The organism is Streptomyces sp. NPDC059679 (assembly GCF_042734105.1).
GTDB lineage: Bacteria > Actinomycetota > Actinomycetes > Streptomycetales > Streptomycetaceae > Streptomyces.
Window position 1 is genome coordinate 1 of the sequence record NZ_JBHWES010000053.1, and the last position, 56171, is coordinate 56171.

At 72.2% G+C, this 56171-nt stretch carries 52 protein-coding genes, 1 other RNA gene and 1 pseudogene (1 of these 54 running past the window's edge); 35 read left to right on the plus strand and 19 right to left on the minus strand.

Annotation, left to right across the window (positions count from 1 at the left end; translation table 11 throughout):
* Window positions 1-154 precede the first annotated feature (154 nt).
* From ACFV2X_RS39265 to ACFV2X_RS39295, 7 genes are all read left to right on the plus strand, one after another.
* Window positions 155-1420 carry a tyrosine-type recombinase/integrase gene (locus ACFV2X_RS39265; RefSeq protein ID WP_385626058.1) on the plus strand — a complete coding sequence of 422 codons (1266 nt, stop codon included), beginning with the start codon at window positions 155-157 and terminating at the stop codon, window positions 1418-1420.
* 139 nt (window positions 1421-1559) lie between these two features.
* Window positions 1560-3026 carry an aldehyde dehydrogenase gene (locus tag ACFV2X_RS39270; RefSeq protein ID WP_385626060.1) on the plus strand — a complete coding sequence of 489 codons (1467 nt, stop codon included), beginning with the start codon at window positions 1560-1562 and terminating at the stop codon, window positions 3024-3026.
* Window positions 3026-3256, plus strand: coding sequence for a ferredoxin (locus ACFV2X_RS39275; protein WP_014180164.1), 231 nt, complete (start codon window positions 3026-3028; stop codon window positions 3254-3256). The genes ACFV2X_RS39270 and ACFV2X_RS39275 overlap by 1 nt, the downstream gene beginning before the upstream one ends.
* Before the next feature lie 144 nt (window positions 3257-3400).
* A complete protein-coding gene (lanKC, locus tag ACFV2X_RS39280) occupies window positions 3401-6061 on the plus strand; it encodes a class III lanthionine synthetase LanKC (protein ID WP_385626062.1) in 2661 nt (886 codons plus the stop codon).
* A gap of 98 nt (window positions 6062-6159) precedes the next feature.
* A complete protein-coding gene (locus ACFV2X_RS39285; RefSeq protein ID WP_014180165.1) occupies window positions 6160-6294 on the plus strand; it encodes a SapB/AmfS family lanthipeptide in 135 nt (44 codons plus the stop codon).
* Between the two features lie 219 nt (window positions 6295-6513).
* On the plus strand, window positions 6514-8415 hold the full coding sequence (locus tag ACFV2X_RS39290; RefSeq protein ID WP_385626065.1) for an ABC transporter ATP-binding protein: 1902 nt from the start codon (window positions 6514-6516) through the stop codon (window positions 8413-8415).
* The gene (locus tag ACFV2X_RS39295) at window positions 8408-10450 is read left to right on the plus strand and encodes an ATP-binding cassette domain-containing protein (RefSeq protein ID WP_385626067.1); all 2043 of its coding nucleotides are present in this window, start codon (window positions 8408-8410) and stop codon (window positions 10448-10450) included. Before ACFV2X_RS39290 ends, ACFV2X_RS39295 begins: the two co-directional genes overlap by 8 nt.
* Here the strand turns inward: ACFV2X_RS39295 and ACFV2X_RS39300 are convergent.
* Window positions 10376-10999: pseudogene (locus tag ACFV2X_RS39300) on the minus strand (LuxR C-terminal-related transcriptional regulator); the annotation flags it as partial. The gene ACFV2X_RS39295 and the pseudogene ACFV2X_RS39300 sit on opposite strands and share 75 nt — an antisense overlap.
* A gap of 101 nt (window positions 11000-11100) precedes the next feature.
* Complete coding sequence (locus ACFV2X_RS39305) at window positions 11101-11745, minus strand: TetR family transcriptional regulator (protein ID WP_385626069.1); 645 nt, start codon at window positions 11743-11745, stop codon at window positions 11101-11103.
* Between the two features lie 311 nt (window positions 11746-12056).
* Here ACFV2X_RS39305 and ACFV2X_RS39310 point away from each other — a divergent pair, with 311 nt between their 5' ends.
* The 3 genes from ACFV2X_RS39310 to ACFV2X_RS39320 all read left to right on the plus strand — a co-directional run bounded on the left by ACFV2X_RS39310 (window position 12057) and on the right by ACFV2X_RS39320 (window position 15405).
* Window positions 12057-13439, plus strand: coding sequence for a glycosyltransferase family 4 protein (locus ACFV2X_RS39310; protein ID WP_385626071.1), 1383 nt, complete (start codon window positions 12057-12059; stop codon window positions 13437-13439).
* Window positions 13440-13564: 125 nt separating this feature from the next.
* Complete coding sequence (locus ACFV2X_RS39315) at window positions 13565-14308, plus strand: methyltransferase domain-containing protein (protein ID WP_385626073.1); 744 nt, start codon at window positions 13565-13567, stop codon at window positions 14306-14308.
* Complete coding sequence (locus tag ACFV2X_RS39320; RefSeq protein ID WP_385626075.1) at window positions 14305-15405, plus strand: prenyltransferase; 1101 nt, start codon at window positions 14305-14307, stop codon at window positions 15403-15405. Before ACFV2X_RS39315 ends, ACFV2X_RS39320 begins: the two co-directional genes overlap by 4 nt.
* 49 nt (window positions 15406-15454) lie before the next feature.
* Here ACFV2X_RS39320 and ACFV2X_RS39325 read toward each other — a convergent pair whose 3' ends face one another.
* The 4 genes from ACFV2X_RS39325 to ACFV2X_RS39340 all read right to left on the minus strand — a co-directional run bounded on the left by ACFV2X_RS39325 (window position 15455) and on the right by ACFV2X_RS39340 (window position 19359).
* On the minus strand, window positions 15455-16465 hold the full coding sequence (locus tag ACFV2X_RS39325; protein WP_385626076.1) for an LLM class F420-dependent oxidoreductase: 1011 nt from the start codon (window positions 16463-16465) through the stop codon (window positions 15455-15457).
* Window positions 16466-16639: 174 nt separating this feature from the next.
* Window positions 16640-17467 carry a hypothetical protein gene (locus tag ACFV2X_RS39330; protein WP_385626077.1) on the minus strand — a complete coding sequence of 276 codons (828 nt, stop codon included), beginning with the start codon at window positions 17465-17467 and terminating at the stop codon, window positions 16640-16642.
* A gap of 165 nt (window positions 17468-17632) precedes the next feature.
* Complete coding sequence (locus ACFV2X_RS39335) at window positions 17633-18544, minus strand: N-acetylmuramoyl-L-alanine amidase (RefSeq protein ID WP_385626078.1); 912 nt, start codon at window positions 18542-18544, stop codon at window positions 17633-17635.
* A 125-nt stretch (window positions 18545-18669) separates the two neighbouring features.
* Complete coding sequence (locus ACFV2X_RS39340) at window positions 18670-19359, minus strand: class I SAM-dependent methyltransferase (protein ID WP_385626080.1); 690 nt, start codon at window positions 19357-19359, stop codon at window positions 18670-18672.
* Window positions 19360-19485: 126 nt separating this feature from the next.
* On the opposite strand from ACFV2X_RS39340, the gene ACFV2X_RS39345 reads away from it, so the two are divergent.
* The 4 genes from ACFV2X_RS39345 to ACFV2X_RS39360 all read left to right on the plus strand — a co-directional run bounded on the left by ACFV2X_RS39345 (window position 19486) and on the right by ACFV2X_RS39360 (window position 24919).
* Window positions 19486-21804 carry an acyl-CoA dehydrogenase gene (locus ACFV2X_RS39345; protein WP_385626082.1) on the plus strand — a complete coding sequence of 773 codons (2319 nt, stop codon included), beginning with the start codon at window positions 19486-19488 and terminating at the stop codon, window positions 21802-21804.
* 126 nt (window positions 21805-21930) lie between these two features.
* Window positions 21931-23397, plus strand: a complete 1467-nt coding sequence (locus ACFV2X_RS39350) for an MFS transporter (protein WP_385626084.1) — start codon at window positions 21931-21933, stop codon at window positions 23395-23397.
* 65 nt (window positions 23398-23462) lie between these two features.
* The gene (locus ACFV2X_RS39355; RefSeq protein WP_385626085.1) at window positions 23463-24002 is read left to right on the plus strand and encodes a SigE family RNA polymerase sigma factor; all 540 of its coding nucleotides are present in this window, start codon (window positions 23463-23465) and stop codon (window positions 24000-24002) included.
* Window positions 23999-24919 carry a hypothetical protein gene (locus ACFV2X_RS39360; RefSeq protein ID WP_385626086.1) on the plus strand — a complete coding sequence of 307 codons (921 nt, stop codon included), beginning with the start codon at window positions 23999-24001 and terminating at the stop codon, window positions 24917-24919. Before ACFV2X_RS39355 ends, ACFV2X_RS39360 begins: the two co-directional genes overlap by 4 nt.
* Window positions 24920-24995: 76 nt before the next feature.
* Here the strand turns inward: ACFV2X_RS39360 and ACFV2X_RS39365 are convergent, their stop codons facing one another.
* Both ACFV2X_RS39365 and ACFV2X_RS39370 read right to left on the minus strand, forming a co-directional pair.
* The gene (locus tag ACFV2X_RS39365) at window positions 24996-25601 is read right to left on the minus strand and encodes a response regulator (RefSeq protein ID WP_385626087.1); all 606 of its coding nucleotides are present in this window, start codon (window positions 25599-25601) and stop codon (window positions 24996-24998) included.
* Complete coding sequence (locus ACFV2X_RS39370) at window positions 25598-26809, minus strand: sensor histidine kinase (RefSeq protein ID WP_385626088.1); 1212 nt, start codon at window positions 26807-26809, stop codon at window positions 25598-25600. The genes ACFV2X_RS39365 and ACFV2X_RS39370 overlap by 4 nt, the downstream gene beginning before the upstream one ends.
* Window positions 26810-27124: 315 nt before the next feature.
* On the opposite strand from ACFV2X_RS39370, the gene ACFV2X_RS39375 reads away from it, so the two are divergent.
* The 3 genes from ACFV2X_RS39375 (at window position 27125) to ACFV2X_RS39385 (ending at window position 30110) form a co-directional block, all read left to right on the plus strand.
* Window positions 27125-27988: a MaoC/PaaZ C-terminal domain-containing protein gene (locus tag ACFV2X_RS39375; RefSeq protein WP_385626090.1), complete on the plus strand. Its 864-nt coding sequence runs from the start codon at window positions 27125-27127 to the stop codon at window positions 27986-27988.
* Between the two features lie 34 nt (window positions 27989-28022).
* Entirely contained in the window at window positions 28023-29108 is a 1086-nt protein-coding gene (locus ACFV2X_RS39380; RefSeq protein WP_385626092.1) for a Zn-dependent alcohol dehydrogenase, read from the plus strand.
* 63 nt (window positions 29109-29171) lie between these two features.
* Window positions 29172-30110, plus strand: a complete 939-nt coding sequence (locus ACFV2X_RS39385; RefSeq protein WP_385626150.1) for a 3-oxoacyl-ACP reductase — start codon at window positions 29172-29174, stop codon at window positions 30108-30110.
* A gap of 94 nt (window positions 30111-30204) precedes the next feature.
* Here ACFV2X_RS39385 and ACFV2X_RS39390 read toward each other — a convergent pair whose 3' ends face one another.
* Together ACFV2X_RS39390 and ACFV2X_RS39395 are read right to left on the minus strand one after the other, a co-directional pair.
* Complete coding sequence (locus ACFV2X_RS39390) at window positions 30205-30378, minus strand: hypothetical protein (protein ID WP_385626094.1); 174 nt, start codon at window positions 30376-30378, stop codon at window positions 30205-30207.
* Window positions 30379-30538: 160 nt separating this feature from the next.
* Window positions 30539-32347 (minus strand): hypothetical protein, encoded by a 1809-nt coding sequence (locus ACFV2X_RS39395; RefSeq protein WP_385626095.1) that lies wholly within the window; start codon window positions 32345-32347, stop codon window positions 30539-30541.
* Between the two features lie 207 nt (window positions 32348-32554).
* Between ACFV2X_RS39395 and ACFV2X_RS39400 the strand changes: the two genes are divergently transcribed.
* Genes ACFV2X_RS39400 through ACFV2X_RS39410 form a run of 3 tightly spaced genes read left to right on the plus strand, consistent with a single transcriptional unit; the run spans window position 32555 to window position 35422 of the window.
* A complete protein-coding gene (locus ACFV2X_RS39400; RefSeq protein WP_385626097.1) occupies window positions 32555-33457 on the plus strand; it encodes a Nif3-like dinuclear metal center hexameric protein in 903 nt (300 codons plus the stop codon).
* Window positions 33454-34197 carry a zinc ribbon domain-containing protein gene (locus ACFV2X_RS39405; protein WP_385626151.1) on the plus strand — a complete coding sequence of 248 codons (744 nt, stop codon included), beginning with the start codon at window positions 33454-33456 and terminating at the stop codon, window positions 34195-34197. The genes ACFV2X_RS39400 and ACFV2X_RS39405 overlap by 4 nt, the downstream gene beginning before the upstream one ends.
* A gap of 4 nt (window positions 34198-34201) precedes the next feature.
* Entirely contained in the window at window positions 34202-35422 is a 1221-nt protein-coding gene (locus tag ACFV2X_RS39410) for a bifunctional RNase H/acid phosphatase (RefSeq protein WP_385626099.1), read from the plus strand.
* 7 nt (window positions 35423-35429) lie between these two features.
* On the opposite strand, the gene ACFV2X_RS39415 is transcribed toward ACFV2X_RS39410, so the two are convergent.
* Both ACFV2X_RS39415 and yaaA read right to left on the minus strand, forming a co-directional pair.
* A complete protein-coding gene (locus ACFV2X_RS39415; protein ID WP_385626100.1) occupies window positions 35430-36059 on the minus strand; it encodes a bifunctional 4-hydroxy-2-oxoglutarate aldolase/2-dehydro-3-deoxy-phosphogluconate aldolase in 630 nt (209 codons plus the stop codon).
* 118 nt (window positions 36060-36177) lie between these two features.
* A complete protein-coding gene (yaaA, locus tag ACFV2X_RS39420) occupies window positions 36178-36975 on the minus strand; it encodes a peroxide stress protein YaaA (RefSeq protein WP_385626101.1) in 798 nt (265 codons plus the stop codon).
* A gap of 173 nt (window positions 36976-37148) precedes the next feature.
* Here yaaA and ACFV2X_RS39425 point away from each other — a divergent pair, with 173 nt between their 5' ends.
* Together ACFV2X_RS39425 and rnpB are read left to right on the plus strand one after the other, a co-directional pair.
* Window positions 37149-37718 carry a Uma2 family endonuclease gene (locus ACFV2X_RS39425; RefSeq protein WP_385626152.1) on the plus strand — a complete coding sequence of 190 codons (570 nt, stop codon included), beginning with the start codon at window positions 37149-37151 and terminating at the stop codon, window positions 37716-37718.
* 56 nt (window positions 37719-37774) lie between these two features.
* An RNA gene (rnpB, locus tag ACFV2X_RS39430) (RNase P RNA component class A) lies at window positions 37775-38179 on the plus strand.
* 66 nt (window positions 38180-38245) lie between these two features.
* Here the strand turns inward: rnpB and ACFV2X_RS39435 are convergent.
* Window positions 38246-38851, minus strand: coding sequence for a phosphatase PAP2 family protein (locus tag ACFV2X_RS39435; RefSeq protein WP_385626103.1), 606 nt, complete (start codon window positions 38849-38851; stop codon window positions 38246-38248).
* A complete protein-coding gene (locus ACFV2X_RS39440) occupies window positions 38848-39513 on the minus strand; it encodes a DedA family protein (protein WP_385626105.1) in 666 nt (221 codons plus the stop codon). Before ACFV2X_RS39440 ends, ACFV2X_RS39435 begins: the two co-directional genes overlap by 4 nt.
* 152 nt (window positions 39514-39665) lie before the next feature.
* Here ACFV2X_RS39440 and ACFV2X_RS39445 point away from each other — a divergent pair, with 152 nt between their 5' ends.
* The 4 genes from ACFV2X_RS39445 to ACFV2X_RS39460 all read left to right on the plus strand — a co-directional run bounded on the left by ACFV2X_RS39445 (window position 39666) and on the right by ACFV2X_RS39460 (window position 42911).
* Window positions 39666-40037 carry a BlaI/MecI/CopY family transcriptional regulator gene (locus tag ACFV2X_RS39445; protein WP_385626153.1) on the plus strand — a complete coding sequence of 124 codons (372 nt, stop codon included), beginning with the start codon at window positions 39666-39668 and terminating at the stop codon, window positions 40035-40037.
* A complete protein-coding gene (locus tag ACFV2X_RS39450; RefSeq protein WP_385626107.1) occupies window positions 40034-40981 on the plus strand; it encodes a M56 family metallopeptidase in 948 nt (315 codons plus the stop codon). The genes ACFV2X_RS39445 and ACFV2X_RS39450 overlap by 4 nt, the downstream gene beginning before the upstream one ends.
* Window positions 40982-41044: 63 nt before the next feature.
* Window positions 41045-41857 (plus strand): hypothetical protein, encoded by an 813-nt coding sequence (locus ACFV2X_RS39455; RefSeq protein WP_385626108.1) that lies wholly within the window; start codon window positions 41045-41047, stop codon window positions 41855-41857.
* A gap of 151 nt (window positions 41858-42008) precedes the next feature.
* A complete protein-coding gene (locus tag ACFV2X_RS39460) occupies window positions 42009-42911 on the plus strand; it encodes a hypothetical protein (protein WP_385626109.1) in 903 nt (300 codons plus the stop codon).
* On the opposite strand, the gene ACFV2X_RS39465 is transcribed toward ACFV2X_RS39460, so the two are convergent.
* Genes ACFV2X_RS39465 through ACFV2X_RS39475 form a run of 3 tightly spaced genes read right to left on the minus strand, consistent with a single transcriptional unit; the run spans window position 42892 to window position 45801 of the window.
* A complete protein-coding gene (locus ACFV2X_RS39465) occupies window positions 42892-44313 on the minus strand; it encodes a sensor histidine kinase (protein ID WP_385626110.1) in 1422 nt (473 codons plus the stop codon). The two genes, ACFV2X_RS39460 and ACFV2X_RS39465, sit on opposite strands and share 20 nt — an antisense overlap.
* The gene (locus tag ACFV2X_RS39470) at window positions 44310-44972 is read right to left on the minus strand and encodes a response regulator transcription factor (protein ID WP_385626111.1); all 663 of its coding nucleotides are present in this window, start codon (window positions 44970-44972) and stop codon (window positions 44310-44312) included. The genes ACFV2X_RS39465 and ACFV2X_RS39470 overlap by 4 nt, the downstream gene beginning before the upstream one ends.
* Window positions 44947-45801 carry a DUF427 domain-containing protein gene (locus tag ACFV2X_RS39475; protein ID WP_385626113.1) on the minus strand — a complete coding sequence of 285 codons (855 nt, stop codon included), beginning with the start codon at window positions 45799-45801 and terminating at the stop codon, window positions 44947-44949. Before ACFV2X_RS39475 ends, ACFV2X_RS39470 begins: the two co-directional genes overlap by 26 nt.
* Before the next feature lie 213 nt (window positions 45802-46014).
* Here ACFV2X_RS39475 and ACFV2X_RS39480 point away from each other — a divergent pair, with 213 nt between their 5' ends.
* The 3 genes from ACFV2X_RS39480 (at window position 46015) to ACFV2X_RS39490 (ending at window position 48159) form a co-directional block, all read left to right on the plus strand.
* A complete protein-coding gene (locus ACFV2X_RS39480) occupies window positions 46015-46584 on the plus strand; it encodes a hypothetical protein (RefSeq protein ID WP_385626115.1) in 570 nt (189 codons plus the stop codon).
* A 104-nt stretch (window positions 46585-46688) separates the two neighbouring features.
* Window positions 46689-47090, plus strand: a complete 402-nt coding sequence (locus tag ACFV2X_RS39485; RefSeq protein WP_385626117.1) for a nuclear transport factor 2 family protein — start codon at window positions 46689-46691, stop codon at window positions 47088-47090.
* Window positions 47091-47181: 91 nt separating this feature from the next.
* A complete protein-coding gene (locus ACFV2X_RS39490; RefSeq protein WP_385626154.1) occupies window positions 47182-48159 on the plus strand; it encodes a pyridoxal-phosphate dependent enzyme in 978 nt (325 codons plus the stop codon).
* Window positions 48160-48236: 77 nt separating this feature from the next.
* Here ACFV2X_RS39490 and ACFV2X_RS39495 read toward each other — a convergent pair whose 3' ends face one another.
* The gene (locus tag ACFV2X_RS39495) at window positions 48237-48662 is read right to left on the minus strand and encodes an organic hydroperoxide resistance protein (protein WP_385626119.1); all 426 of its coding nucleotides are present in this window, start codon (window positions 48660-48662) and stop codon (window positions 48237-48239) included.
* Between the two features lie 89 nt (window positions 48663-48751).
* Window positions 48752-50398, minus strand: coding sequence for an FAD-binding oxidoreductase (locus tag ACFV2X_RS39500; RefSeq protein WP_385626121.1), 1647 nt, complete (start codon window positions 50396-50398; stop codon window positions 48752-48754).
* 447 nt (window positions 50399-50845) lie between these two features.
* On the opposite strand from ACFV2X_RS39500, the gene ACFV2X_RS39505 reads away from it, so the two are divergent.
* The 6 genes in view from ACFV2X_RS39505 to ACFV2X_RS39530 are tightly spaced (at most 3 nt apart) and all read left to right on the plus strand, a layout consistent with a single transcriptional unit that may run on beyond the window.
* Complete coding sequence (locus tag ACFV2X_RS39505; protein WP_385626122.1) at window positions 50846-52495, plus strand: fatty acyl-AMP ligase; 1650 nt, start codon at window positions 50846-50848, stop codon at window positions 52493-52495.
* Window positions 52492-52764 carry an acyl carrier protein gene (locus ACFV2X_RS39510; RefSeq protein ID WP_358636658.1) on the plus strand — a complete coding sequence of 91 codons (273 nt, stop codon included), beginning with the start codon at window positions 52492-52494 and terminating at the stop codon, window positions 52762-52764. Before ACFV2X_RS39505 ends, ACFV2X_RS39510 begins: the two co-directional genes overlap by 4 nt.
* 3 nt (window positions 52765-52767) lie before the next feature.
* Window positions 52768-53601, plus strand: coding sequence for an acyl-ACP desaturase (locus ACFV2X_RS39515; protein WP_385626123.1), 834 nt, complete (start codon window positions 52768-52770; stop codon window positions 53599-53601).
* Window positions 53601-53900, plus strand: a complete 300-nt coding sequence (locus ACFV2X_RS39520; protein ID WP_385626124.1) for an acyl carrier protein — start codon at window positions 53601-53603, stop codon at window positions 53898-53900. Before ACFV2X_RS39515 ends, ACFV2X_RS39520 begins: the two co-directional genes overlap by 1 nt.
* Entirely contained in the window at window positions 53893-55137 is a 1245-nt protein-coding gene (locus ACFV2X_RS39525; RefSeq protein WP_385626125.1) for an aminotransferase class I/II-fold pyridoxal phosphate-dependent enzyme, read from the plus strand. Before ACFV2X_RS39520 ends, ACFV2X_RS39525 begins: the two co-directional genes overlap by 8 nt.
* Window positions 55134-56171: the 5' portion of an AMP-binding protein gene (locus ACFV2X_RS39530; RefSeq protein WP_385626126.1), read on the plus strand. 687 nt of this gene lie beyond the right edge of the window; 1038 of the gene's 1725 nt are visible here — the first part of the coding sequence; it begins with the start codon at window positions 55134-55136; its stop codon lies off the right edge, out of view. The genes ACFV2X_RS39525 and ACFV2X_RS39530 overlap by 4 nt, the downstream gene beginning before the upstream one ends.

Sequence of the window (56171 nt, forward strand, 5' to 3'; positions counted from 1 at the left end):
GGCCCGAGCCACCCCGTACTCCGTCGCCCTGACTGTCCGTGCGTTTACTGCGAATCTATGTGCGGCCAGCTCACCATCCCACCCCCCCCCCCGGGGGGGGGGGCCACACGGCCCCGCCCCGCTCCGATCTGCCCGAGAAGGGACCACAGCCTCAATGGCAGGCCACGTTCAAGACCGCTGGTACAAGACCGAACCCGGCCTCGACGGCAAGCCCGTCAAGGTCAAGACCGACCGCCACGGTATCGGCATGCGCTACCGGGCCCGGTACATCGGCCCGGACGGCACCGAGAAGTCCAAGTCATTTCGCGACGGACAGAAGCGACTCGCCGAGAAGTGGCTCACGCACATCGAAGCTGACATGTCGCGCGGTCAGTACATCGATCCGAAGGCGGGCCGCACGACCTTCCAGCAGTACGCCGAACGCTGGGTCGCTGTTCAGACCACCGACATTGCCACGCGGACCGGCACGGAGTCCCGGCTGCGGCTGCACGCCTACCCGTACATCGGTTCACGCCCGCTCGAGTCGTTCCAACCCGAGCACATGCGGGAGTGGTCACGCGCGCTGGAAGACGCGGGATTGGCCGCGTCGTATCGCCGGGTCATCTTCGCCAACGTGTCGGCCGTCTTCACGGCCGCCGTCGATGACCAACTCATCTCGAAGAACCCTTGCCGCGCTGCATCGGTCAAGGCGCCGGCCGCGATCCCGAGCCGAGTTCGGCCGTGGACGGCTGAGCGGGTGTTCGCCGTACGGGCCGCGCTCCCCGAGCACTACCGCGCCATGGTCGACGTCGGGGGCGGATGCGGGCTGCGACAGGGAGAGATCTTCGGTCTCCCCGTGGATGAGGTGGGGTTCCTCACGGGCTGGCTGCACGTCGGCTACCAGGTGAAGCTGGTCGGCGGGCATGCCGTCTTCGCGCCCCCGAAGCGGGGCAAGGTGCGAGACGTACCCCTGCCCGAGCAGGTGGGCCACGCGCTCGCAGCGCACATAAAGCGGTTCCCGCCGGAGGAAGTCACCTTGCCGTGGCTCGCCCCGGACGGACCGAAGGTGACAAAGAAGCTGCTGTTCACGACGCGAGAGGGCAAGGCGGTCGGGCGCCACTACTTCAACGTCTCCGCCTGGAAAGCCGCCCTCGTGACCGCCGGAGTGCTCCCCAGGCCCGAACCGGGGCAGCGGGTGCAGGAGTCGCGAGAGGACGGCATGCACGCGCTGAGGCACTTCTATGCTTCGGTGCTGCTGGACGCCGGAGAGAACATCAAGGCGCTCAGCCGCTACCTCGGGCACGCGGACCCGGGCTTCACCCTCCGGGTCTACACGCATCTGATGCTCAGCAGCGAGAGCCGCACCCGGAAGGCGGTCGACGGCATGTACCGGACGGCCGGTGAAGGGCATGACGGCCCAGAGACGGCCCAGGCGGCATAAGCAGGGCCCCCACCAGCGGGAAACCGCTGGTGGGGGCGTACTTGGGCCTAAGGCTGGCTTAGTTTAACTAGAACTGGTATCAGTTCTGATGCAGCGTCAGATCGGCGTCAGATCCAGACGAGCGGCGGGAGGCTCGGCGATGAGCGACCTCATCGAGCACGGACAGCTCTTCATCGGCGGCACGTTGGCCGATCCGGCCGGCACGGATGTGATCGAGGTCGTCTCGCCGCACACCGAGGCGGTCATCGGGCGGGTGCCGCACGCCTCGCGCGAGGACGTGGACCGGGCCGTCGCGGCGGCGCGCACCGCCTTCGAGACGGGGCCCTGGGCCCGGGCGTCGCTGGAGGAGCGGATCGCGGTCGTCACCCGTATCAAGGACGCCGTCGCCGTCCGCCACGAGGAGATCGCCAAGGCCATCAGCGCACAGAACGGCTCTCCGTACTCCTGGAGCGTGCTGGGTCAGGCGCTCGGCGCGCTGATGGTGTGGGACTCCGCGATCACGGTGGCGCGCGGCTTCGTCTTCGAGGAGCGGCGGACCGGGGTCCTGGGGCCGCTGCTGGTGCGGCGCGAGCCGGTCGGGGTGGTCGCGGCGGTGGTGCCGTGGAACGTTCCGCAGTTCACGGCGGCGGCGAAGCTGGCGCCCGCGCTGCTGGCCGGGTGTTCGGTGATCCTCAAACCGTCGCCCGAGACCCCGCTGGACTCCTACATCCTGGCGGAGATCGTCGCCGAGGCCGGGCTGCCGGAGGGGGTGCTGTCGATCCTCCCGGCGGACCGCGAGGTCAGCGAGTACCTGGTCGGGCACCCGGGTGTGGACAAGGTGTCCTTCACCGGCTCGGTCGCGGGCGGCAAGCGGGTCATGGAGGTCGCCTCGCGCAATCTGACCCGGGTGACGCTGGAGCTGGGCGGGAAGTCCGCCGCGGTGATCCTGCCCGACGCCGACCTGGACGCGGCGGTCGCCGGGATCGTGCCCAACGCGTGGATGAACAACGGGCAGGCGTGCGTCGCCCAGACCCGTATCCTCGCCCCGCGCAGCCGCTACGACGAGATCGCCGACCGCTTCGCGGCCGCCGCCTCGGCCCTGGTCGTCGGCGACCCGCTGGACCCGGCGACCCAGGTCGGCCCGCTGGTGGCGCGGCGCCAGCAGCAGCGGTCGCTCGACTACATCGCCACCGGGCAGCGGGAGGGTGCCAAGGTGCTGACGGGCGGTGGGCGCCCGGCGGCCCAGGAGAAGGGCTGGTACGTCGAGCCGACGCTGTTCGGCGACGTCGACAACGGTATGCGCATCGCCCGCGAGGAGATCTTCGGGCCGGTGATCTGCCTGCTGCCGTACGGGGACGAGGATGAGGCGGTGCGCATCGCCGACGACTCCGACTACGGCCTGTCCGGCAGCGTATGGACCGCGGACGTGGCGCGCGGCATCGAGATCGCGCGGCGGATCCGCACCGGTACGTACTCCGTCAACACCTTCAGCCTCGACATGCTCGGGCCGTTCGGCGGCTACAAGAACTCCGGCCTGGGGCGGGAGTTCGGGCCCGAGGGCTTCTCCTCGTTCCTGGAGCACAAGATGATCCATCTGCCCCAGGGCTGGGACGGGGAGCAGGGCTGATGGGCGACCGCTGGCATGTCGAGGTGGACCGCGACGTCTGCATCGGCTCGGGGCTGTGTGTGAGCGCCGCGCCCGGCGGGTTCCGGCTCGACGGGGCTCGGCAGTCGCATCCGGTCGCGGCGGAGACGGACGCGTCGGAGGCGGTGCTGGCGGCGGCCGAGGGATGCCCGGTCGAGGCCATCGCCATCCGGCTCATCGGCGGCGAGCAGGTATTCCCCCCGGACGAGTAGTAATGTCGAACTGTAGTTCATAATTTCGAACTTCAGTTCATCGAACTTACTCATGCGTATTGCACGGTCTCTTCATGACGGATGTGACTGTTCCCCTCGGTGGTGGCGTGGAAATCTCTAGCCCATCACGCCGAGGGGGACGCGATGGACAAGAGGTATGAGGTCTTCTGTCTTGCCGACAGATATTTCTATGAGACCCCGGACCGACTGTCCGCCGATGCCGGGGATTCCGGATCCCGCTACGAGGCCGCCCGGCGCGCCGCCCCCGAGGGGTGGGAGACCTTCGTCTCCGGGGACTGGCTGCACGTCAACCCCGTACTGGAGGATGGGACCCCTCGGCCGGGCCGGCCGAACCAGGGCTGGAAGGTGCATGTCTCGGCCTGTCTCGACAATGCGGAGAAGACCGCTGCCAAGGTCTGGGACTACTGCGTTCCGCGGGAAATACCTTTTAAATTCGTGCCCACCGCGCATGCGCTGCACCTGCGCAATTCCAAATACGCGGGGCGCGGCTCCAGTGGGAAGTTCGCCACCATCTACCCGGCCGACGAGGCGGAGCTCCACACCATTCTCCGTGAATTGGGCGAGCTGCTGGCGGGTGAGCCCGGTCCGTACATTCTGACCGATCTGCGCTGGCAGGAAGGCCCGCTGTATGTGCGATACGGCGGCTTCGCGCAGCGCTTCTGTGTCGACGACGCGGCTGATGCCGATGGCTCCGGCGCCGGCGGCACGCTGGTGCCCGCCATCGAGGACCCGTCCGGCAGACTCGTCCCGGACCGCCGCGACCCCGCCTTCCACGTCCCCGAGTGGGTGACGCTGCCCGACTTCCTCGCGCCGCAGCTGGCCGCCCGTAACGCCACCACGGTGGCCGACCTCCCGTACCGCATCGAAAAGGCCCTGCACTTCTCCAACGGCGGCGGGGTCTATGTGGGGACGGACACCCGCACCGGCGCGAAGGTGGTCCTCAAGGAGGCCCGCCCGTACGCCGGGCTCGCCTCCGACGGGGCGGATGCCGTCACCCGCCTGGAGCGGGAGAAGGCCGCGCTGGAGCGGCTGTCGGGTCTTGGTGTGGCGCCCGAGGTACGCGACTGGTTCACCCTCGGCGACCACCGCTTCCTGGTGATGGACCACATCGCGGGCCGCACCCTCAACTCCTTCTTCGCGCAGCGCCATCCGCTGCTCGCCGCCGAGCCGGATCCGGCCGCGGTCGCCGAGTACACCCGCTGGGCGCTGCGGATCCACAGCGCGGTCGAGGAGGCCGTCGCCGCGGTCCATGGGCGCGGGGTGGTCTTCAACGACCTGCACATGTTCAACATCATGGTCAGCCCCGACGAGTTGTCCGTGATGCTGCTGGACTTCGAGGCGGCCGCTCATATCGGCGAGGGCCGACGGCAGGCCATCGCCCACCCCGGCTTCGTCGCCCCGCTCGACCGCCGCGGCTTCGAGGTGGACCGCTACGCCCTCGCGTGTCTACGGCTCGCCCTCTTCGTACCGATGACCACGCTGCTGGTGGTGGACCGCGGGAAGGCGGCGCATCTGGCGGAGGTGGCGGCCGGGCAGTTCCCGGTGGACCGGGCCTTCCTGGACGAGGCGGTGGAGGTGATCGCGGGCGACGGGTCGGCGGGGACCGCGGGGGCGACGGGCCGCGGCGGCGGCTCGTACGTCCCCGTGGACCCCGCGGACTGGCCCCACAGCCGTGACTCGATGGCCCGCGCCATCCGCGCCTCGGCCACGCCCGAGCGCGACGACCGGCTCTTCCCTGGCGACATCGGTCAGTTCGCCGACGGCGGCGGGCTGGGGGTGGCGCACGGCGCGGCGGGTGTGCTCCACGTGCTCGACCAGACCGGCGCCGGGCGGTTCGAGGCGGGGGAGGAGTGGCTGCTCGAGCACACCGCCCCGCCCCCGCGGGGCACCCCGCTCGGCTTCTACGACGGGCTGGCGGGCGTGGCGTACGTCCTGGAACGGCTCGGCCACACCAAGCGCGCGCTGGAGCTCATCGAGCGGGCCCTCGACGAGAAGTGGCAGCGGCTGGCGCCGGATCTGCACGGCGGCCTCGCGGGCGTCGGTCTGACGCTGGACCACCTCGCCCGGGCGACCGGCGAGACGGGGCTGCGCGAGCGGGCCGACGAAGCGGCGCGGCTGCTCGCTGACCGGCTGGACGGGGCAGCAGGGGCAGCCGGGGCCGCAGGGGCAGCCGGGGCGCGGCTGACCGGCAAGCGGGCCGGGCTGCTGCACGGCGCGACCGGCCCGGCGCTGCTCTTCCTGCGGCTGTACGAGCACTCCGGCGACCCGGCGCTGCTCGACCTCGCCGCCACCGCGCTCCGCCAGGACCTGGACCGCTGCGTCCGGGACCGGCACGGCACCCTGCTCGTCGACGAGGGGTTCCGCACCATGCCGTACCTGGGCGCGGGAAGCGTCGGGATCGGGATGGTCCTGGACAGCTGGCTCGCGCACCGCGCCGACGACGACTTCGAGGCGGCACGCGGCGGCATCGCGGCCGCGGCGTCGCTGCGCTACTACGCCCAGCCGGGGCTGTTCAACGGCCGCGCCGGGATGGTCCTGCACCTCGCCCGCACCACCACTCCGGACCTCGCGCCCGAACGGCTCGCCGCGCAGATCGCGGGCCTGGGCTGGTACGCCGTGCCGTACCAGGGCCAACTCGCCTTCCCCGGTGAGCAGATGATGCGCCTTTCGATGGATCTGGCCACCGGAACCGCGGGCTGTCTGCTCGCGCTCGGCGCGGCCTGCGCGCCGCCGCACGCCGCACCGGTCGGCCTGCCCTTCCTGCCGCCGCTCCGGCGGCCCTAGGACCGGCCCCCGCAAGGGGGTCGCAGCAAGAAAACGCAAGAAACGCAAGGAATCGCAAGAAAACCCATCCCCAGGGATATTGAGAGAGAGGAACGACCATGACACTGCTCGACCTTCAGACGCTCGAGACCGAGGAGTCCGAGGACTTCGGCGGCGGTGGCGGCGGCGAGAGCAGCGTGAGCCTGCTGCTCTGTGACAAGCACAGCTCGCACAGCAACCTCCTGTGCCTGTGACCTGACCGGTCCGCACCATCGCGGTCCCGGCGGCATCACCCGCCGGGACCGCGCCCCGCGGGGAACGGCCCACCACAACCCGCGGCCCCGCGCCGGGCTTCCGGACCGGCGCGGGGCGCTTCGCGCCGTCCGCGTCGGCGGCCGGGCCCGGCCGGGCGGCGCCCCGCTCCGGCTGCCCGGACGACATCCCACTCGCGAGGAGACGAGGACCTGCCCCGCATGGCCTCTGCCACCCCGGCGGACACCACTTCCGAAGACGCCGCCACCACCACCCCCGACAGGCCCGCCGACCGTGTGGGTGAGCGGTTGTTGCGGGGGGCGTTGCGGCACAGCGCGGGGCGTGTCGTCGCCGTCTTCTGGCTCACCACCGCGTCCGCCGCCGTCGGGCTCGCGCTCCCCGCCGTCCTCGGCCGTACGCTCGACGTCCTGCTCGCCGACGCCCACGGCGCCGAGGCCCGGCGCTGGGTGCTCGTCAGTGCTGGGCTCACCTGTCTGCTCGTGGTGCTGGACGCGCTGGACTCCCTCCTCACCGGCACCGCCAACGCCCGCTCGATCGCCTGGCTGCGCCGCCGCCTGCTGCGCCATACGCTGAGCGCCGGGCCGCGCGCGGGGCGGCGGACGGCGGCCGGGGATCTGGTGACCCGGCTGGTGGGCAACGCCGCGCAGGCCGGGACCGCGCCGACCGCGCTCGCCTCCGCGCTGGCGGCCGTCGTCACCCCGGTCGGCGGGCTGGTCGCGCTGGCTCTCATCGACCCGTGGCTCGCCCTCGCCTTCCTCCTCGGGCTGCCGCTGCTCGCCGTTCTGCTGCGCTCGTTCGTCCGGGACACCACCGACAGCGTCGCCCGCTACCAGCACAGCCAGGGCGAGATCGCGGGCCGCCTGGTGGAGGCGCTGGGCGGGGCGCGGACCATCGCGGCGGCCGGGACGGGCGGCAGGGAGCGGGCGCGGGTGCTCGCGCCGCTGCCCGAGCTCAGCCGGCAGGGGCATCGGATGTGGCGGGTCCAGGGGCGCTCCGCCGCGTGGGCCGCCGCGATCGTGCCGTTGCTGCAGATCGCGGTGGTCGCCGTGGCCGGGCTGCGGCTGACGGCGGGGGAGCTGAGCGTCGGATCTCTGCTGGCCGCCGCCCGTTACGCGGTGCTGGCCACCGGTATCGGCATGCTGGTCGGCCACCTCAACGGCCTGGTGCGCAGCCGCACCGCCGCCCGCCGCTTCGCGCCCGTCCTGGCCGAGTCCGCCACGGCGTACGGCACGCGCTCGCTGCCGCCGGGGGACGGGACGCTGGAGCTGCGCGGGGTCCGGGCGGCGCGCGGCGGGCGCGAAGTGCTGCACGGGGTCGACCTGGTGGTGCCGGGCGGGCGCTGCGTCGCCGTGGTCGGCCGCTCCGGGTCCGGCAAGTCCACACTGGCCGCGATCGCCGGGCGGCTCGCCGACCCGGACGGCGGCGAGGTGCTGCTCGACGGCGTGCCGCTGCCCGAGCTCACCCATGGCGCGCTGCGCCGAGCGATCGGCTACGCCTTCGAGCGCCCGGCGCTGCTCGGCGACACGGTCGGCGGGACCATCGCGCTGGGACCGGCCCCGCCCCCGCCCGGCCGGGTCGTCGAGGCGGCGCGCGCGGCCTGCGCCGACGACTTCGTACGGCTGCTCCCGGGCGGGTACGACACGCCGGTCGCGGACGCGCCGCTGTCCGGTGGCGAGACCCAACGCCTGGGCCTGGCCCGGGCGTTCGCCCATGAGGGCCGGGTGCTGATCCTCGACGACGCCACGTCGAGCCTGGACACGGTCACCGAGCTGCGGGTGACCCGGGCCCTGTCCGGCCGCCTCCTGGGCGCCCGGCCCCGCACCCGCGTGATCGTCGCCCACCGGGCGGCGACGGCGGCCCGCGCGGATCTGGTGGTCTGGCTGGAGGACGGGCGGGTACGGGCGGCGGGGCGGCACGCCGAACTCTGGGCGCTGGACGGGTACCGGGCGGTGTTCGCCGCGCCGGATGTCCCGGCCGGGCCGGATGTCCCCGACGGGTCGGATGTCCCCGGCGGGCCGAATGCGCTGGATGTCCCGGACGCATTCGACGAGCCGGACGGATCCGAAGTGCCGCAACCGGACGGGGGAGTTCAGGGTGGCTGAATCCGTACCGGATAAAAAGGGCGGCCGGATCGGGGCGCGCGGGGCTAGACCGGGGCCATATGCCGAGGGCATTCGCTTTCTGCGTGAGCGGCGCCGAGTGCTGTGGCGGCTCGCCGTGTGGTCGGTGCTGGAGTCCGGACAGACCTTCCTGAGCGGATACGCGCTGGCCCGGGCCCTGGACGACGGCTTCCTGGCGGGGGAGCGGGGCGTCGGGCTCGCCTGGCTGGGGCTCGCCGCGCTGGCCGTGGCCCTCGGCGCGTACGGCACCGGCCGCGTCTACCGCGCGATGGCCGCCCTCGTCGAGCCGCTGCGCGACGCGCTCGTACGCCGGGTGGTGACACATGCCGTGGGTGGCGCGGGTGGCGGGCGTACGGACGATGGGGGTGCGGGCGGGGGCACTACGGCGGTCTCCCGGCTCACCCACCAGGTGGAGATCGCCCGGGACACCTTCGCCGGTCTGGTCATGGTCTCCCGCTCGTTCGTATTCGTCGCCGCCGGCGCCCTGGTCGGCCTCCTCTCACTCGCCCCGGTCCTGCTGCTCGTCGTCCTCCCGCCACTGGTCCTCGGGCTGGCGCTGTTCCTGGCGACGCTGCGCCCGATGGCCCGCCGTCAGGAGGCGTTCCTCGAAGCGGACGAGAACATCGCGGAGACGCTGGGCGCCGTCGCCTCCGGGCTGCGGGACATCACGGCGGCGGGAGCGGAGGAGCGGGTCGGGGCGGACGCGGGAGACCGGATCGACGCCGAGTACCGGGCAGCCCGCGCCCTCGCCCGCTGGGGCGTGGTGCGGGTGATCGCCATCGGGGTGGGCGGCCGGCTGCCCGTCGTACTGCTGCTGGTGGCCGCCCCGTGGCTGCTGGGGCGTGGGGTCACGACGGGCGCGCTGGTGGGCGCGCTGGCCTACCTCCAGCAGTCGCTGCTGCCCGCCCTCCAGAGCCTGATGCAGGCCCTCGGCACGGGCGGCTCCCGGCTGGCGGTGGTGGTCGGACGGCTGGCCGGGACGGCGTCCGATGGGGGTGGGCTGGGCCCGGAGCGTGCTTCAGGGGTGGCGGCTCCGGACGGAACGGCGGCGCGCCCCGACTCCCCCGCCGTCGAGTTGCGCGCCGTCACCTTCGCGTACGGCGACCGTGCCGCCCCGGTCGTCGAGGACCTGGACCTCGATGTGCCGGCGGGCGGTCATCTGGCCGTGGTCGGGCCGAGCGGGATCGGCAAGTCCACGCTGGCCGGGCTGATCGCGGGGCTGCTGGAGCCGCGGTCGGGCGAGGTCCGGGTGTGCGGGGAGCCCGTACGGGGGACTGGCGCCGTACGGGCTGCCGCGCTGCGGGTGCTGATTCCGCAGGAGGCGTACGTATTCTCCGGCACCCTCGCCGACAACCTCCGCTATCTGTGCCCGGAGACGGGCACCGGGGCCCGTACGGACGCCGAACTCGCCGCCGCCGCCGAGGCCGTGGGGCTCGACGCGTTGCTGTCGCGGATCGGCGGGCCGTACGCCGACGTCGACCCCGGCGCCCTGTCCGCGGGGGAGCGCCAGCTGATCGCGCTCGCCCGCGCGTATCTCTCGCCCGCCCCCGTGGTGCTGCTCGACGAGGCGACCTGCCATCTCGACCCGGCCGCCGAGGCCCGCGCGGAGCGGGCCTTCGCGCGGCGGCCCGGCACCACCCTGATCGTGATCGCCCACCGCGTGAGCTCGGCGCGCCGCGCCGAGCGCGTGCTGGTTATGGACGGCCGGCAGACGGTCTGCGGCCGCCACGCCGAGCTGCTGGAGCGCTCACCGCTCTACCGCGACCTCGCGGGAAGCTGGCGGGACTGGGGAGACCGGGGGAGCACGGGGGGCCAGGGAGGCTCGGGAGGCTCGGGGCACCTGCTGGGCGCCGGGGCTTCAGACCCAGCCCTCGCCCCGCGAGATGCGGATGGCGTCCACGCGGTTGCGCGCCCCGGTCTTCCGGGTGATGGAGGCCATGTAGTTGCGTATCGTCCCGTTGGACAGATGCAGGCTGCGGGCGATCTCGGCGATCGAGGCGCCTTCGGCGGCCAGTGAGAGCACACTCAACTCGCGAGCGGTGAGCGGCATGTGGGCCGCCTGGAGAAAGCCGTAGCCCAGGGAGTCGTCGATGAAACGCTCCTTGTTCGCGACGCTCCGGATGCCGTCCAGCAGCCGGTCAGGCGAGGCGTTCCGGTCGATGTAGCCGAGGGCTCGCGCCTCGTGGGCCTGGCGCAGCGGCCCCGGACGCTCCGCGTCCGCCAGCACCAGCAGTTCGCACCGGCCGTCCTTGCCGGATCTCTCGCCGGATATCCCCCCGGCTATCTTGGCTAACTCCCCTTTTCTCGCGGCCCCGTCGGAGCCTGGACAGTCCGTGTCCACCACGCATACGTGCGGTCGGACGGCGCGGGCTCGACTGCGCGCGTCGCACCACGATGTCGTCGTCACCTCGATGTCCGGTTCGGCTTCGATCAGCGCGGCCAAACCGGATCGCAGCAAGCGAGAGTCGTGCACCAGAAGTACCCGGATCACGTGCTGTCCCTCCAACCCCGTGCGGTTCGCCCGGTTCCGGGCATCGTTGATGAATACCGGGGTTGCCCCTGTCATGAACGCGCGTATTGAGCCAATGGGGGGCGCACGGGCGCACAAAAGAGCTCATTCACGCTTTTCCGCCCTTGCACGCGCCGCCTGCGCCCCCGGCGCGCCGTTTACGTCCTTGGCGCCTTTGCGCCCTCGGCACCTTCCGCCCGGTGCGGGGCGGTGAGGTCGATGAGGCGGCAGACCGTCTCGATGTCGATCTTCACCTGGGCGATGGAGGCGCGCCCCGACAGCCAGGTGATCAGCGCCGAGTGCCAGGTGTGCTCGATGACCCGCACCGCGGACAGCTGCTCGGGCGTCGGCGGCCCGTCCAGACCCATCGCGTCGAGGATGATCGCGGTGGTGAGCCGGGAGACGGTGTCCACCTCCGGGCTGACCGAGCGGTCGGCGAAGGTCAGCGCCCGGACCATCGCATCCGCCAGATGGGGCTCGCGCTGCAGCGCCCGGAAGGCGCGCATCAGGGTCTGGGCGACCCGGGCGGTCGGCTCCTCCTCGGTCGGGGGGCGTTTGCGCAGCGCCTCGTGCATATGTTGCAGCTGGTCCTGCATGGTGGCCACCAGCAGATGGACCTTGGAGGGGAAGTAGCGGTAGAGGGTGCCGAGGGCCACGCCCGAGTTCTCGGCGACCTCGCGCATCTGCACCGCGTCGAAGCCGCCGCGGCTGGCCAGCCGGGCGCTGGCGTGCAGGATCCGCCGACGGCGCGCCTCCTGCCGCTCGGTCAGCTGCAGGGAGGCCGGCTTGGCTTCTGCGGTCATCTGTCTCACTTCGGTGCGGTACAGCCACTGAAACTCGTTCTAGATTAGCGCGGTGGCTCGCCCACCACACCGGCGTTTGCGCAGTTGAGACAGGTGGCGGCCCTACTGGCGAGTATCGGGGCCGGTCAGCCGCGTGCCCCCCGAACCTCCCGACCTGCGCCCGCAGTGGTGCGGATCACCCGTCCCAGCCGCGGTGCCGATGTCCTGACCAGGTATCTTCAAGACTTCTCGGGCGATCCGATAGTGAAACTTGTTCTAGATAAACGCGAGCGGTTACGCTCCCGCTCAGTTGCACCTAGGAGGGGGCGCGAGTGACCGCTGAGGCCGCGCAGAAGACCGGGACCGAACCGCTGCCCGACCCGCCTCCAGCCACCGTCGACAGGGATCCGGACCGACCGCTGCGGATCGCGCTGCTCACCTACAAGGGGAATCCGTTCTGCGGGGGCCAGGGCGTCTACGTACGCCACCTCTCCCGCGAACTCGCCCGGCTCGGCCACACCGTGGAGGTCATCGGCTCCCAGCCGTACCCGGTCCTCGACGACCAGGAGGGCGTCACCCTCACCGAGCTGCCCAGCCTCGACCTCTACCGGCAGCCCGACCCCTTCCGCACGCCCCGGCGCGAGGAGTTCCGCGACTGGATCGACGGTCTGGAGGTCGCCACGATGTGGACCGGCGGCTTCCCCGAGCCGCTGACCTTCAGCCTGCGCGCCCGCCGCCATCTGGCCGCCCGCCGCGGCGAGTTCGACGTCGTCCACGACAACCAGACCCTCGGCTACGGCCTGCTGGACCTCGACCGCGTCGGCTTCCCGCTGGTCACCACCATCCACCACCCCATCACCGTCGACCGGCAGCTGGAGCTGGACGCCGCGCCCGACTGGAAGCGCCGCGCCTCGGTGCGCCGCTGGTACGGCTTCACCCGGATGCAGAAGCGGGTGGCCCGGCGGCTGCCCTCCGTGCTCACCGTCTCCGGCTCCTCCCGCCGGGAGATCGTCGACCACCTCGGGGTGAGCCCGGGCCGGGTGCACGTGGTGCACATAGGCGCGGACACCGGGCTGTTCTCCCCGGACCCCGCCGTGCCCGAGGTGCCCGGCCGGATCGTCACCACCTCCAGCGCCGACGTACCGCTCAAGGGCCTGGTCCACCTCGTGGAGGCGCTGGCGAAGGTCCGCACCGAGAACCCCGACGCGCATCTGGTCGTCGTCGGCAAACGTCCCGAGACCGGCCCGGTGGCCGAGGCCATGAACCGGTACGGGCTCGAAGGCGCCGTCGACTTCGTCAAGGGCATCAGCGACGCCGAACTCGTCGACCTGGTGCGCGGTGCGCAGATCGCCTGTGTGCCCTCGCTGTACGAGGGGTTCTCGCTGCCCGCCGCCGAGGCCATGGCCACCGGCACCCCGCTGGTCGCCACCACCGGCGGCGCGATCCCCGAGGTCGCGGGACCCGACGGGGAGACCTGCCTCGCGGTGCCGCCCGGCGACGCGGGCGCGCTCGCCGCCGCGCTCACCCGGCTCCTGGACGACGCGGAGCTGCGCCGGAAGCTGGGCGCGGCGGGCCGTGAGCGGGTCCTGACGCACTTCACCTGGGAGCGGGCCGCGATCGGCACGGTGGAGCGCTACCGCGAGGCCATCGCGGCCCGGGCCGGAGCCCGCCGTCCTGGGCCCGCCGCCCGCGGTGCCGCCCGCCGTCCCGTCTGACCACCCTTCCCCCGCGCGGCCTTGCAGCCGGCCCAGCCCAGCCCAGCTCAGCTCAGCCCCGTCTCGCCCAGCCCCGCCCCGTACGCCGACCCGCCGGAACCCCCCTGATCAGAAGGCAGATCACCGTGCTGACCGTCGATTTCTCCCGCTTCCCGCTCGCCCCCGGCGATCGCGTCCTCGACCTGGGCTGCGGCGCCGGCCGGCACGCCTTCGAGTGTTACCGGCGCGGCGCGCGGGTCGTCGCCCTCGACCGCAACGGCGAGGAGATACGGGAAGTCGCCAAGTGGTTCGCCGCCATGAAGGAGGCGGGCGAGGCCCCCGCGGGCGCGACGGCCACCGCCATGGAGGGCGACGCACTGGCCCTGCCCTTCCCCGACGACAGCTTCGACGTCGTCATCATCTCCGAGGTGATGGAGCACATCCCCGACGACAAGGGCGTGCTGGCCGAGATGGTGCGGGTGCTGCGCCCTGGCGGCCGGATCGCGGTCACCGTGCCGCGCTACGGACCTGAGAAGGTCTGCTGGACGCTGTCCGACGCGTACCACGAGGTCGAGGGCGGCCATATCCGCATCTACCGCGCCGATGAACTCCTCGCCAAGATGCGCGAGGCCGGCCTGCGCCCGTACGGCACCCACCACGCCCACGCGCTGCACAGCCCCTACTGGTGGCTCAAGTGCGCCTTCGGGGTGGACAACGACAAGGCCCTGCCCGTCCGGGCGTACCACAAGCTGCTGGTGTGGGACATCATGAAGAAGCCGCTGGCCACCCGGGTCGCCGAGCGGGCCCTCAACCCGGTCATCGGCAAGAGCTTCGTGGCGTACGCGACCAAGCCGCACACCCCCTCGCAGGGTTCCCAGGGGGAGGCGTGACGGCCTTCGGCCCCGGGCCCGGCCGCACCGAACGCCTCGTCCTGCCCGGCGTGTTGACCGCGGAACAGGCCACGCGGACGGTGGCGGGCATCGCCGCCGTACAGCGCGACGACGGAGCCATCCCGTGGTTCCGCGGCCACCACCTCGACCCCTGGGACCACATCGAGGCCGCGATGGCACTCGACGCGGCGGGCGAGCGGGAGCGCGCCGAGGCCGCGTACGAGTGGCTGGCCCGCCACCAGAACCCCGACGGCTCCTGGTGCGCCGCCTACCCCGACACCGCGACCGGGGTCGACACCGCGCACCCCACCGACCCCGGCCGGGAGTCCAACTTCTGCGCGTACGTCGCCGTCGGCGTCTGGCACCACTACCTGTCCACCGGCGACGACGCCTTCCTGGACCGCTTCTGGCCGACCGTCTACGCCGCCGTCGAATTCGTCCTCGGCCTGCAGCAGCCCGGCGGACAGATCGGCTGGCGGCGCGAGGCCGACGGCACCGCGCTCACCGACGCCCTGCTCACCGGCTCCTCCTCCGTCTACCAGGCGCTGCGCTGTGCCCTGGCCATCGCCGAGCACCGCGAGGAGCCCCAGCCGGACTGGGAGCTGTCGGCCGGGCTGCTGGGGCACGCCATCCGCCACCACCCCGAGCGGTTCCTCAACAAGGACCACTACTCGATGGACTGGTACTACCCGGTGCTCGGCGGCGCCCTCACCGGCGCCGGGGCCAAAGAGCGCATCGAGGCGGACTGGGACCGCTTCGTCGTCCCCGGCCTGGGCGTGCGCTGTCTGTCCACCAACCCCTGGATCACCGGCGGCGAGAGCTGTGAACTCGCCCTCGCGCTCTGGGCGATGGGGGAGTCCGACCGGGCGGTGGACATACTGCGCTGGATCCAGTCCCCGCTGCGCGCGGAGGAGGACGGGATGTACTGGACGGGCTACGTCTTCGAGGACGACGCGGTCTGGCCGGAGGAGCGCACCACCTGGACCGCGGGCTCGCTGCTGCTGGCGGTGGCGGTGCTCGGCGGGGACGAGGCGACCATGGCGGTCTTCGGCGGGGAGCGGCTGCCGCGCGGGCTGGACTCGGACTGCTGCGCGTAGCGGCTTGAGGGTTGGGCCTTTCGCGCTGTACGGAGTGCCGCTGCGGGCCTCAGCCGTTGAGATCGGCCAGCGTCCGCAGCGTCTCCGGGTCGGGCGCGGTCACCAGCAGGTCGGTCACCGGGCCCTTGCGCCACAGCTCCAGCCGCTCCGCGATCCGCTCGCGCGGCCCGACCAGCGAGATCTCGTCCGCGAAGGCATCCGGCACCGCCTGGACCGCCTCCGTGCGGCGGCCCGCGAGGAAGAGCTCCTGGACCCGGCGCGCCTCCGCCTCGTAGCCCATGCGCCCCATCAGATCGGCGTGGAAGTTACGGGCCGCGTGGCCCATGCCCCCGATGTAGAAGCCGAGCATCGCCTTGACCGGCAGCAGCCCCTCGGCGACGTCCGTGCAGACCCGGGCCTGGGCCATGGGCGCCACCATGAACCCCTCGGGTGCGTCGGCGAGCGCCGCCTCGTACAGCTCCGTGCGCCCCGGCGACCAGTACAGCGGCAGCCAGCCGTCCGCGATCCGCACCGTCTGCGCGATGTTCTTGGGGCCCTCCGCGCCGAGGAGTACGGGCAGGTCGGGCCGGAGCGGGTGGACGATCGGCTTGAGCGGCTTGCCGAGGCCGGTGGCGTCCGGCCCGGTGTACGGGTGCGGATGGAAGCGCCCGTCCAGCCGCACCGGGGCCTGGCGGCGCAGCACCTGGCGGATGACCTCCACATACTCGCGGGTGGCGGTCAGCGGGCTCTTCGGGAACGGCCGCCCGTACCAGCCCTCGACGACCTGGGGTCCCGACAGCCCGAGGCCGAGCATCATCCGGCCGCCGGAGAGGTGGTCGAGGGTGAGGGCGTGCATCGCGGTGGCGGTGGGGGTGCGGGCGGCCATCTGCGCGATGGCCGTGCCCAGCTTGACGCGGGTGGTGTGGGCGGCGATCCAGGTGAGCGGGGTGAAGACGTCCGAACCCCAGGACTCGGCCGTCCATACGGAGTGATAGCCGAACCGCTCGGCCTGCCGGGCGAGTTCCAGATGGCGGGGGTCGGGGCCGCGGCCCCAGTAGCCGAGCGCCAGTCCGAGCCGCATGGCGTCCCTCCGTCCCGTATCGCATGGTGGCTGACGGTGTGTCAGGTGGTGGTGCGGCGGACTGTACGGGCCGGACCCGGGAATGGCAACGGCCCCTCGCCCTTGGACGGGCGGGGGGCCGTTGTCGTGGTGATCAGCGAGCCGGGGCCGAGCGTATGGCTCGCGTGGGCGGTGTCAGCCGCGCTGGATCCCCGTGGTGTCCTGCAGCACGCCACGACGGCCGTCCTGCGTCTGGGCGACCAGCGCCTGACCGCGCTGCTCCACCGCGAGGTACCAGGTGCCGGGGGCCAGCTCGGCGATGGTCGAGGAGGAGCCGTCCTCCGCGTACAGCGGGCGGGCCACCGGCACCGCGAACCAGAACGGAGCGAAGTCCGAGCCGGCGGCCGGCGGCGGGGTCGGCTGACCCGCGCCCGGCTGGGCGCCGAACGGCGGGGCGGGCTGACCGGGCTGGGCACCGTACGGAGCCGGGGCGCCGGGCTGCGCGCCACCCGGGCCCGGGTAGCCGTAACCGGGCTGCGGGGCGGCGCCGTACGGGGGCACCGCCGCCGGGCCGCCGGCGCCCGCGAGCGGGGCCTGCAGGGCGGGGACGCGCGGGGTCAGGACGACGCCCGCCGCCAGGGCGAGGCTGGCCAGCAGCGAGAGGATCGCACCGACGCTCATGCTCATGCCATCAGGCGTGAGGAACAGCGTCCAGAGCGAGGCCCAGGCGGCGCCCACCGCGAGGCCGTTGCCCCACTGGCCGAGGGTGAGCCCGCTGATCTTGCGGCTCTCGGGCTGGAAGCGGCCGGCGATGACAAGCCCCGCGCCGATCAGACCGGCCAGGAACACCGACGGCAGGATGATGCCAAGCTTGTCCGTGTCCCACGCGTTCGGCATGTCGACCTTGTCACAGTACGAGCCGCAGCCGTCGACGGAGTAGAAGTCGAGGAACGAGGCGATGAACAGCAACACCGCTGCTCCGATCACCACGCCGTCGCCTCGAGTGAGGGAGCGGATGTTCAACGTAGTGGTCCTTTGTTGGTTTCGTCGGTACGGACGGCAATCGCCGCGCGCGTGGCGCGAAGGCGTCGGGGGTGGTGCCCCATCGTACGGGTGAATCTCTCGCCGAAGAGCAGGGGTGTCCGATCGGTGTCCCGGTCGTGACCTGCTGTTCGGGGAGTTGTTGCGTTATCGGTTCAAGAAGTCCGTAATGCCCTGTGCGATCCCCCGTGCGGCACGCTCCCGCCACGCCGCGTCGGTCAGTTGTGCGGCGTCCTTCGAGTCACGCATATTGCCACACTCGATGAACACCTTAGGAACCGTCGAGAGGTTGAGTCCGCCGAGGTCATCGCGCACCTTCAGGCCGGTGCCGTCGCCGATGTAGTTGGCGGGCTTCGCTCCGGTCGCCTCGCTGAATTCCGTGACCAGCCGGGTGCCGAGTCGGTGGGACGGGCCGGTGATCGCCGAGGTGTCGGCCCCACCGCCGCGTACGGAGGCGGGCAGGATGACATGGAAGCCGCGCTGCCCGGCCGCCGCGCCGTCCGCGTGCACGGAGACGGCCGCGTCGGCGTGCGCCTTGTTGCCGATCTCCGCCCGCTCGTCCACGCACGGCCCGTACGCCCGGTCGCCGTCCTGGGTGAAGACGACCTTGGCGCCCCGGTCTTGGAGCAGGGTGCGCACGCGGCGTGAGACGTCGAGGGTGAAGGACGCCTCGGAGTAGCCGGAGTTGGTGGCCGTGCCCGTGGTGTCACACTCCTTCTTCGTCGTACCGATGTCGACACTGCGGGCGATCGCGGAGGGGTGATCGCGGTTGTGTGGATTGTGGCCGGGGTCGATGACCACGACCTTGCCGGTGAGCGGCCGGCCGGAGTCGTCCTTCGGACGACTGGTGGCCCCGCTCGACGGGCCACCGCTTACGGGCGGGGCGATCGAGGTGCTGTCGGCGGTCGGCAGGGAGCTGGTGCCGCCGCTGCTCTTCGGGTCGCCCATGGAATCCCAGATCAGCCAGCCGGCGAGACAGGCGGGCACCAGGGCGGTCAGCACAACCGCCAGGGTGCCGCCGCGGCGGCCGGGGCTTGGGGGAAAGCTTCCGTTCGACACTCGGGCGATGGTAGCCGTGCGGCAGTGGCGGGCGCGGGCGGGTCTGGTGGGCGGTCGCGCTGGGGCGGTAGGCGGTGGGCGGTGGGCGTGGGCAGGGGAGCAGGGGGAGAGATCAGCGGGACACGCTACGCGGCGGCGCGGCGCAGGACGCGTAGCGATCCGGTCACGGACAGCTCGGTGAAGGCGCCGGAGGCGAGCGCGCGGCGGTAGACGCGGTACGGGGCCTGGCCGCCGTCGGCCGGGTCGGGGAACACGTCGTGGATCACCAGGAGCCCGCCGGGGGCCAGATGCGGGGTCCAGCCCTCGTAGTCGGCCGTCGCGTGCTCGTCGGTGTGCCCGCCGTCGATGAACACCAGGCCCACCGGCCCGCCCCATACGGCCGCGACCCGCGGTGACCGGCCGACGACGGCGATCACATGGTCTTCGAGGCCGGCGGCGTGGAGGGTGCGGCGGAAGGTCGGCAGGGTGTCCATCAGGCCGACCTCGGGGTCGACGACCTCCGGGTCGTGGTACTCCCAGCCGGGCTGCTGCTCCTCCGAGCCACGGTGGTGATCGACGGTGACCGCGACCGTGCCCGCCGCGCGGGCGGCGGCGGCCAGCAGGATCGTGGAGCGGCCGCAGTACGTGCCGACCTCCAGGAGCGGCAGCCGCAGCGCGGTGGCCGCTTCGACGGCGGCGGCGTACAGGGCGACGCCCTCGTCCACGGGCATGAAGCCCTTCGCGGCCTGGAAGGCGGCGAGCGTGGCGGCGTCGGGGGTCGCGGCGTCGGAGGTCGCGGCGGGGGTTCCGGCGGGGGCGGAGGCAGGCTGGGTCACCCGGCCATGGTGCCGTACGGCGCCGCGCCGCTCTTCTCGGGGCCACCGGTCTTCCCTCACTTCTGACTATCCGTCAGATTGGATGCGAGCAGGGCCGAGAGTTCCGAGATCCGAGAGAGGCGTTTCATGGGCATCGCCATCACGGAAGACCAGCGGGAACTGGCACGCGCGGTACGAGGGTGGACCGCTCGGGCCGTGCCACCCGAGGAGGTGCGCAAGCTGCTGGACGCCCCCGCGGGTGGTTCGGGGCGGCCCGCCTACTGGGACGGGCTGGCCGCGCAGGGGCTGCTCGGGCCGCATCTGCCGGAGGCGTACGGAGGGGGCGGCGGCGGGCTGCTAGACCTCGCCGTCGTCCTGGAGGAGACCGGGCGGGCGGTGCTCCCCGGGCCGTATCTGCCGACCGTACTGGCCTCGGCGGTGCTGGCGCGGGCGGGGCAGGGCGAGTTGACCGCCGCGCTCGCCGGGGGTACGCGCATCGGCGCGGTCGCCCTGGGCGCCGGGTCGCTCACCGCCACCCCCGCGGCGCCGGGCGACGCGGCGCCGACCGACCCGGTGCCGGGCGACGCGGCGCCGACCGACCCGGCGCGGGGCTGGGTGCTGGACGGATGCGCGCCGCCGGTGCTCGGCGCGGCCGACGCCGACCTTGTCGTCCTGGCCGCCACGACCGCCGACGGCGGCACGGCGTGGTTCGCCGTCGACGCCCGCGACCTGGAGATCCGCGCCCACGACAGCGCCGACCCGACCCGCCTCGCGGCCGAGGTGCGGGCCTTGCGTACGGCCGTCCGCGCCGACCGGGAGCTCGCCGTGGACCCGGGGCTGGTGCGGGACCTGGCCGCGGTGCTCTTCGCGGCCGAGGCGTGCGGGACGGCGGCGTGGGCCCTGGACACCGCGGTGGCGCACGCGAAGACGCGCGAGCAGTTCGGGCGGCCCATCGGCCAGTTCCAAGCCGTCAAGCACCTGTGCGCCGACATGCTCGTACGCGTCGAGCAGGCGCGCGCCCTGACCTGGGACGCGGCCCGCGCGGCGGGCGAGGAGCCGACACACGCGAAGCCCACGACAGACGCCGAGGCCGCCACACACGCGCAGCGGAACCCGCTCGCCCTGACCGCCGCGCTCGCCGCCGCCACCGCGCTCGACGCCGCCCACAGCTGCGCCAAGGACTGCGTCCAGATCCTCGGCGGCATCGGCTTCACCTGGGAGCACGACGCCCACCTCCACCTCCGCCGCGCGACCGCCGCCCGCGCGCTGCTCGGCGCGGGCGGCGCGCAGCGGCTGCGGGCCGCCCGGCTCGCCGCCGCGGGCGCGCGGCGTGAGCTGCGGCTGGAGCTTCCGGCCGAGGGGGAGGTCCGCCGGGAGTACGAGCGGTACCGGACGCGGGGGCGCGCCGCGATCGAGGCGGCGCGCGGTCTTGACCCCGCCGCCGCCCGCCGCGCCCTCGCGCCCACCGGCCACGCCGCCCCGCATCTGCCGCCCCCGTACGGGCTCGGCGCCGGCCCCGTACAACAGCTCGCGGTGCAGCGGGAGCTGACCGACGCGGGGGTGGTCCTCAGCGATCTGGGGGTGGCCACCTGGGTGGTGCCCTCGCTCATCGCGTACGGGACGCCGCAGCAGCGGGACCGCTATCTGCTGCCGACGCTCCGCGGCGAACTGCGCTGGTGCCAGCTGTTCTCCGAGCCGGAGGCGGGGTCCGACCTGGCGGCGCTGCGCACGAAGGCCGAGCGGACCGAGGAGGGGTGGCGGGTCAGCGGGCAGAAGGTGTGGACGTCGGGGGCGCGGCGGGCGCACCACGGCATCCTGCTGGCCCGTACGAACCCCCGGGCGCCCAAGCACAAGGGGCTCACGTACTTCCTCGTCGACATGGAGCGGACCGCCGGGATCGACATCCGTCCGCTGCGGGAGATCACCGGGGAGGCGCTGTTCAACGAGGTCTATCTGGACGATGTCCTGCTGCCGCACGACGCGGTGGTGGGCGAGGTGGACGGCGGCTGGGCGGTGGCCCGCAACACGCTCGGCAACGAACGCGTCCACATGGCCGACCAGCTGACCTTCGACACCGGCCTGGAGGCCCTGATCGCGCGCACGGCCGACGCCGCGGACGAGTCCGGTGCCGACGACTGGGTGCGGGAGCGGGTCGGGGCGCTGATGGCCGAGGCGCACGCGTTGGCCTGCCTGGGGCTGCGCACCACCTTGCGGCAGGTGTCCGGTGTGGAGCCGGGGGCGGGGGCGAGCGTCCGCAAGCTGATCCAGACCGCGCACCAGCAGAAGGTCGCCGAGCTGGCCCTGGAACTGCTGGGCCCGGCGGGCGCGGTGCGCGAGGGCGCGGGGGAGCGGGCGCTGCACGGCTTTCTGATGTCCCGCTGTCTGACCATCGCGGGTGGTACGACGCAGGTGCAGCTGAACGTCGTCGCGGAGCGGATGCTGGGGCTGCCCCGCGACCCGGCGTAAGCAGGCGCGTGCCCCGGCTTGTGCCCGTGCAGATGCGCCTGCCATGCGAGCCCTACGCCCAACGACCTGCATAGGTACGACAAAAATACGATGCACTGTGCATGGCTCGGTGCCAGCATCACGGCCATGCCCGCCCACACCCCCTCCACCACAGGTCACTCGTCCGCCGCGGCACGCGTCACCCCACCGGCCTGGGCGGTGCTCCTGGCCGCGTGCGCGGGCCAGTTCCTGGTCGTCCTCGACGTGTCCGTGGTCAATGTCGCGCTGCCGTCGATACGTACGGACCTCGGGCTCGGCGAGACCGCCCTGCAGTGGGTGGTCAACGCCTACGCGCTCACCTTCGCCGGATTCCTGCTGCTCGGCGGCCGGGTCGCCGATCTCTTCGGGCGCAAGCGCGCCTTCCTCGTCGGCCTCGGCCTGTTCACCGCCGCCAGTCTGGCGGGCGGGCTCGCCCGGGAGCCCTGGCAACTGGTCGCGGCCCGGGCCGCCCAGGGCCTGGGCGCGGCCGTACTTTCCCCGGCCACCCTCACCATCCTCACCACCACCTTCCCGGGCGGCGCGGCCCGTACCCGGGCCATCGGCACCTGGACCGCGGTCGGCGCGGGCGGCGGCGCCGCGGGCGGGCTGGTCGGCGGGCTGCTCACCGACTGTCTCTCCTGGCGCTGGGTGCTGCTGGTCAATGTGCCTGTGGGCGCGCTGGTGCTGGTCGCCGCGGCGGTGTGGCTGGTCGAGAGCCGGGCAGTGGCCGGGCGCCGGCTCGACGTACCTGGCGCCGTCCTCGTCACGGCGGGGGTCTCGTCGCTCGCGTACGGCATCGTGCAGACCGAGCGGCACGGCTGGGCCGCCGCCGCCTCGCTCGTACCGCTGCTCGGCGGCTTGGCGCTGCTCGGCGTCTTCGTCGCCGTCGAGGCGCGCACCCGGGCCCCGCTGATGCCGCTCGGGCTGTTCCGTATCAGAACGGTCTGGGCGGCGAACGCGGTGATGCTGGTGTGCGGCGGCGGCATGTTCGCGATGTGGTACTTCATGTCCCTTTACCTGCAGAACGTGCTGCACTTCAGCCCCATCGAGGCCGGTCTCGCCTTCCTCCCGCACACCCTGTCCATCGTCCTCGGCTCCAAGCTCGCGCCCCGGCTGATGGCGGTGTTCAGCGGCAAGGCGCTGGCGATGACCGGCGGGATCCTGGCCGTCGTCGGCTACGCCTGGCAGAGCCGGATGGACGCCGACGGCACCTTCGTCGGTACGGTCCTGGGCCCCGCGATCGTCATGTCGCTGGGCTCCGGCCTGATGATGACCCCGCTGGCCACGGCCGCCACCTCGGGCGCCGAGCCGTCCGAGGCCGGGCTGGTGGCGGGCCTGGTCAACACCAGCCGTCAGATCGGCGGTGCGCTCGGCCTGACCGTGCTGACCACGATCGCCGCCGAGCGCATCTCCGCCACCGAGGGCGGCAGTGACGGCGGCGGGGACGGCAGCGGGGACGGGCCGGGCCCGGTGGCGCTGGCGGCCGGGTACAGTCATGCGTTCACCGTCGCCTCGGGCATCATCGCGGCCGCCGTGGTCCTGATGACCGTGGCCCTCCCGCGCCGCCGCGCCTGAGAATTCTTCCGCGGCCGGGCAACGGTTCGCCGCCTCCGTGGACTCCGTAGGTCGAGGAGGTGCCCATGGGGGACACGACGGCGAACCGGGACGAGGAGTTCCGGGAGTTCGTCACCACGCGATGGCCGCGGCTGGTGCGCACCGCGTATCTGCTCTGCGGTGAGCAGCACACGGCCGAGGACCTGGTCCAGTCGGCCCTGGTCCGGGTCTATGTCGCATGGCGGCGGGTCCGCGCCGCGGACGAGCCGGACGCCTACGTACGCCGCGTCCTCGTCAACGAGCACGCGCGGCGGCACCGCAGAAAGCTGAAGGAGCTCCTGACCCTCTCCCCGGGCGACACCGACGGCCGGCAGACGCCCGACCGGGACCGGATCACCCTGGCCGACGACCGGGAGATGCTGCGCCACGCCCTGGCCGGGCTCCCGCCCCGGCAGCGTCAGGCCGTGGTGCTGCGGTACTGGGAGGACCTCAGCGAGTCACAGGTGGCGGTCGCCATGGGCTGCTCGGTCGGAACGGTCAAGAGTCAGGCGGCGAAGGGGCTGGCGAAGCTGCGGGCCGCGCTGGCGCGCGAAGACGTGACCGCGGGTCACGGGGAGGTGCGATGAACAGGGAGTCGTGGTACGCGGAGCCCGAGTACGCGGGGGATCCGGACCGGGAAGCAGGTGAACTGACGGATCGGCTGGGCACGATCGCGGACGAGGTGACCATCGGCCCCGCGCCCTGCCCGGACGTGGTCCGCGCCGGCCGCCGGCGCAGGGCACGCCGCCGGGTGGGGGCCACCGCCCTGGCGGTCACGGCGCTGCTGGTGGCCGGAGGGGTGGGCCTCGGGCAGTTCGGCGACTCCGGCGAGGGAGGGACGGCGACGGCCGCCGCCGCGTCGGCACCGGCGCCGGGCGCGCTTCAGCCGGTCACGACCGTCGTGGGCAAGGGGAAGGTCGACGGGAAGCGGTGGCAGGTCTCGGTCACCGTGTACGGACCGGCCCGGAACAAGGAGGAGGCGCATCGCCAGTACGACCTGGCGATGGAACGAGGGGACGCCTACCCGCTGCTGGACGGCAAGTGGGAGGGGAAGTACCCGAAGACCCTGCGCATCGGCGTGACCTGGTTCTCCACCCGGGTGACCGAGGGCACGGGGAAGCCGCGTTCGATGTCGGACTGGGTGTCGCCGAAGCCCGTCAAGGGGGAGACGCTGCTGGGCGGCTCGTACCAGCACCAGGGCGCCGAGGCCGGTCCGGTGGGCATGGCGTGGCTGGACCCGAAGGTGGAGCGCGTGGTGGTCCACTGGAAGGGCGGTACGACCGACGAGCCGAAGGTGGTCCCGGTGAAGGGCACCGACGTCCGCTGGATCGTGAGCGAGCGCCCGGGCTACGGGGTATCGGACGACTTCATCGAGCTCTTCGACGGCGCGGGGAAGGGGACGCGGATCGGGCCCCCCTTGCGGTTTGATGCCCTGAAGAAGGATCCGGCATTCCAGAAGAAGGAGCAGGAGAAGAAGCGGCGGGCGGCTTCGACGAAGAAGTAGGACAAGTGACGGGGGCGGGCGCGCCTCGGGGCGCCCCGGGGCGCGCCGCGGGGCCGCCCGCCGTCACAACCAGCCGTCACAACCAGCCGTTCTGGCGCGCCGCCCGCACCGCCTCCATGCGGTTGCGGGTCTGGGTCTTGCCGATGGCCGAGGACAGGTAGTTGCGGACGGTGGCGGGGGACAGATGGACCTTGACGGCGATGTCGGCGACGGTCGCCCCGTCCACCGCCGCCGTCAGCACGTCCCGCTCGCGCGGCGTCAGCGGGTTGGGGCCCGCGCTCAGCGCGGCCGCGGCCAGGCCCGGGTCGATGACCCGCTCGCCCGCGAGCACCCGGCGGACCGCGACGGCCAGCTCCTCGACCGGGCCGTCCTTGACCAGGAACCCGGAGGCCCCGGCCTCCATCGCGCGGCGCAGATAGCCGGGGCGGCCGAAGGTGGTCAGGATCAGCACATGGCAGCCGGGGAGCTCCTGGCGCAGCGCGGCGGCGGCGTCCAGACCGCTGAGGCCCGGCAGTTCGATGTCGAGGAGAGCCACGTCCGGCCGCGTCTCGAGCGCGCGGGGCACGATCTTGTCGCCCTCGCCGACCTGCGCGACGATCTCGAAGTCCGGCTCCAGACCGAGCAGCAGGGCCAGCGCGCCCCGCATCATGCCCTGGTCCTCGGCGAGCAGTAGCTTGATCACGCCGTACGGACCCCCTTGACGTCCATCGGATCCTCCATCCCGTCGCCGCCATCCACCGGCAGTGCCGCCGCGAGCCGGAAGCCACGGCGCCCGGCCGGGCCGGTCTCCAGCGAGCCGCCCGCCGCGGCGAGCCGCTCGGCCAGGCCCTTGAGCCCCGTACCTCCCCGTCCGGCGGGGACGGCCTTACCGACGGCCTTACCGGCGGAACGGGAGCCTACGCCGTTCCCGTCGTCGACGATCTCCAGACGCACCTGATCGGCCTCCTGACGGACCTCGATCTCGCACCGGCCGGCCCCGCTGTGCCGGACCACATTGGTGACCCCCTCGCGTACCACCCAGCCCAGCAGCGCCTCGGTCTGCGGGGGCAGCGGCGGCCCCGACCGGCGGACGACGGCGTCGATGCCCGAGGCGTCGAGCAGCGAACGGGCCCGGTCCAGCTCAGTCGCCAGGCTGCCCTCGCGGTAGCCGGTGACGGCCTCCCGGATCTCGGTGAGGGCCTGGCGGCCGACGGCCTCGATGTCGGCGGCCTGGCCCAGCGCGGCGTCCAGGTCGCGCGGGGCGAGGCGGCGTACGGCCTCGGCCTTGACCACCACGACCGACATGGTGTGGCCCAGCAGATCGTGCAGATCGCGGGAGAAGCGCAGCCGCTCCTTCTCGACGGCGGTGCGGGCCAGCTCCTGGCGGGTCGCGCGGAGTTCGGCGACGGTGTCGAAGAGCGACAGGATCGCCGCCGTCACCAGGCCGGACATTATCGTTCCGTAGCCGACGATCAGCGCGTCGTCCGCGCCGCCGCGCCAGCCGGAGATGATCCCGGCGGAGGCCGAGTACGCCAGCAGCAGCGGCCCCAACTGGCGGCGGCGGACCACGATGCCGGTGGCCAGCGACAGCAGCGGGAAGCAGAGCAGCCAGTTGCCGGCGTAGCCGATGGACAGGGCGTAGGTGAGGGCGGCCAGCCCGGTGAGGGAGACGAGGCAGCGCCTGGTGGGGCGGCGCCGCTTGTCGAGGCCCGCATAGACCGTGGTGGCGTACAGCGCGCAGAATGCCGCCATCCCGAGGGCGCCGAGCCACGGCAGCGGGGTCTTCCCCCGGATCAGGTCCTGGACATCCCCGGTGAGCATGAAGAGCCAGGGCAGGAAGGCACGCGGGCCGGGCGGCTTGCGGCGCTCGAAGTCCGAGGCATCTTCCGCGTTCGACGTTCTGGCAGACATGGTCCGAGGTTACGGAAGTCACCGGTGAGCTGGGCAGATGTGGTTGTCATGACGGGACCGGTGACATTTGTCCCGGGGGTCGCGAGAGAGATCTGACATACCGTCAGCGGTCTTCCCAGTGCATGGGGATTGGGCTATACATGGGCCATCGGCTAGAACGCGTTCCTGTTTCGATCTGCGGCTCCGCCGCGCGGGCTGTCGTACGCGCCCGTACGCGGAACCCGCAGCGGCCGACCAGTGACGACCCCGGCGCGGCCGACGGTGCGGACGGGCGGGCCGGGGTCTTCCCCACCGTGGCGAGGAGTGCTCTCAGCAATGCCCATCGATGTCGCCAAGGCCGTCTCGGCCGAACCCAGGACCACGGCCCTCACCTGGGGCCACAAGGACATCCAGCTCTACCACCTCGGCGTGGGGGCGGGCGTCCCGGCCACCGACCCCGACGAGCTCCGCTACACCCTCGAGAGCAAGCTGCACGTCCTCCCCAGCTTCGCCACGGTCGCGGGCGGCGGCATGGCGGTGGCCGGCGGTATGAGCGCCCCGGGTATCGACGTCGACCTCGCCGCCGTCCTGCACGGCGGCCAGACCATCCAGCTGCACCGGGCCATCCCGCTCGCCGGGGACGCCACCCAGACGTCCAAGGTCGCCGCCGTCTACGACAAGGGCAAGGCCGCGGTCATCGTGCTGCGCAGCGATGTCGCCGACGCGGACGGGCCGCTGTGGACCTGCGACACCCGGATCTTCGTACGCGGAGAGGGCGGTTTCGGCGGCGACCGCGGGCCCGCCGACCGGCTCGAGCCCCCCGCCCGCGAGCCCGACCTGACCGCCGACCGCGCGATCCGCGAGGACCAGGCGCTGCTCTACCGCCTCTCCGGGGACTGGAACCCGCTCCACGCCGACCCCGAGTTCGCCAAGGTCGCGGGCTTCGACCGGCCGATCCTGCACGGCCTGTGCTCGTACGGGGTCGTGCTCAAGGCCGTCGTGGACACCGCCCTGGGCGGGGACGTCGCCCGCGTCCGCTCGTACGCCACGCGCTTCGCGGGGGTCGTCTTCCCCGGTGAGACGCTGCGCATCCGGATGTGGCGGGACTCCGGCGCGCCGGGCCGCGTCCAGGTGCTGGCCACGGCCGTGGAACGGGACGACGCGCCGGTCCTCACCGACACGGTCGTCGAGCACGACTGAAGAAACAGACCTCGCACGGACGAGAGGAGCCGCTGTGCGCGCAGCCGTACTGCACGAGATAGGGCAGGACAAGCTCGAAGTCCTCGACGACATGGAGGCGGTGGGCTTCGGCCCGGGCAAGGTCAGGCTGCGCGTCAAGGCCACCGGGCTGTGCCACTCCGATCTGTCCGCCATGAGCGGCGTACTGCCCCAGCCCGGGCCCTTCGTCCCCGGGCACGAGGGCGCGGGCGAGATCGTCGAGGTGGGGGAGGGGGTGACCGGTCTGAGCGCGGGCGACCGGGCGCTGGTGTGCTGGCTGCCCGCCTGCGGCACGTGTCCCGCCTGCGAGCGCGGCCAGTCCCATCTGTGCCTGAGCGGGTTCATGAACGCCGGCACCCCCAACTTCAAGCGCCCCGGCGGCACCCCGGAGGACATCTTCGGCTTCGCGGGCACCGGCACCTTCGCCGAGGAGGTCGTGCTGCCCGCGCAGTGCGCCGTGCCGATCCCGGACGACGTGCCGTACGACATCGCGGCCCTCATCGGCTGCGGCGTGACCACGGGGCTCGGCGCGGCCCTCAACACGGCCGAGGTCGAGGCGGGTTCGTCGGTCGCGGTCATCGGCTGCGGCGGCGTGGGCATCAGCGCGATCCAGGGCGCCCGGGCGGCGGGCGCCGCGCAGATCGTCGCCGTCGACCCGGTCGACGCGCGGCGTACGGCGGCGCTGCGCTTCGGCGCCACGGAAGCGGTCGCGCCCGAGGACCTGGACGACGCCAAGAGCCGAGTCACCTCGGGCGAGGGCTTCGACTACGTCTTCGAGGTCGTCGGCAGGTCCGCCACCGCCCGTACGGCCTACGAGGCGACGCGGCGCGGCGGCACGCTGTGCGTGGTCGGGGCGGGGGCGGTGGACGACTTCCTCCAGCTCAGCATGTTCGAGCTGTTCTTCGACGAGAAGCGGATCCTGCCCTCGCTGTACGGCGGCGGCGATGTGCTCCGCTCGTACCGGCGGGCCGTCGCGCTGTGGCGGGCGGGCCGGATCGACCTCGAAGGGCTGATCACCCACCGCGTACGGCTCACCGAGATCAACGACGCGCTGGACCAGATGCGGTCGGGCGAGGCGCTGCGCACCTGCATCCAGGTCTGAACGACACGGACGACGAGAACGACACGGACGACATAGACGACACGGAGGACGTTCATGCCGCGCATGCCGCTGGCGGGGAAGACCGCGATCGTCACGGGCGCCGGGCGGGGCCTCGGCCGCGCCGAGGCGCTGGAACTGGCGCGCCTGGGCGCGAGCGTCGTCGTCAACGACTTCGGCCGGCCCGGACGCGACGGCTCGGGCGAGGCGTCGGCCGCCCCCGCCGAGGCGGTCGCGCAGGAGATCCGGGAGGCCGGCGGGCACGCCACGGCCCACGTCGGGGACGTGGCCGACTTCGAGCAGGCGGCCGAGCTGGTGCGGCTCGCGGTCGACACCTACGGCGCGCTCGACATCCTGGTCAACAACGCGGGCATCCTGCGCGACCGGATGGTCTTCTCGATGACCGAGGACGAGTGGGACTCCGTCATCCGTGTCCACCTCAAGGGTCACTTCAACACCACCCGCTTCGCCGCCGCCCACTGGCGGGAGCGCTCCAAGGCGGCGGACGGCGGCCCGGTCGGCGGCCGGATCGTGAACACCTCATCCGAGGCGTTCCTCGCCGGCTCCCCGGGCCAGCCGAACTACGCCGCGGCCAAAGGCGGCATCGTCGGGCTCACCACCTCCACGGCGGGGGCGCTGGCCAAATACGGCGTCACGGCCAACGCCATCTGCCCCCGCGCCCGCACCCGGATGACCGAAGACGTCTTCGCCGGCCTCGAACCCCCCGACGACGGCACCCTCGACGCGCTCGCGCCCGAACACGTCGCCCCGCTCGTCGGCTACTTGGCGGCCCCGGAGGCGGCGGGGGTGAGCGGACAGGTCTTCGTCGTCCACGGTGGGATGGTCGCCGTCCTGGAGCGGCCGAAGGTGGCCGCGAAGCTGGACACGGCGAAGGAGGCATTCACCTTCGAGGAGCTGGACGGAGTGCTCACGCCGTACTTCGCCGAACGGCCCCGCGGGGAGACCTTCGCGGCGGTGGAGGTGCTGGGGCTCAAGCGGGGGTAAAGGCGCGGTCCGGGGCCCCGGGGGCCGGATGGGCCCTGGTCCGGGGCCCCGGCCCGATGGGGCCGCGGCCCAATGGGGACCCGGGTGTTGGGCCTTACGAAGCGGTCGCCCCCTCGCCGGGGCGGCGGTGGCGGCCGTGGGGCGAGGTCTGGGCGTCTTCGGACGCGGCCTGGCCCCGGTGCTTGCCGTGGACTGTGTCGTCGGCCCCCGCTGCGGCGGCCGACTCCTGCGGACGCGACTCGGTCGTGTTCGTGCGGGCTTGGGACATCTGGGAAGTCACCCCGTCAGATCGCTGCGTACGGTCACGGGAGGCCGGCCACGAAGTCAACTCGCCACGACGTCACGACGAGGGTCAAGAAACGTCAGCACGTGTCACCCCACGCCCCGAGGGTGAACGGAACGCGGCTGCCTTGGCCCCCCGCAGAAGTTTAACCAGAGCGTCGATCTCGGACCCAACGGGGTGGACGGGGCGGGCGGGGTTGATGGGACGGATGGGACGGACGGAGCTGGTCACGGCTGGCGAGCGGGGCCTGTTGCAGTGGTACGGGCCGCGCGGCGATACCGGACTCCGGCACAGCGGCAGTGTCGGAGTCGGGGCCAGGGCCGGGGCCGGGCATGAGCTCGGGTCTGAGCCGGTGGGCGGGCAGGCGCTCGGGTAGGCGCTCAGACCCCTGCTCGCGCTCCCGCCCGACGCTGCCCCCCTGCTCCCGTACGAGTCCCTGTTCATGCACGAGTCCCTGCTCCGGCACCCGTACGTGCTCCCGCTCCCGCTGCCGTACGCGCTCCCTCCCGCGCTCCGCACCGGACGGCGGCCCGGAGCCCGGTCCGCCGCCGCGCCGGGGTGCCCGCGCGGCCTCGGGTCCGGGCCCCACCTCGGCGCCGGGCTCCGCCTCCGGGCCGGTCTCCTGCTCGACCCCGGCCCATGACCCCGTACCGGCCCATGGCTCGACCCCGGTCTTACCGGCTGGGGCCGCGGGGACTGCCGGGGCCGCCCCGACCCGGGTCCACGACGCGATCGCGGCCCCTGCCGACAGGGACGGCGACGACGGCGCGGACGACGGCGAGGACGATGCCGCCGCCGTGGGCCGCAGCCCCGGCCCCACCAGCCCCATCGGCCGCGGCAGATCCAGGGACCCCACCACGCGGTCCACCCGCGTGACCCGTGCGACCCGTGCCACCCGGGGCGGCTCCGGCGGCTCGGGCATCCGCAGCCGCGCCAGCCCGCACGGCACCTGCCCCGTCGCGTACGGCAGCCGCAGCTCGCCGTCGCGGGTCCACAGGCCCGCGCCCGCCAGCCAGCCCTCCGGCGCCGGGAGTTGCTGCAACCGCCGCTCGGACGGCCGCCACAGACCGACCCACGGCCGCTCGGCCGGGCCGTCGATACGGAAGACACGGAAGGCCACCGCGCACGCCTCCGGCGTCAGGACCTGTCCGGGCTGCACCGCGAAGGGCACCGCCTCGACCCGGGCGGGCCGCAGACATTCGGGGAACCTGACGGGGCGGGCGCTGCCCAGCACCCCCCACCCCAGCCGCTCGTCCCCGGGCGCGTCGGACCGTACGAGCAGCAGGCCGCTGTCCGGGTCGGCCAGCAGCAGCCGGTCGTCGCTGTCGTCGGTGATCTGCAGCAGCGGGCTGGTCTCGCCGCCGCGCCGCAGGTCGACGACGACGGTCTTGGTCCGGCCGTCGAGCCGCCGGTCGAGGGCGAGCAGCCGGCCCGTACGGTCCAGCCAGACGCCGCCCGTGCAGCGGCCGGGCAGCTCGGCCAGGTGCTGCGGTCCGAAGCCGCCGCCGTGCACCAGCCACACCGAGGTCGACCGCTCGCCGTGGCCGAGCGCGAAGGCGAGGGAGCCGCCGGGGGCGGGTGGCAGCAGCGACAGTTCGGCGCATTCGATGGCGCCCAGCGGCCGTTCGCCGGTGCCGGGGCCGGCCGGGTACAGCAGGGAGAGGGCGTGGCGGCCGGCCACCCGGCGGCGGATGAGCACCTGCCCGTCGGCCAGGGGCAGCACCTCGCTGTCCGGCTCCTCGGGCTGGGCCGCGGGCAGCGGCACGGCGTACGGCTCGGGTCCGTCGAGCGTCCAGCGCTCGGGGAACCAGCAGCCGGCCTCGCCGCTGAGCGCGAGCCGGGCGCCGTACGAACCGTCCGCGGCGATCGTGAACGCAGCTCGGCGCCGCTGTGCGGTGCCCTGGGCACCGGTGGCGCCTGCGGCGAGCGCGGCATCGAAGGCACAGGCAGTCATCGTTCGTCCACCTCCGGCCACTCAACGTAGTTTTCGCACTCCCTGCCGAACGCCGAAATCGGCTTGCTTCACACGTAAGTGTGTCTGTTGCCCGATTCGCCTGAGAAGTCGCGCCGGGCTGTGCTGTGTGCGAGTCCGGATCACGTCGTCGCGGTGAGTAAAGGCGGGGGCAAGGCTTGCTGGTGGTCCGGGAGGTAGCCTTGCCCCGTGCCCGCACTCATCGACGTCCTCGCCGCACTCGACGCACTCTGGCCGCCCGAGCGGGCGGAGCAGTGGGACGCCGTCGGCACGGTGTGCGGAGACCCCGACGCCGAGGTCGGCCGCGTTCTGTTCGCCGTCGATCCGGTCCAGGAAGTCGCCGACGAGGCGGTGAAGCTGGGCGCCGATCTGCTCGTCACCCACCACCCGCTCTATCTGCGCGGTACGACCACGGTCGCGGCCTCCACCTTCAAGGGCCGGGTGGTGCACACCCTGATCAAGAACGACATCGCGCTGCACGTCGCGCACACCAACGCCGACCGCGCCGACCCGGGCGTCTCCGACGCCCTCGCCGGCGCCCTCGACCTGCGGATCACCGGCCCGCTGGTGCCCGACCCCACCGACCCGGCGGGGCGCCGCGGGCTCGGCCGGGTCTGCGAGCTCGACCACCCCGTCGCGCTGCGGGACTTCGCCGAGCGCGCCGCGGCCCGGCTGCCCGCCACGGCCCAGGGCATCCGCGTCGCGGGCGACCCGGACCGGCTGATCCGTACGGTCGCCGTCTGCGGCGGCTCCGGCGACAGCCTCTTCGCCGAGGTGCGCGCGGCCGGAGTCGACGCGTACCTCACCGCCGACCTGCGCCACCACCCCGCCTCCGAGGCCCAGCAGGCCGCGGCGATGACCCGCGACGGGGACGGCCTCGTGCTGCTGGACGCCGCCCACTGGGCCACCGAATGGCCGTGGGTCGAGCAGGCCGCCGCGCAGCTCGACGAGATCTCCGACCGGCACGGCTGGGGTCTGCGCACCCACATCTCCCGTACGGTCACCGACCCTTGGACCGCGCACGCGCCCGCCGCGCACGCGTCCACCACCGCTCACGTCCCTTCCACCACCACCCCTGGAGCCCCCCGCTGAACGCCGCGCCCGCCGACCAGATCCGCCTCCTCGAGGTCCAGGCCCTCGACGTCCGGCTCTCGCAACTCGCCCACAAGCGCAAGACGCTGCCCGAGCACGCCGAGCTCGACACCCTGAACGCCGACCTCACCCAGCTGCGCGACCTCCTCGTGGCGGCCCAGACCGAGGAGAGCGACACCGCCCGCGAGCAGACGAAGGCGGAGCAGGACGTGGACCAGGTGCGCCAGCGCGCCGCCCGCGACCAGAAGCGCCTCGACTCCGGTGCCGTGACCTCCCCCAAGGACCTGGAGAACCTGCAGCACGAGATCGCCTCCCTCGCCAAGCGCCAGAGCGACCTGGAGGACGTCGTACTGGAGGTCATGGAGCGCCGCGAGTCCGCGCAGGAGCGGGTGACCGAGCTGACCGGCCGCGTCGAATCGCTGCAGGCCAAGATCGGCGACGCCACCGCCCGGCGGGACGCGGCGGCCGGGGAGATCGACGCCGAGGTGGCGACCATCACCAAGGAGCGCGGGGTCATCGCCGGGACGATCCCCGCCGACCTGCTGAAGCTCTACGACAAGCTGCGCCAGCAGCAGGGCGGCGTCGGCGCGGCCCGGCTCTACCAGCGCCGCTGCGACGGCTGCCGCCAGGAGCTGGCCATCACCGAGCTCAACGAGGTGCGGGCGGCGGCTCCCGACACCGTGGTGCGGTGCGAGAACTGCCGCCGCATCCTGGTCCGTACGCCCGAATCGGGGCTGTAGGCCGATGGCCCGTCGCTTCGTCGTCGAGGCGGACGGCGGCTCCCGGGGCAACCCGGGGCCGGCCGGCTACGGCGCGGTCGTCCTCGACCCGGACACGGGCGAGACCCTTGCCGAGGCGGCGGAGTACATCGGCACCGCGACCAACAACGTCGCCGAGTACAAGGGCCTGATCGCCGGCTTGCGGGCGGCGCGCGCCCTCGACCCGGAGCCCGGGGTTCAGGTCCAGGTCCGGATGGACTCCAAGCTCGTGGTCGAGCAGATGTCGGGCCGCTGGAAGGTCAAGCACCCCGGTATGCGCCCGCTCGCGGCCGAGGCCAGGGAGATCTTCCCGCCCGGGCAGGTGTCGTACGAGTGGATCCCGCGCGAGCGGAACAAGCACGCGGACCGGCTCGCCAACGAGGCGATGGACGCGGGCACGCGGGGTGAGCAGTGGCGGCCGGCTACGGGGGCCACGCCGTCGGCGGACGGCGCCCTTGAGGCGCGCGCGGAGACGGCGGCCTTGGGCGGCACGCCTGCGGGAGCCGCGTCCCCGTCCGCTGCGTCCCCGTCCGCTGTGGCTCCGGGTGTCGCGCCCCCGGGCTGGGCCGTCCCGGCGGACCTGGGCACCCCCGCCACCTTCGTCCTGCTCCGGCACGGCGAGACCGCGCTGACCCCCGAGAAGCGCTTCTCCGGCAGCGGCGGCGGCGACCCGGAGCTCTCACCCGTGGGCCGCCGCCAGGCCGAGTTGGTCGCGACGGCACTGGCGGCGCGCGGCACCATCCAGGTGGTGGTCAGCTCGCCGCTCAGGCGCTGCGTGGAGACGGCAGAGGCGGTGGCGTCCCGCATCGGTGTCGACGTCCATATCGAAGAGGGTTTGCGGGAGACCGACTTCGGGGCCTGGGAGGGCCTGACGTTCGCGGAGGCACGGGAGCGTCACCCGGACGACCTCCAGGCCTGGCTCGCCTCCTCCAAGGCGGCCCCCACCGGCGGCGGCGAGAGCTTCGCGGCGGTCGCCCGCCGGGTCGCGCTCACCCGCGACAAGCTCATCGCGCGCCATGCGGGCCGTACGGTGCTGCTGGTCACGCATGTGACGCCGATCAAGACCCTGGTCCGGCTGGCGCTGGGCGCACCGCCGGAGTCGCTGTTCCGGATGGAGATCTCGGCGGCGTCGCTGTCGGCGCTGGCGTACTACGCGGACGGCAACGCGTCGCTGCGCCTGCTCAACGACACGGCGCACCTGCGGTAGCCGGCCGTCAGGGGCGCAGGGTCGCCGCCTCCCGAGCAAGTTCCTCCACCCGTCGCCAGTCGCCTGCGGCGACCACGTCCGACGGCAGCATCCATGTGCCGCCGACGCAGCCGACGTTGGGGAGGGCGAGATAGCCCGGGGCGCGGGAGGCGTCGATACCGCCCGTGGGGCAGAAGCGGGCCTGGGGGAGCGGGGAGGCGAGCGACCGCAGATAGGCAGTCCCCCCGGCCGCCTCCGCCGGGAAGAACTTCATCTCGGTCACCCCGCGCTCCAGCAGCGCCACGACCTCCGACGTGGTCGAGACCCCCGGCAGAAACGGCACCCCCGAGGCGCGCATCGCGCCCAACAGCCGCTCGGTCCAGCCCGGACTGACCAGGAACCGCGCCCCGGCCGCGACGGACGCCTCTACATGCTCGGGCGTCAACACCGTACCGACCCCGACAACCGCCTCGGGCACCTCTTCGGCGATGGCCCGGATGGCGTCCAGCGCGGCCGGGGTCCGCAGGGTCACCTCGATCGCGGGCAGCCCACCCGCGACGAGCGCGCGGGCCATCGGTACGGCGTGGGCCGCGTCGTCGATGACGACGACGGGGATCACGGGGGCGAGGTCGAGCACGGAGGGGGAAGGGCTAGTCACGTCGGCAATCCTGCCGCCGTGGGGCGCATCCCGCAATGGTCGTTGCACATACTGCAATGAGATGCATGGCTACGGAGGCCCGCGGGTCACACCTGGCAGCGCCTCCGGCCCAAGGGACCTACAACTCGGTGACCACCACATCCACCCCCCAGCCCCGCCCGGGCTTGCCCGGCCCGGCGGCCTCCACGGTGTAGCCGAGCCCCCGCAACGCCTCCACCAGCTCCTCGGGCCCGCTCGGCTCCGCCCTCGCCACCAGTAGATCGCGCACCAACCGGCCCTTCGTCGCCTTGTTGAAGTGGCTGACCACCGACCGCTTCTCGACTCCGTCCACGATCTTGGACTGCAACACCCGCACGCTCGCCGTACGCTCCGCCACCTCACCCTTCGGCTTCCACGCCGTGGCGTACGCCGCCGACCGCAGGTCCAGCACCAGCCCGCCCCCGGCCACCTCGGGCAGCACCTCGCCCATCGGCGCCCGCCAGAAGGGTCCGAGCGCGCCGAGGCCCGGCAGCTTCACGCCCATCGAGCAGCGGTACGACGGGATCCGCTCGTCGATCCGTACGGCGCCCCACAGCCCCGAAAAGACCAGCAGCGACCGCTCCGCCCGGCGCCGCGCGGCGGCGGGCAGGGTCGCGAGACCGAGCGCGTCGTACAGCACGCCGGTATAGATCTCCCCGGCCGGACGCGTCCCGGCCTCCCGCAGCCCCGCGTTCTTCGCCACCTCGCCGTGCAGCCCCTTGCTCAGCCCGAGCACCTCGGCGGCCTTCCCCACATCGCCCGAGCACAGCGACACCAGCTCATCAAGCACCGCCGCCCGCGCCTCCCCCAGCCCCGGCAGCGACAGCGCCCCCAGGTCCAGCGGGTCCCCCGACTCCGCCGGGGTCTTTCCCTCCGACGGCGGCAACAGCACGAGCACGGTCTTCTCTCCTTCGCTCCACGACTTCCGGGCGGCGGGCCTGTGGCAGCCTACGGCCCCGAGCGGGGATATCTGTGCCACGATCGAGTGAGGAAGACTCTCTTTCGCGCGGTGCCGACCCCCTCGGTACCTACGGTGGCGGCGAGACAGGGAAGGGGCGTGGCATGAGCGCCATGGCACACGAGCCGTTCACGCAGGAGGAAATCCTGTTGGAGGGTTTCTTGGCCCTGGGTACGCCGGAAGGCTTCCGGGCCGAGTTGATCGAGGGGGAAATTGTCGTGACACCGCCGCCGGACGGGGAGCACGAGGACTACATCAGTGTGATCCTCAGGCAGGTGATCAGGAAGTCCGCTACCGACATGGACTTCTCCGGAAACAAGGGGCTCAAGGTCCCACGCGGCGGACTGTGTGTGCGTAACCATGTGATCCCCGACGGGACGTTCGCGCCCCGAGAGCTCCGACTCTTCCGAGAGGCCGAGTCCTGGATGCCGTGCGAGGGCGTATCCATGGTCGTCGAGGTCACCTCGACCAAGGCGGACCGCGACCGGGAGACCAAACGCCACTGCTACGCAAGCGGGGGCATCCCGATCTATCTCCTCGTCGACCGGGAGAAGAGCTCGGTGACGCTGTTCAACGAGCCGGAGAGGGCCGATTACCGGGAATCCGTCATGATCCCCTTCGGCAAGTCGATCGACCTTCCCGCACCCTTCTCCTTCACCCTGGAGACTGCCGACTTCCTCTGACCCCCGCCGCTATCCAACCCACCACTCACCCCCGGTACCATGGTCACTACGGCGGACGAGCCGGCCGGGCGGTCGCGTCGGGGTCCTTCGGGGTCCCGCCGAGGAACGTCCGGGCTCCATACGGCAGGGTGGTGGGTAACGCCCACCCGGGGTGACCCGCGGGACAGTGCCACAGAAAACAGACCGCCGGGAGCCGCAAGGCTCCCGGTAAGGGTGAAACGGTGGTGTAAGAGACCACCAGCGTCCGAGGTGACTCGGGCGGCTCGGTAAACCCCACCCGGAGCAAGGTCAAGAGGAGCCGCCACCGGCGGCTCTGCGCGGACGATCGAGGGCTGCCCGCCCGAGTTCGCGGGTAGACCGCACGAGGCCGGCGGCAACGTCGGTCCTAGATGGATGGCCGCCGCCCCAGGGGCCGTAAGGACCCTGGGGAACAGAACCCGGCGTACAGGCCGACTCGTCCGCCTCCAGGTCACTGACCTGGGATTATTTCCTGTTCGGGGCCCTCACGCCCTCCAGAGGACACCGGACTACGCCACGGTCAGCAGCGGCCGTAGCCGCGTGGCCGCCAGGCGCCGGGCCAGGGCGTGTGGATTGTGGTGCAGGGCGGCGCCCAGGGCCAGGGCCACCGACGCGCCGATCACCAGCCCGGCGGCGACATCGTGCGGATAGTGCGCACCCACCCACACCCGGGAAGCCCCCATCGCGAGGGCGGCGAGGGTGGCCACCGCGCCGAGCCGCGCCGAGACGAACCACAGCGCCGCCGCGGCGGCCGCGGCCAGCGCCGCGTGGTTGCTCGGGAAGGACCAGTCGCCCGGCGCCGGGCAGGCATCGAGGACGGCGCGGTGCAGGGTCTGGCACGGGCGGTCCTCGCGCACCACCTGCTTCAGCGCGTCGTTCACCCCGAACGCCAGCAGCACCAGCACCGGGGCGGCCAGGGCCTGCACGGCCTCCTCGGGGCCGCTGCGCCGCGCGTGCCACCAGCCGGCCAGCATCAGCACCGCGAACAGCGCGAGCCCGTAGGTGGACCAGACCGAGATCGCGGTGTCCAGCCAGCCGGGGGTGCGGTGCGCCAGATCCACCACCGCGATGTACGCGGAGCCGTCGATCCCCGAGCCGTCGTAGGCGAGCGTCACCGGCCGGCCTCCTTCCGCCGCACGGACCGAGTGCGCAGCAGCTCGGCTGCCAGCGGCAGCAGGGACACCACCACGATCAGGGCGATGAGCGGAAGCAGATAGCGGTCGACGTTCGGGATGGACGACCCCAGCGCGAATCCGGCGATCACCAGCCCCTGGGTCCACAGCAGCCCGCCGGCCGTCTGCCACACCGCGAAGGTGCGCGGCGGCACGCCGAGCGCCCCCGCCATCGGGTTCAGCACCGTGCGCACCACCGGCACGAACCGGGCCAGCACCACCGCCCGCGCGTGTCCGTAGCGGTCCAGCAGCTCCCCGGCCCGGTCGGCGCCTGCCCGCAGCCGGGGCGAGCGGCCCCGGGCCAGCAGCGCGCCGCCCGCCCGCCGGCCGAGCAGATAGCCGCACTGGGCGCCGAGGAGCGCACCGGCGGCGGATGCGACCATGACCCCGGGCAGTGAGAGCCTGAGCCCGCTCGACGTACCGGCGGTGCACAGCAGCCCCGCGGTGAAGAGCAGTGAGTCCCCGGGGAGGAAGAAGCCGATCAGCAGCCCGGTCTCGGCGAACAGGACCACGGCGATGCCGAGCACCCCGAATGCGGACAGCAGGGACTGGGCGTCCAGGATGTTCACCGCGAGGGGTGGGCCTGCGGACAGGTCGAGGGTCACGGGCGCGGTCCCTTCGGCGGGCGTACGGAACAGAGCGGGCGTACGGAACGGAACGGCAGGGAAACGGGGCGGGGCCCTCGGGCCTCGCGACGACTACAATCCAGTAGACGGTCTACGACACTGTAGACGAAGAGGGGAGAGACGGCATGCCGATGGCCGAGAAGCAGCCCGAACGCAGACCCGCGGGTGAACTGGAAGCCACCGTGATGGCCGCGCTCTGGGCCGCTTCGGGGCCGCAGAGCCCCGGTCAGGTGCAGCGAGGCTTGGAGACCTCCCTGGCTCGTACGACGGTGACCACGATCCTGACGCGGCTGTACGAAAAGGGCGTCATCGGCCGGGAGCGGTCCGGGCGCGGCTTTGCCTACTTCCCCCTGCAGGACTCCCACGGGCTGACCGCCCGGCGCATGCACCAGGAGCTCGACCGCGACGAAGCGCGCGAGGTCGCCCTGGCACGCTTCGTCGACCAGCTCAGCGATGACGACGAGCGCCTGCTCAGGGAGCTCCTCGAAGGGGGTGATCAATGATCGCCCCGCTGCTGGTCGCGCCGTTGGTCCCGCTGCTCGTGCCCTTCGCCGTGCCGCCCCTCGCCCGGCGCGCCGTCGCCCGGCTGACCCCTGCCGCCGCGCTGTGGTGCCTGACCGCGACCACGGTGGTGCTGGCCGTGTGCTCACTGGCCGCGCTCGGCACCCTCACGCTGTACGGCCTGCTGGCTCTCCCGCCGTTCGCCTCGTTCGGAGAGCTGATCCATCCGCTCGGCGCCGCGCCCGGTCTGTTTCCGCTCGCCGCGGCCGCCACCGGGGCGCTGGCCGTGTGTGCCTGGGCGCTGCCGCGCTCGGCGCTGCGCCAGCTCGGTGAGTACCACGAGGCCAAGGAGGCGGCAGACGCCCAGCCCACGGCCGGCGACCTCTGCGTGATCGACAGCCCTGACCCTGACGCTTACGCCCTGCCCGGCAGCCCGGGCCGGATCGTGGTGACCACCTCCATGCTCCGCAGCCTGAGCCCGGCCGAGCGCGAGGCGCTGTTCGCCCATGAGCGGGCCCACCTCAGCGCCCGCCACCACTACCACCTCGCCGCCGTCGGGCTCGCCGCGCACTGCCACCCCGGGCTGCGCCCGGCCGGTGCCGCCGTGCGGCTCGCCGCGGAGCGAGCCGCCGACGAGGCCGCGGCAGCCGCCACCGGCGACCGGCAGCTCACGGCCCGGGCCATCGGCCGTGCGGCCCTCGCCACCCGCTCCGCCCAGCGCCGCCCCACCGTCGCCCCGGCCGCCACCTCCGGGCCGGTGCCGCAGCGGGTGGCGGCGCTACTGCGGCCACCGCTGCCGGGGGTCCGCGGCAGGTATCCCGCGGCGGTGGCCGCGGGCGTGCTCCTCGCGCTCTCCGCCTGCCTCTCGCTCGCCGGAGCGGGGGCCGGAGCGCTCACCCTCCACCAGAACGTCGAGATCGCCCAAGGAGAGAGACCGGGCGGGTGAGTCGGAGCGCTGTGCTACGGCGGTCAGGATGCGTTCAGGTGTTCGGTGCCACCGTCGCTGTCCATGACCTATGAAACGTCTGAGACTGCCGCTCCGGCGCGGCAACGGCTGCGCTGGAACAAGGTGCCCGAGGTCACCGTCTACTTCTGGACCATCAAGGTGCTGTGCACAACGGTCGGGGAGACCGCGGCCGATCTGCTGAACGACAAGGCGGGCCTCGGCCTGACCGGTGTGTCGGCGCTGATGAGCGCGTTGCTGGCGGTGGTGCTGGTGGTGCAGTTCCGTACGAGTGCGTACCGAGCGGCTGTGTACTGGCTCGCGGTGGCTCTGATCAGCGTCGTCGGCACGCTGATCAGTGACAACCTCACGGACAACGTGGGCGTGCCGCTGCAGACGAGCACCACGGTCTTCGCGATCCTCCTCGTGGTCGTGTTCGCCGTCTGGTACCGCCGGGAGCGGACGCTGTCCATCCACCACATCGACACCACGAGCCGCGAGTCCTTCTACTGGCTCGCGGTTCTGTTCACCTTCGCCCTCGGCACCGCCGCCGGTGACCTGGTCTCCGAGCGCATGGACCTCGGCTACTGGCTGTCCGCCGTCCTGTTCGCGGCGGCCATCGCCGCGGTGGCCATCGCGCATTTCGCACTCGGTCTCGACGCGGTGTGGAGCTTCTGGATCGCCTACATCCTCACCCGGCCGCTCGGCGCCTCGATCGGCGACTACCTCTCCCAGCCGACGGGGGACGGCGGCCTGGGCCTGGGCACCGTGATCACCAGCGCGCTGTTCCTGGCGGTCATCCTCGGTCTGGTCGGGTACCTGGGCGTGACGCGCAAGGACGTCACCGAATCGGAGCGAGCCTCGCGTCACGTGGCCTGACCTGCCGAACGGCACACGTTCAGGATGCGTACAGGCTCTCTGTGCCACGGTCGGAGAGGTCGGCCGCCGTCGGCGGTTGCTCATCCCTCAGGGCGCTGGTCCCGGTCCCGGGGCCGGCGCCCTGTCGTTCGACCGGACAGGAGAAGTTGTGTTGGGGAAAACAGCGGTCCTCACCGACCTCGACGTGGCGAGCACGCCGGGTACGACCAAGTCGGTGATGAAGAAGCTGCCTGAGGTCACGCTGGCCTTCTGGATCATGAAGATCGCCGCGACGACCTTGGGCGAGACGGCGGGCGACCTCTTCTCGCAGACCCTGAAGCTGGGCTACTTCCTCACCACGATCGTGCTGTTCCTGATCTTCGTGGTGACCCTGGTGGTCCAGCTGCGATCCAGCCGCTACAACCCGTTCTTCTACTGGACGGTGATCCTGTCGACCAGCATGGCCGGCACCACGATGTCCGACTTCATGAACCGCGACGCCAGCGCGAAGTACCTCTCGAACGGCGCGGCGAAACTGGGCTGGGGACCGCAGGGCCTCGGCCTCGGCTACCCCGCCGGAGCGGCGATCCTGATCTCGATCCTCCTGGCGATCTTCCTCGCCTGGAAGCTGAGCGGGATGACCTTCCAGATCCGCGACATCGTCACCTTCAGGGGCGAGGCCCTGTTCTGGTCGGCCATCCTCGTCTCGAACACCCTCGGCACGTCCATGGGCGACTTCCTGTCCGACAGCTCCGGCCTCGGCTACGCCGGTGGCGCACTGCTGGTGACCGGGGTGCTCGCCCTGCTTGTGGCGCTGATGAAAGTGCCCGCGGTGTCGAACGTGCTGCTTTTCTGGATCGCCTTCGTCCTCACCCGCCCGCTGGGCGCCACCGCGGGCGACTTCCTCACCAAGCCGGTCGCCAAGGGCGGCCTGGATCTCGGTACCGCGGGCTCGTCCGCCGTCCTGCTCGCCGTCCTGTTCGGCCTGATGGCCTATGCCCAGGTGCGGGAGCGCAGGACCGCCGACGCACCGGTGACGGAAGAGCGCAAGCCGGTCACCCGGCAGGGAGGCTGACCGTGAACCTGGCGCCGGGCGAGTGTCCGGGGTCGTAGGAGACCTCACCGCCGACGGCGCGGGCCAGGCGGCGCGCGAGTGGCAGCCCCAGACCCGCGCCGTCGTGCCCGTCGCCGGAGTCGGCGCGCCGACCGGGCTGGAACAGCTCGGCCACGAACGCCTCCGGCACACCAGGGCCGTCGTCGACGACATCGATCCGCACGGCGCCGGGGACCTTGCACGCGGACACGGTCACCCGGGAGCGGGCGTAGCGGATGGCGTTGGCGAGCAGGGGGCTGAGGATGCGCTCGAGGAGAGCGGGGGCGACCCCCGCCTCCAATACCCCCGCCTCCAATACCGAGGCTCCCGCCGCTGTCGCGATCTTCACCTGATCAGGTGTGTCGAGGTGCTGGAGCAGGCGGTCCAAGACGGGCACGACGTCGGTTGATCCGGGTGCCGTCGCCGGGTCCAGGGTGTTCTCGCGGGCGTCGTTCAGGAGGGTGTCGCAGATTGTGCGCATGGATTGGGCGGCCTCGGCGATCGCCCCTTGGACGGCGCGGGTCTCGGCGTCTGTGCGGGGGCGGGCCCGCCACCAGTCGAGTTCCATGACGATCCGGGTGAGCGGCGTGCGCAGTTCGTGGGACAGCTCTCCCGTCAGCTGCTGTTCATGGCGCAGTACGGTCCGTATGCGGTCCAGAAGCTCGTCCAGTGAGATACCCAGACGGGCGAGTTCGACCGGCTGATCCTCCGCGCCGAAGCGCTCGTCGGAGCCCACAGCGCTCCACTGAGTGGCCTGCTCGGTCATCGTCCGCACCGGGCGCAGTGCCCGGCCGACGGACAGCCGGGTGAGTACGTATGTGCAGCCGAGCATCACGGCGTCCAGAATGAGTGACCCCAGCAGCAGGGTGTCGGCCGAACTGCGGTAGGGAGCCAGGTCCAGGGCGGTGACGACGGTGGCGGTGGCATGGCGGCCGGCGATGGGCTGGGAGCACAGCCGGGCGGGCCGGTGATCGTGGACGGTTACACAGGCACGCTTCTGCCGCGCGGCCAGCCGGTCGACGTCCTGGGTCAGCGGACTGTCGGCCGTGGCGGACGGCGGCTTCTCCAAGAGACGGGTTCCGGCGTAGATCCACACGTTCGCGTCAAGGACACGGTCGTTGACGGTCTCCAGGACTCGTACCCGGGGGCCGCTGGTGTCGATGGTCGTGGCCACCGCTGCCACCCGATTGCGCAGTTCGTCATCCGCCTGATGCTGCAGGTGCCGGTCCATCACAGCGTTGAACACCACGGTCAGGATCGTCATCAGCAGAGCGGCGGTGGTCAGTGCCACGAGGGAGAGGCGGCCGCGCAGGGTGCGCGGCGCAAGGCCACGGAGCACACGGAGCACACGGCAGGCACGGAAAGCCCGGAAGGCACGGTTCATGACAGGCGGTGTCCGACGCCCCGCGCCGTATCGATCGTCAGGCTGCTGCCCGTCTCACGCAGCTTGCGGCGCAGTCGGCTCAGATACTGGTCCAGGGTGTTGTCACTGACCTGCGCGCCCTCCGGCCAGCCGGCCCGCACCAGGTCGCGGCGGCGTACGAGCGTCCCGTCCGCGGCGACAAGCGTGGCCAGCAGCCGGAACTCCGTGGGGGAGAGGCCCACGCGGACACCGTGCACGGTCACGCCGTGATCCACCGCGTCGAGGGCCAGATCACCGGTTGTGGCGATGGAGCGGGGGGCGGTTCGTCTGAGCGCGGCGCGCAGCCGGGCGGCCAGTTCGGCGAGATGGAAGGGTTTGGGCAAGTAGTCGTCGCCCCCGGCGGAGAAGCCGGACAGCCGGTCGGTGAGCTGGTGTCGGGCGGTCAGGAAGATCACGGGGGCGAGAAAGCCGTTGGCACGCATCGCCTGGCATACGTCCCTTCCGTCCGCGTCGGGCAGGCCGACGTCCAGGACGGCCGCCGCGAGGTCGGCGGTGGCCAGCCGCAGGGCGGTCGCGCCGTCGGCGGCCGGGACGGGTTCGAAGTTCTCCTCGTACAGTCCCCGGCGCAGCACGTCCCGCAGGGCGTGATCGTCCTCAACAATCAGGATCTTGGGGCGCATCATCCTCCGTCGGCCCACCGGCTCCGGTCGATCGTCTACGCAACTGTAGACGAACGGCGGCCGGGTCGGCGGGGCGTGGCAGTGGCGTGCCGTCGACGTACAGGTCGACGTGTTCGTTGTAGAACGCGACCAGCCCCGCGATGCGGTTGACGTGGGGCGTGGGGAAGTCGTAGGCCCAGGCGATGTCCTCGTGGGTGGAGGAGTCGCTGTCGAATGACCAGTAGCCGCTCGTCGTCCCCTTGTACGGGCAACTGGTCACCGTGTCGGTGGGGCGCAGCCGGGGCCAGGTGAGGTGTGTGCGGTCGAGGTAGTAGCGGGTCGGCAGGCCGGTCTCGAACAGCTTTACGCAGTGCGGCGCGTCGGCCAGCACGACGCCGTCGAGTTCGACGCGGACGCTGCTGGAGGAGCGCAGCGCGTCCACCCGGGAGTAGGGGCTTCTCGGGTGGACGAAGACCTGTTCGTCCTCCTCGAACCAGGACTCCAGGGCCTTCCACTCGAAACGGGCGGTGCCGAGCAGGGGCTCGGGGGCGCCGTCGGTCCAGAGCCATGCGGCGCCTTGGCGGACCTCGGATCCGACCTGTAGGGAGTGGCGCCGCGCGGGGCCGGGGGCCAGGGGTTCGGTGTGGTGGTCATCGGTCAGGACACCCTCGGCCATGTCCTCGATCGGGATGCTGAATTGGGGATACGCGGGCCACTCCCATACGTACAGGGCGCGCCGGGTGTCGAAGACGACGTGGCCGCCGATCAGCCCCCGGATGCGTCGCGGTACGGGCTCGACGTGGCCGACCGGGACGATCAGGCTCGGGTATCGCACGCTCTCGGTCGCCATCGGTGGTCGCCTCGACTCGCGTCCCTTGGCATGGTCGCGTGGCATGTCCGCGCCCTCCCTGGCCTGGGGCTATCGCATTTTGTCTGGAATGTTACCGGCTGTGGGGTGATGGCACCTCGGCCGGACCCCCGGAGCGGGCTTGCTGCGGGGAGCCGTTTAGGGTGGCGTGTGCTCGTCAAAGCCTGATCGGCTGTTTTCCCACGGGGGTAGTACATGCATCGCCGTTCCGCACGCCTTGTCGCCGTCGCCGCGGTCGGGTTGTTGGCCCTGACCGGCTGCGGGAAGAAGGACAGGCACAGCAACGGAAGCGACGGGCTCGGGGGTGGCGGCTTCATCTCCGGTGGCGGCAGTGGCGGCGCGTCGTCCGGCGCCAGCGGGGTTCCGACCGATCTGCCCACGGACCTGCCGACCGACCTGCCCTCGGGTGTCCCCTCGTCCGCGCCGTCGTACGGGACCCCGTCGGACTCACCCTCCGTGCCGAGTACTTACGACCCGGAAGGGCTCGACGAGACCGACGGCAGCAACTGCAACTACGACCCGTCGACCCAGCAGCTCAAGTACGACGTCACCATCACCAACGCGGACATGACGCGGGGCTACAGCTACAGCGTCGCGGTGAGCTGGAACGATCCGTCGGGCGGCCTCATCGGGTACCGGCACAAATACATCACGGTGCTCGCGAACTCCACCAAGACCGTCACCATGGCGGACACCACCAGCTACAGCAAGCGGACGTCCATCACCTGTCAGATCACCGCGGCGGACAAGACCCCGGCGTCCTGAGTCTCGCCGCGCCAAGTTCCTGAGGTATATGACGCCAGGTGTCATATACCTCGCCGAGGATGCAGCCATCAGGCCGTTGAACGACGCGGCCGCTACGGAAGGACATGGCTGTGACCGCGACCGACACCAAGCGGATCGCCGAGGGCTACGCCAAGGCGTGGACCAGCGGGGATGTCGAGACCGCACTGGGTTTCCTGAAGGAGGACGTCGTCTGCGACGCGCCTCCCGGCCGGATCGAGGGTGTTGCGGCGTACCGTCCGTTCACCCAGAAGTTCGTCGACGTCCTGACCAGGGCGACCGTGACGAAGGTGCTCGCCGATGAGGAGAGCGCCGCGATCGTCTACAGCTTCGACACTCAGTGGATCAAGGACTTCCGCTGCGCGGAGTACATGACGATCGAGGACGGCAAGATCAAGCACATCACCACGATCTTCGACCGTCTCCCGGCGGCCGAGGCGGCGAAGGCGGCCGAGGCGGCCCAGGCAGCCAAGAACGCTCAGGGCTGATCACGCCCAGGCATTATCAAGGTCGTCCCACTGCACAGCGAAGGCGGCCAACGTGTCCGAAGAGCATCAGGAAACCGTCCGGGCCCACTTGATGAGCCGGCCCACGCCGCTGGAGCCCGCGCCGCGGCTGGCGCGGGCGGTCGGGTTGGAGCCGGGTGACCTGTGGGTCAAGCGTGACGATCTGATCGGTCTGGGTGGCGGCGGCAACAAGGTCCGCAAGCTGGAGTGGACCGCCGGCGCCGCCCGTGCCGAGGGTGCGACCACCCTGGTGACCAGCGGTGCCGCGCAGAGCAACCACGCCCGGCTGACGGCCGCGGCCGGTGCGCGGCTGGGCATGGACGTGGTGCTGGTGCTGGCCGGGGCGCCGAGTGAGGGGATGACCGGCAATATCGCGCTCGACGGTCTGTTCGGCGCACGCGTTGTATGGGCCGGGCAGGTGGGCGAGGCGGAGCTGGAGGCCGTCGTGGCTGCGGTGGCCGAGGAACTGCGCGGGCAGGGGGCCCGGCCGGCGGTGATTCCCTTCGGCGGCTCCAGCGTGCTGGGCGCCCAGGGCTATGTCGAGGCGGGGCGGGAGCTGCTGGAACAGGTTCCCGATCTGTCCACGGTCGTCGTGGCCCTCGGCTCGGGCGGCACCATGGCCGGGCTTGTGCACTCCCTGGGCGCCGAACGGGTGCTGGGGGTGCACTGCGGGGCCGTCGCCGACCCCGAACAGACCGTCAGCCACCTGGTCGGCGGTCTGATCGGTGGACTGACCGGCGGCGGCCCCGCTGCCGCGCCCCTGCGGCTGCGTCTCGACCAGGTCGGGCCCGGCTACTCCACGCTCACCGAGCCGGTCATGGACGCCCTCACCACCGCCGCCCGCACCGAGGGCATCGTCCTGGACCCCATCTACACCGGCCGCGCCCTGGCCGGTCTCATCGCGGCCGTCCGCGACGGCCAGGTGCGCCCCGGCCGGCGTACGGTGTTCCTGCACACCGGCGGGTTGCCCGGCCTGTTCGGGCATGCCGAGACGCTGGCGCGGGCCCGTTCCGCCGTGGCCGACACGGCCGTGCGGTGGCCCCGTACCTGAGAGCCGTCGTTCTGGCAGCCGTTGTTCCGAGAGCCGTTGTTCTGACGGCCCCGGGGCTGTCAGGCGCTCTGCTTCGCTCAGGCCGCGGTCGCTTCGATGGTGACCGGGATGTTGCCGCGGGTGGCCTTCGAGTACGGGCAGACCTGGTGGGCGCCGGCGCCCAGTTCCTCGGCGGTCCGCTGATCCACGCCGCTCAGTTCGACGCGCAGAACGGCGCTGAGGCCGAACTCGTCCGCGTCGTCGTGGCGCAGTGTGACGGCCGCGGTGACCGCCACGCCCTTCAGGCCGGTCTTCCGCTCCGCAGCGACTCTCCTGACCGCCCCCATGAAACAGGCCGCCCACCCCGCGGCGAACAGCTGCTCGGGGTTGGTGGCGCCGCCGGCGCCGCCCAGTTCCTTCGGGATGGCGAGCGTGGTGTCGAGGAGGCCGTCGTCGGCCGCGACGCGGCCTCCGTTGCGCCCCTCTCCGGTCGCCGTGACAACGGCGGTGTATGTGGCAGCCATGGAGATTCCCTCTTCTCGTTACCGTCACCTGTTTGGGTGGTGACGATATTGGCGGCCGCGTGCGTCACCTGTCAAGGGGGTGACGAATGTCAGGGGCGGATCGAGAGTGCGTGACGGAACACCTCGCGCGGGTCCCAGCGCGCCTTGGCCGCGCGCAGGCGCGGGTGGTTGTCCTTGTAGTAGAGGGTCTGCCAGGCCGTGCCCGAGGTGTTCCAGTGCGGGTCGGCGAGGTCGGTGTCCGGGTAGTTGATGAACGCGCCGTCGGCGGCCTCGCCGGGTACGGGGACGCCGCCGCTGTCGGCGAACAGGTCCCGGTAGCACTCGCGGATCCAGGTCAGATAGTCAGGCCCCTGATCGGGCTCGGCCCAGGACGCGAGGCAGGAGAGCTTGATGACGGAGTCGCGGTGCGGCATGGCCGTATCGGCGGCGGACAGGGCGTTGACGGCGCCCCCGTAGGTGTTGAGGACGACGCTCCCGGCGACCACATCGGTGTCCGCGCGGATGAGGTGGCGGTGTACGACGGCGAGCTGGGCATCCGTCAGGCGGCGCCGCAGGAAAGCCGACTTGATCTTGATGTGCCAGTCGCCCACCGCCTCTCCCGAACCGTTCAGCGCGGCGGTGAGCCAGGGCAGCCGCTGGACCTTCAGGTTGCCCGGCCGGGTGGTGCCCGCGCTCACCGCGCCGAGGAAGCCGTCCAGGAGCCGGCGGTCCGCGCCGGGCTCCGCGGCGACCTGGCCGAGGAGCAGATGGGCTCCGGCCGCGCGGCGGGTCAGGGCGAACTCGGCGTACAGCGCGGCGTTCTCGTCGTCGGCGGCGCCGTGCCGCTCGGCCCACCGGCCGTGGTTGCGGACCATGCGGGTGAAGCGTTCCTCGTCCATCCCCTCCCAGCTCCAGTCCGCGGTGAAGGTGAGCGCGGTCCTGGTGGGGGTGGGCAGCATCCGGGCCGGGGCCGTGTCGTCGGCGGCCTCGGGGGAGCGGAACCAGAAGCGGGTCACGACGCCGAAGTTGCCGCCTCCGCCGCCCGTATGGGCCCACCACAGCTCGCGGTTCGGGTCGTCCTCCTCCCTGGTGGCCACGACGGCGCGCACCTCGCCCGCGTGGTCCACGACGACGACCTCCACCGCGTAGAGATAGTCGCTGACGAGCCCGAACAGTCGGCACAGCGGCCCGTATCCGCCACCGGGCACATGCCCGCCCGCGCCCACCTCGGCGTGGTACCCGGCCGGTAAGGTCACGCCCCAGCCGAGGTACAGCTTCCGGTACACCTCGCCCAGAGTGGCCCCGGCCTCGACGACGAACGCCCGGCGCCGTTCGTCGAAGGAGACATCCGCCATGGGCGACATGTCGATGACGGCCTTGACATCGGGGTTGTCGACGAAGTCCTCGAAGCAGTGCCCGCCGCTGCGGACGGCGAGCCGCGCCCCGGACCGGACCGCCTCCCGTACGGTCCGTACGACGTGCTCCGTCGAGCCGACCAGGTAGACATGGTCGGGCCTGCCCCGGAAGCGGTTGCTGGCGCCCCGCGCGACCAGATGCGCGTAGCGAGGGTCGGCGGGCGACACCCGCAGCGGGCCCTCGGGCAGCCACCCCGGCGCACACGCGCCGGAGCCGGCGGCGGCACCATCCGGAGAGGTGGCGGCCGCCCGGGCCGCGGACGGGGTCAGCGCCAGCCCCGCGCCCGCCGCCGACATGGCCCGCAGGACGGTGCGCCGCGCCTGCTTGTCGTGTGAACTCATAGTCGGCTCCTGGCTGTTCGGGGGAAGTGGTGTCGTGCTCCATGCGGTGGCGCACATCCGACGGTAGGGAGATACGGCGGCCCTGAGAGGTGGGCTACACAGGGGATCCGGGGTACATCCCGCACCACTGCGCCACGGGGGTTTCCACCCCCGACTCCCCCCGCCGCGCGGGGTCACGGAGTCCCCCGGCGGCACGCGCGCCGCCGCCCACCCCCTGAGGTTGATCCGGCGTGCCGCGGAAGGTTGATGCCGGACTTCCGCTCTGGTTGCAGCGCTGACTACATCGGGTGCCGGATTCCGTGGCGTGCGAGCCTCGGTATTTTCTTGCCGTGTCGTACGACGCCGGGGACCGAAAATGCGGCCCGGCAAAACGATGCCCCCTTACCAAGGGGTGTACGTGCACGCGGAGGTTTCCAGCACGTGAGCTTTTCTCGTGTCATCGCTCGGTTGTCATCAACGTCCCAGGGGTTCACGTTCGTCTCCGGGGATTCCACTGACTTTCTCAGCTTCGCGGAGCTGAAGGCCGCCGGTGAGGACTTCGGCAGGAGGCTCGCCTCTGCGGGTTTTCGGCGAGGTGACCGCGGCATTCTGATGCTGTCCGGTCAGCGTGAGTTCATCGTCGCCTTTATCGGTATGGTGCGCGCCGGAGTCATCCCCGTACCGGTGTTCCCGCCGGCCATGCTGACCCGGATCGAGGCATACCGGGAGCGCCTGCACTCGATCCATTCCTCATGCGAGCCGCGGCACATCATCGCCGACGAGTCGCTTTTCGACATCTGCGTCGACGCGGTGGGGACCAAGCCCATCGGCTACGCGGAGCTCGCCGCTGGGGAGCGGACCGGGGAACTGGTGGAGTCGGAGGGCGGGGAACCGCTCTTCCTGCAGTACACCTCCGGCTCCACCGCCATGCCCAAGGGCGTCGTGGTCACCCACGACAACCTCTTGGAGAACGCCCGGGCCATGGACCAGGCGCTGGGGACCTCCGGCGAACGCGACCGGTTCGTCAGCTGGCTGCCGCTGTACCACGACATGGGGCTCATCGGCTGCATGCTCGGGCCGCTGGTGTACGAGGTGCCCGTCTGGTTCATCCCGCCCTACGAGTTCGCGCGCCGGCCCACCACCTGGCTGGACTGGATGTCCAAGATCTCCGCCACCTTCTCCTACGCCCCCAACTTCGCCTACGAGCTGGTCACCCGCCGGGCGACCGACAAGCAGATGGCCGGCTGGGACCTGTCCGCGTGGCGGGTGGCGGGGGTCGGCGCGGAGCCGGTCCGGCCGCGGACCATGCGGGAGTTCGCCGAGCGTTTCGCCGACGCCGGGTTCGACGCGAACGCCATCACCCCCTCCTACGGGCTGGCGGAAGGCACCCTCGGGGTGGCCTTCACCACGATCGGCGACGGGCTTCGCACGCTGTCGGTGGACCGCGCGGCCTTCGAGGAGCGGGGTGCCGTCTGCCCGGTGGACGTCGCACCTGGGGCCGAGGCGACCGGGACGCGCGAGATCGTCTCCTGCGGGCCGCTGCTCAGCGGCTGGGAGGCCCGTATCCGCGCCGCCTCCGGCGAACTCGCCGACGAGCCCGGCGAAGGGCAGATCGAAGGGCAGATCGAGATCCGCGGAGGGAGCGTCGCGCGCGGTTACTGGGGGGCGCGCGAGCTTTCCGAGGAGACCTTCCGGGACGGCTGGCTGCGCACCGGCGACCTCGGCTTTCTGCGCGACGGCGAGCTGTATGTCACCGGCCGGACGAAGGACCTGGTCATTCACCACGGCCGCAAGTACCACCCGACGGACATCGAATGGGCCGCTCTGGGGCTCCCGGCGGTCCGCCCGGACCATGTGATCGCGTTCTCCACCCCCGACGAGCGCCTGGTGGTGGTCGCCGAGCACAAGCCGGCGAGCGCGCCCCCGGACCTCGCGAAGCAGATCGCCACCCGGGTCCGCGGTTCGGTCGGGGTGACGCCCGACGACGTGGTGCTGGTGAAGCCCGGCACGCTGCCCAAGACCAGCAGCGGCAAACTGCGGCGCGCCGCCTGCCGCGACGCGTATTCCCAGGGCGCGTATTCCCACAACGGCCCCGCGGGCCATGGAGGAGCCAAGTGACGACCGCCGATCTGACGGAAGAAGAAGCGCTCAGCATCGTCGCCAAGGCCGCGGCGCAGGTGGACGCCCGGCTGGCCGAGCGTACGTTCACGCTGGCGGACGACATCGGGGAGATCGGCCTCGACTCGGTGGCCACCCTCGAGCTGATCGTCTCCATCGAGGACCAGACCGGGCTCAGCTTCGACGACGACGTGCTGTTCGGGGTCAGCACCGTCGGCGATGTCGTCGAACTGATCCGGGGCGGTAAGCCCGCGGTCCGGGAGGGCTGAGCCGTGGACCTCCTTCCCGAGGAGACGCTGTACCGGCAGTACATGGAGTTCTTCGAACTCGCCGAGCGCCGCCGCCGCTGGAGTGTCTTCGACGATATTCCGTGGGACAAATGGCAGGAGCAGAGCCGGGACGAGAGCCTGGCCCAGTGCGCGGAGACGTTCCTGGGCGTCGAGATGTATCTGCCGGACTACGTGGCCGAAGGGCTCAATGTCGTACGGGAATCCTTCGGGCAGGCGTGGTTCCAGGTCAACTGGGGCTACGAGGAGTCCAAGCACGCGCTCGCCCTGAAGGAATTCCTGCTGCGCACCGGACAGCGCACCGACGAGCAGATCCGGGAATTCGAGAAGAGAGTGCTGAGCCGGCGGTGGACGATGCCGTTCTCCACGCCGCGCAGAATGTTCGTGTACGGCGCCATCCAGGAGAAGACGACCTGGATGAGCTATCGGCAGCAGCTGAACCGGGCCCGTGACCTCGGCGATCCGGTGATGGCCGAGATTTGCCGCTACATCGCGCGGGACGAGGCCGCGCACGCGGATTTCTACCGGCGCACGCTCCAGGCATGCCTTCAGGAGGACCACGAGGGCACGCTCAAGGACATCGCGCATGTGGTCAAGGAATTCAAGATGCCGGCCTACGACCTGCTGCCCGACTACGACAAGCGGCTGGCCGTGATGCAGGTCATCGGCATCGACCGCGAGGTGTTCTTCCGCGACGTCCTCATGCCGACGCTCAAGAAGGTCGGCGTCAGCCGCCGCGATCTGGTCAGGGCCCGGGGACAACTGCGCCAAGAAGACGGGGAACGCCGGGACGGCCGGGACCAAGGAGAGGACGCGTGATGGCAGAGCAGTCGACCCGGGTGACGGATGACGAGGTCATGAAGGTGATCCTGGACCACCTGGTGGTCCGCGGGGTGTCCGCCGAGCGCATCGTGCGCGGCGCGACCTGGAAGGCCGACCTCGGCATCGACTCGCTCGACATCCTCACCCTCACCCAGGAGCTCGAGGACACCTTCCACGTGAAGATCGGCGAAGAGGACGCCATCGACCTCCGCACCGTAGGGGACGCCATCGACTACATCGTGCGCGTGTCCGGCGGCGGTGCCCAGACCGAGGGCGAGGGGGCCCACGATGCCTGAGTACACGGCGAGTTGGCTCAAGGACCTGCAGTCGTCGGAGTTCGTCACCGCGTACCACCGCGGCGTCGCCAACGGAAACCTGCCGTTCTTCCGTAACGCGGAATCCCTGCTCGACCCGGTCGTCACCATGGAGGGGACACCGCGGCTGATGCTGGGGTCGCCCAACTACCTGGGCCTGGCCAGCCATCCCCGTGTGCTGGCCGGCGCCAAGGCCGCGGTGGACCGCTACGGCACCTCGCTCACCGGCTCCCGGATCCTCAACGGCACCACGGCCCTGCACCGGGAGATGGAGGAGGAGCTGGCGGACTGGCTGGGCGTCGAGTCCACCCTGCTGTTCACCACCGGCTTCCAGACCAACATCGGCACCATCAGCGCCCTGGTGGGCGTGGGCGACACCGTGGTGTCCGACTCCTTCGCACACGCCTCGATGCTGGACGGGGCCGGGCTCTCCCGGGCCAAGCTGCGCGGCTTCCGGCACAACCGGATGGATCTGTTCGCCGACAGTGTCCGCCGGGCCAAGGCCGACGGCGGCCGGATCCTGGTCATCCTCGACGGCCTGTACTCGATGGAGGGGGACCTGCCGCCGCTGGACGAGATGCTGGACATCTGCCGCGAGAACGACGCGGCGGTGATGCTGGACGAGGCGCACTCCCTCGGCGTGCTCGGCGAGCACGGCACCGGCGCGGCCGAGGTCTTCGGCGTCCAGGACCAGATCGACATCCGGATGGGCGCCCTGTCCAAGGCGCTGGCCGGCGTCGGCGGGTTCATCGCCGGCAGCCGCGAGCTGATCGACTACCTGCAGATCACCGCGCGCGCCTTCGTGTTCACCACGGTCGGTGTCCCGGCGGCCCTGGGCGGTTCGCTGGAGGCCATACGTATCCGCCGCTCGCCCGAAGGCGACCAACTCGCCGAGCAGCTGCGCCGCAACTCCCGCTTCCTGCGCACCGAGCTCAAGGGCCTGGGCCTGCCGATGGGCCCCGACTCGGACCTGCCCGAGCGGACGACGCCCATCATCCCGGTCATCCTCGGCGACGACGACCTGGCCATGGAGTGGTGGCGGCAGCTGTACGACCGCGGGGTGTTCACCGGTGTGGCGCTGTACCCCGGTGTCCCGCCGACGGGCGCCATGCTGCGGATCTGCCCGATGGCCACCCACACCCAGGCCCAGCTGGAACAGGCACTCGAGGTGTTCGCCGAGGTGCAGAAGGTGATGAAGCGGAAGGCGGGCACCCCGTGACCGGTGCGTCGCCCGGCGCCGCTCCCTCACCGCTGCTGTCCTGGCTGGTCGACCCGCGCACCGACCGCGGTATGCGCTTCGCGCGGGGCTCGGGCGAGTGGGACCGCTACAGCTACGCCGATCTGGCCCATCTGGTCTCCCTGGCCAGCGCGGCCTTCCGCGCCCGGGCGCGGAAGGACCGCCCGGGCGTGGTGCTGGCCACGCCCAACAGCGTCGGCTTCGTCACCGGTTACTTCGGTGCCGTCAACGCGGGGCTCGTCCCCACGGCCATCGCGCCGCCCGCCCGCTTCGGCGGCCGCGAGGACTACGTACGCCATGTCGCCCGCGTCCTGCGGCTGACCCGCGCCTCGGCGGTGGTCGGCGACCCGGTGCATCTGTCCATACTGCGAGATGCCGCCGACGCGGCGGGCGAGGACGGCGGCGGCCCGGTGGCCGTGCTCTCCAGCGACTTCTCCACCGGCACCGAGACCGACCGGCTCAGCGCGGTCCCCGCCGCCGAGCTGGCCACCCTCCAGTTCACCTCCGGCTCGACCAGCAGCCCCCGCGGGGTGCGCATCACCTGGGCGAACATGGAGGCCAACGCCCGCGGCAACAGCCGGCTGATCGACTACGACGGCGCGCTGCGGACCGTCAGCTGGGTGCCGATGTACCACGACCTGGGGCTCGTGGGCTGTCTGATGACCATCGTGTCCCAGCAGGGCGATCTGTCCCTGATGCGCCCGGAGCAGTTCATCTACGACCCCCGGCGCTGGATCGACTGCATCGCCCGGGAGGGGATGGCGTACACCGCGGCGCCGTCCTTCGGATTCGCGTACGCGGCCCGCAGGCTCAAGCCCGAGGATCTCAAGGGCGCCGACTTCTCCACCCTGCGCTCGGCCACCCTGGGCGCGGAGCGCCACGATCCGCGCGGGCTGTGGGAGTTCACCGAGCTGTGCGAGCCGTACGGCTTCGACCCCGCCGTGTTCACGCCCTGCTACGGCATGGCCGAGATGACGCTCGGCATCACCGGACACGCGCCGGGCACCGTACCGCAG

Coding starts and splice junctions, on each gene's coding strand:
- ACFV2X_RS39350 (WP_385626084.1), top strand. CDS start 21,931: ATGCCCGCCCACACCCCCTCCACCACAGGTCACTCGTCCGCCGCGGCA.
- lanKC (WP_385626062.1), top strand. CDS start 3,401: ATGGACAAGAGGTATGAGGTCTTCTGTCTTGCCGACAGATATTTCTAT.
- ACFV2X_RS39370 (WP_385626088.1), bottom strand. CDS start 26,809: ATGTCTGCCAGAACGTCGAACGCGGAAGATGCCTCGGACTTCGAGCGC.
- ACFV2X_RS39265 (WP_385626058.1), top strand. CDS start 155: ATGGCAGGCCACGTTCAAGACCGCTGGTACAAGACCGAACCCGGCCTC.
- ACFV2X_RS39325 (WP_385626076.1), bottom strand. CDS start 16,465: ATGCGGCTCGGACTGGCGCTCGGCTACTGGGGCCGCGGCCCCGACCCC.
- ACFV2X_RS39445 (WP_385626153.1), top strand. CDS start 39,666: ATGGCCGAGAAGCAGCCCGAACGCAGACCCGCGGGTGAACTGGAAGCC.
- ACFV2X_RS39410 (WP_385626099.1), top strand. CDS start 34,202: ATGGCCCGTCGCTTCGTCGTCGAGGCGGACGGCGGCTCCCGGGGCAAC.
- ACFV2X_RS39360 (WP_385626086.1), top strand. CDS start 23,999: ATGAACAGGGAGTCGTGGTACGCGGAGCCCGAGTACGCGGGGGATCCG.
- ACFV2X_RS39345 (WP_385626082.1), top strand. CDS start 19,486: ATGGGCATCGCCATCACGGAAGACCAGCGGGAACTGGCACGCGCGGTA.
- ACFV2X_RS39390 (WP_385626094.1), bottom strand. CDS start 30,378: ATGTCCCAAGCCCGCACGAACACGACCGAGTCGCGTCCGCAGGAGTCG.
- ACFV2X_RS39485 (WP_385626117.1), top strand. CDS start 46,689: ATGGCTGTGACCGCGACCGACACCAAGCGGATCGCCGAGGGCTACGCC.
- ACFV2X_RS39470 (WP_385626111.1), bottom strand. CDS start 44,972: ATGCGCCCCAAGATCCTGATTGTTGAGGACGATCACGCCCTGCGGGAC.
- ACFV2X_RS39355 (WP_385626085.1), top strand. CDS start 23,463: ATGGGGGACACGACGGCGAACCGGGACGAGGAGTTCCGGGAGTTCGTC.
- ACFV2X_RS39475 (WP_385626113.1), bottom strand. CDS start 45,801: ATGGCGACCGAGAGCGTGCGATACCCGAGCCTGATCGTCCCGGTCGGC.
- ACFV2X_RS39480 (WP_385626115.1), top strand. CDS start 46,015: ATGCATCGCCGTTCCGCACGCCTTGTCGCCGTCGCCGCGGTCGGGTTG.
- ACFV2X_RS39305 (WP_385626069.1), bottom strand. CDS start 11,745: ATGACCGCAGAAGCCAAGCCGGCCTCCCTGCAGCTGACCGAGCGGCAG.
- ACFV2X_RS39455 (WP_385626108.1), top strand. CDS start 41,045: ATGACCTATGAAACGTCTGAGACTGCCGCTCCGGCGCGGCAACGGCTG.
- ACFV2X_RS39495 (WP_385626119.1), bottom strand. CDS start 48,662: ATGGCTGCCACATACACCGCCGTTGTCACGGCGACCGGAGAGGGGCGC.
- ACFV2X_RS39375 (WP_385626090.1), top strand. CDS start 27,125: ATGCCCATCGATGTCGCCAAGGCCGTCTCGGCCGAACCCAGGACCACG.
- ACFV2X_RS39285 (WP_014180165.1), top strand. CDS start 6,160: ATGACACTGCTCGACCTTCAGACGCTCGAGACCGAGGAGTCCGAGGAC.
- ACFV2X_RS39395 (WP_385626095.1), bottom strand. CDS start 32,347: ATGACTGCCTGTGCCTTCGATGCCGCGCTCGCCGCAGGCGCCACCGGT.
- ACFV2X_RS39465 (WP_385626110.1), bottom strand. CDS start 44,313: ATGAACCGTGCCTTCCGGGCTTTCCGTGCCTGCCGTGTGCTCCGTGTG.
- ACFV2X_RS39500 (WP_385626121.1), bottom strand. CDS start 50,398: ATGAGTTCACACGACAAGCAGGCGCGGCGCACCGTCCTGCGGGCCATG.
- ACFV2X_RS39450 (WP_385626107.1), top strand. CDS start 40,034: ATGATCGCCCCGCTGCTGGTCGCGCCGTTGGTCCCGCTGCTCGTGCCC.
- ACFV2X_RS39490 (WP_385626154.1), top strand. CDS start 47,182: ATGAGCCGGCCCACGCCGCTGGAGCCCGCGCCGCGGCTGGCGCGGGCG.
- ACFV2X_RS39290 (WP_385626065.1), top strand. CDS start 6,514: ATGGCCTCTGCCACCCCGGCGGACACCACTTCCGAAGACGCCGCCACC.
- ACFV2X_RS39275 (WP_014180164.1), top strand. CDS start 3,026: ATGGGCGACCGCTGGCATGTCGAGGTGGACCGCGACGTCTGCATCGGC.
- ACFV2X_RS39520 (WP_385626124.1), top strand. CDS start 53,601: ATGGCAGAGCAGTCGACCCGGGTGACGGATGACGAGGTCATGAAGGTG.
- ACFV2X_RS39270 (WP_385626060.1), top strand. CDS start 1,560: ATGAGCGACCTCATCGAGCACGGACAGCTCTTCATCGGCGGCACGTTG.
- ACFV2X_RS39425 (WP_385626152.1), top strand. CDS start 37,149: ATGGCACACGAGCCGTTCACGCAGGAGGAAATCCTGTTGGAGGGTTTC.
- ACFV2X_RS39525 (WP_385626125.1), top strand. CDS start 53,893: ATGCCTGAGTACACGGCGAGTTGGCTCAAGGACCTGCAGTCGTCGGAG.
- ACFV2X_RS39385 (WP_385626150.1), top strand. CDS start 29,172: ATGCCGCTGGCGGGGAAGACCGCGATCGTCACGGGCGCCGGGCGGGGC.